The organism is Anaerobacterium chartisolvens (genome assembly GCF_003337415.1).
Classification (GTDB): domain Bacteria; phylum Bacillota; class Clostridia; order Acetivibrionales; family DSM-27016; genus Anaerobacterium; species Anaerobacterium chartisolvens.
Map to the genome: position 1 here is coordinate 115,343 of NZ_QPJT01000011.1, position 52,110 is coordinate 167,452.

General features: G+C 42.3%; 49 protein-coding genes and 4 tRNA genes (1 of these 53 running past the window's edge). 34 read left to right on the forward strand and 19 right to left on the reverse strand.

Annotation, left to right across the window (positions count from 1 at the left end):
- Positions 1-1,279: the 3' portion of an MATE family efflux transporter gene (locus DFR58_RS10980; protein ID WP_114297898.1), read on the forward strand. Its footprint begins 128 nt before the window's first position; 1,279 of the gene's 1,407 nt are visible here — the last part of the coding sequence; its start codon lies off the left edge, out of view; the stop codon is at positions 1,277-1,279.
- 304 nt (positions 1,280-1,583) lie between these two features.
- Here DFR58_RS10980 and DFR58_RS10990 read toward each other — a convergent pair whose 3' ends face one another.
- The 3 genes from DFR58_RS10990 to DFR58_RS11000 form a co-directional block, all read right to left on the reverse strand.
- Positions 1,584-2,423 (reverse strand): prenyltransferase/squalene oxidase repeat-containing protein, encoded by an 840-nt coding sequence (locus DFR58_RS10990; RefSeq protein ID WP_114297900.1) that lies wholly within the window; start codon positions 2,421-2,423, stop codon positions 1,584-1,586.
- A 99-nt stretch (positions 2,424-2,522) separates the two neighbouring features.
- A complete protein-coding gene (locus DFR58_RS10995; RefSeq protein ID WP_114297901.1) occupies positions 2,523-2,846 on the reverse strand; it encodes a hypothetical protein in 324 nt (107 codons plus the stop codon).
- A 3-nt stretch (positions 2,847-2,849) separates the two neighbouring features.
- Complete coding sequence (locus DFR58_RS11000; RefSeq protein WP_114297902.1) at positions 2,850-3,149, reverse strand: DUF2089 family protein; 300 nt, start codon at positions 3,147-3,149, stop codon at positions 2,850-2,852.
- Between the two features lie 514 nt (positions 3,150-3,663).
- On the opposite strand from DFR58_RS11000, the gene DFR58_RS11005 reads away from it, so the two are divergent.
- Positions 3,664-6,363, forward strand: a complete 2,700-nt coding sequence (locus DFR58_RS11005; protein ID WP_114297903.1) for a translation factor GTPase family protein — start codon at positions 3,664-3,666, stop codon at positions 6,361-6,363.
- Between the two features lie 70 nt (positions 6,364-6,433).
- Here the strand turns inward: DFR58_RS11005 and DFR58_RS11010 are convergent, their stop codons facing one another.
- Positions 6,434-7,027 (reverse strand): KpsF/GutQ family sugar-phosphate isomerase, encoded by a 594-nt coding sequence (locus DFR58_RS11010; RefSeq protein ID WP_114297904.1) that lies wholly within the window; start codon positions 7,025-7,027, stop codon positions 6,434-6,436.
- A gap of 515 nt (positions 7,028-7,542) precedes the next feature.
- Between DFR58_RS11010 and DFR58_RS11015 the strand changes: the two genes are divergently transcribed.
- The 5 genes from DFR58_RS11015 (at position 7,543) to DFR58_RS11035 (ending at position 13,275) form a co-directional block, all read left to right on the forward strand.
- Complete coding sequence (locus DFR58_RS11015) at positions 7,543-8,250, forward strand: triose-phosphate isomerase (protein WP_114297905.1); 708 nt, start codon at positions 7,543-7,545, stop codon at positions 8,248-8,250.
- Positions 8,251-8,253: 3 nt separating this feature from the next.
- Positions 8,254-8,874 (forward strand): YjbQ family protein, encoded by a 621-nt coding sequence (locus DFR58_RS11020; RefSeq protein ID WP_114297906.1) that lies wholly within the window; start codon positions 8,254-8,256, stop codon positions 8,872-8,874.
- 183 nt (positions 8,875-9,057) lie between these two features.
- Positions 9,058-9,708 (forward strand): DUF4275 family protein, encoded by a 651-nt coding sequence (locus DFR58_RS11025; protein WP_114297907.1) that lies wholly within the window; start codon positions 9,058-9,060, stop codon positions 9,706-9,708.
- Between the two features lie 162 nt (positions 9,709-9,870).
- A complete protein-coding gene (locus DFR58_RS11030; protein ID WP_114297908.1) occupies positions 9,871-11,016 on the forward strand; it encodes a glycerate kinase family protein in 1,146 nt (381 codons plus the stop codon).
- Between the two features lie 276 nt (positions 11,017-11,292).
- Positions 11,293-13,275: a methyl-accepting chemotaxis protein gene (locus tag DFR58_RS11035; protein ID WP_170138127.1), complete on the forward strand. Its 1,983-nt coding sequence runs from the start codon at positions 11,293-11,295 to the stop codon at positions 13,273-13,275.
- Here the strand turns inward: DFR58_RS11035 and DFR58_RS11040 are convergent.
- Positions 13,272-13,913 (reverse strand): site-2 protease family protein, encoded by a 642-nt coding sequence (locus tag DFR58_RS11040; RefSeq protein WP_114297910.1) that lies wholly within the window; start codon positions 13,911-13,913, stop codon positions 13,272-13,274. The two genes, DFR58_RS11035 and DFR58_RS11040, sit on opposite strands and share 4 nt — an antisense overlap.
- A 411-nt stretch (positions 13,914-14,324) precedes the next feature.
- On the opposite strand from DFR58_RS11040, the gene trpS reads away from it, so the two are divergent.
- The 5 genes from trpS to ytfJ all read left to right on the forward strand — a co-directional run bounded on the left by trpS (position 14,325) and on the right by ytfJ (position 17,833).
- Positions 14,325-15,311, forward strand: coding sequence for a tryptophan--tRNA ligase (gene trpS / locus DFR58_RS11045; protein WP_114297911.1), 987 nt, complete (start codon positions 14,325-14,327; stop codon positions 15,309-15,311).
- A gap of 29 nt (positions 15,312-15,340) precedes the next feature.
- Positions 15,341-16,093, forward strand: a complete 753-nt coding sequence (locus DFR58_RS11050; RefSeq protein WP_114297912.1) for a segregation and condensation protein A — start codon at positions 15,341-15,343, stop codon at positions 16,091-16,093.
- A 54-nt stretch (positions 16,094-16,147) separates the two neighbouring features.
- Positions 16,148-16,693, forward strand: coding sequence for an SMC-Scp complex subunit ScpB (gene scpB, locus DFR58_RS11055; RefSeq protein WP_114297913.1), 546 nt, complete (start codon positions 16,148-16,150; stop codon positions 16,691-16,693).
- Positions 16,694-16,761: 68 nt separating this feature from the next.
- The gene (locus tag DFR58_RS11060; RefSeq protein ID WP_114297914.1) at positions 16,762-17,340 is read left to right on the forward strand and encodes a DUF2953 domain-containing protein; all 579 of its coding nucleotides are present in this window, start codon (positions 16,762-16,764) and stop codon (positions 17,338-17,340) included.
- A gap of 19 nt (positions 17,341-17,359) precedes the next feature.
- The gene (ytfJ, locus tag DFR58_RS11065) at positions 17,360-17,833 is read left to right on the forward strand and encodes a GerW family sporulation protein (RefSeq protein WP_114297949.1); all 474 of its coding nucleotides are present in this window, start codon (positions 17,360-17,362) and stop codon (positions 17,831-17,833) included.
- A gap of 98 nt (positions 17,834-17,931) precedes the next feature.
- Here the strand turns inward: ytfJ and DFR58_RS11070 are convergent, their stop codons facing one another.
- From DFR58_RS11070 to DFR58_RS11085, 4 genes are all read right to left on the reverse strand, one after another.
- Entirely contained in the window at positions 17,932-18,216 is a 285-nt protein-coding gene (locus DFR58_RS11070) for a hypothetical protein (protein ID WP_114297915.1), read from the reverse strand.
- Between the two features lie 145 nt (positions 18,217-18,361).
- A complete protein-coding gene (locus DFR58_RS11075) occupies positions 18,362-18,541 on the reverse strand; it encodes a hypothetical protein (RefSeq protein WP_242987557.1) in 180 nt (59 codons plus the stop codon).
- 383 nt (positions 18,542-18,924) lie between these two features.
- Entirely contained in the window at positions 18,925-19,350 is a 426-nt protein-coding gene (locus DFR58_RS11080) for a hypothetical protein (protein ID WP_114297917.1), read from the reverse strand.
- Between the two features lie 97 nt (positions 19,351-19,447).
- The gene (locus DFR58_RS11085; protein ID WP_114297918.1) at positions 19,448-20,218 is read right to left on the reverse strand and encodes a GNAT family N-acetyltransferase; all 771 of its coding nucleotides are present in this window, start codon (positions 20,216-20,218) and stop codon (positions 19,448-19,450) included.
- A gap of 486 nt (positions 20,219-20,704) precedes the next feature.
- Between DFR58_RS11085 and DFR58_RS11095 the strand changes: the two genes are divergently transcribed.
- The 3 genes from DFR58_RS11095 to DFR58_RS11105 all read left to right on the forward strand — a co-directional run bounded on the left by DFR58_RS11095 (position 20,705) and on the right by DFR58_RS11105 (position 24,012).
- Positions 20,705-22,987, forward strand: a complete 2,283-nt coding sequence (locus DFR58_RS11095) for a preprotein translocase subunit SecA (RefSeq protein WP_170138128.1) — start codon at positions 20,705-20,707, stop codon at positions 22,985-22,987.
- 105 nt (positions 22,988-23,092) lie between these two features.
- Positions 23,093-23,779, forward strand: coding sequence for a transposase (locus DFR58_RS11100; RefSeq protein WP_114297921.1), 687 nt, complete (start codon positions 23,093-23,095; stop codon positions 23,777-23,779).
- Positions 23,776-24,012 carry a hypothetical protein gene (locus DFR58_RS11105; protein ID WP_147273171.1) on the forward strand — a complete coding sequence of 79 codons (237 nt, stop codon included), beginning with the start codon at positions 23,776-23,778 and terminating at the stop codon, positions 24,010-24,012. Before DFR58_RS11100 ends, DFR58_RS11105 begins: the two co-directional genes overlap by 4 nt.
- 286 nt (positions 24,013-24,298) lie before the next feature.
- Here the strand turns inward: DFR58_RS11105 and DFR58_RS11110 are convergent.
- Positions 24,299-24,385 (reverse strand) — tRNA-Leu (locus DFR58_RS11110).
- Between the two features lie 271 nt (positions 24,386-24,656).
- Here DFR58_RS11110 and murD point away from each other — a divergent pair.
- From murD to DFR58_RS11135, 5 genes are all read left to right on the forward strand, one after another.
- On the forward strand, positions 24,657-26,051 hold the full coding sequence (gene murD, locus DFR58_RS11115; RefSeq protein ID WP_114297923.1) for a UDP-N-acetylmuramoyl-L-alanine--D-glutamate ligase: 1,395 nt from the start codon (positions 24,657-24,659) through the stop codon (positions 26,049-26,051).
- Positions 26,052-26,072: 21 nt separating this feature from the next.
- Positions 26,073-26,513, forward strand: coding sequence for a LytTR family DNA-binding domain-containing protein (locus DFR58_RS11120; protein ID WP_341457399.1), 441 nt, complete (start codon positions 26,073-26,075; stop codon positions 26,511-26,513).
- An 11-nt stretch (positions 26,514-26,524) separates the two neighbouring features.
- Positions 26,525-26,959: a DUF3021 family protein gene (locus DFR58_RS11125; protein WP_114297925.1), complete on the forward strand. Its 435-nt coding sequence runs from the start codon at positions 26,525-26,527 to the stop codon at positions 26,957-26,959.
- Positions 26,960-27,108: 149 nt separating this feature from the next.
- Positions 27,109-28,023, forward strand: coding sequence for an ABC transporter ATP-binding protein (locus DFR58_RS11130; RefSeq protein WP_114297926.1), 915 nt, complete (start codon positions 27,109-27,111; stop codon positions 28,021-28,023).
- Positions 28,020-28,877, forward strand: coding sequence for an ABC transporter permease (locus DFR58_RS11135; protein WP_242987560.1), 858 nt, complete (start codon positions 28,020-28,022; stop codon positions 28,875-28,877). Before DFR58_RS11130 ends, DFR58_RS11135 begins: the two co-directional genes overlap by 4 nt.
- A 61-nt stretch (positions 28,878-28,938) precedes the next feature.
- Here the strand turns inward: DFR58_RS11135 and DFR58_RS11140 are convergent.
- The 3 genes from DFR58_RS11140 to DFR58_RS11150 all read right to left on the reverse strand — a co-directional run bounded on the left by DFR58_RS11140 (position 28,939) and on the right by DFR58_RS11150 (position 29,196).
- Positions 28,939-29,023: transfer RNA gene (locus DFR58_RS11140), tRNA-Tyr, on the reverse strand.
- Positions 29,024-29,040: 17 nt separating this feature from the next.
- Positions 29,041-29,116 (reverse strand) — tRNA-Phe (locus DFR58_RS11145).
- Positions 29,117-29,119: 3 nt separating this feature from the next.
- Positions 29,120-29,196 (reverse strand) — tRNA-Ile (locus tag DFR58_RS11150).
- Positions 29,197-29,423: 227 nt separating this feature from the next.
- Between DFR58_RS11150 and DFR58_RS11155 the strand changes: the two genes are divergently transcribed.
- The 3 genes from DFR58_RS11155 to DFR58_RS11165 are packed head-to-tail and all read left to right on the forward strand — an operon-like array spanning position 29,424 to position 32,510.
- Positions 29,424-30,464, forward strand: a complete 1,041-nt coding sequence (locus tag DFR58_RS11155; RefSeq protein ID WP_114297927.1) for a M42 family metallopeptidase — start codon at positions 29,424-29,426, stop codon at positions 30,462-30,464.
- Positions 30,461-31,546 carry a M42 family metallopeptidase gene (locus DFR58_RS11160; protein WP_242987563.1) on the forward strand — a complete coding sequence of 362 codons (1,086 nt, stop codon included), beginning with the start codon at positions 30,461-30,463 and terminating at the stop codon, positions 31,544-31,546. The genes DFR58_RS11155 and DFR58_RS11160 overlap by 4 nt, the downstream gene beginning before the upstream one ends.
- Positions 31,527-32,510: a M42 family metallopeptidase gene (locus DFR58_RS11165; protein ID WP_114297928.1), complete on the forward strand. Its 984-nt coding sequence runs from the start codon at positions 31,527-31,529 to the stop codon at positions 32,508-32,510. The genes DFR58_RS11160 and DFR58_RS11165 overlap by 20 nt, the downstream gene beginning before the upstream one ends.
- 26 nt (positions 32,511-32,536) lie before the next feature.
- Here the strand turns inward: DFR58_RS11165 and DFR58_RS11170 are convergent, their stop codons facing one another.
- Positions 32,537-33,343 (reverse strand): MBL fold metallo-hydrolase, encoded by an 807-nt coding sequence (locus DFR58_RS11170; protein ID WP_114297929.1) that lies wholly within the window; start codon positions 33,341-33,343, stop codon positions 32,537-32,539.
- Between the two features lie 428 nt (positions 33,344-33,771).
- Between DFR58_RS11170 and DFR58_RS11175 the strand changes: the two genes are divergently transcribed.
- A complete protein-coding gene (locus tag DFR58_RS11175) occupies positions 33,772-35,115 on the forward strand; it encodes a TubC N-terminal docking domain-related protein (RefSeq protein ID WP_114297930.1) in 1,344 nt (447 codons plus the stop codon).
- Positions 35,116-35,133: 18 nt separating this feature from the next.
- Here DFR58_RS11175 and DFR58_RS11180 read toward each other — a convergent pair whose 3' ends face one another.
- Entirely contained in the window at positions 35,134-36,174 is a 1,041-nt protein-coding gene (locus DFR58_RS11180; RefSeq protein WP_114297931.1) for a Na+-transporting methylmalonyl-CoA/oxaloacetate decarboxylase subunit beta, read from the reverse strand.
- Between the two features lie 248 nt (positions 36,175-36,422).
- On the opposite strand from DFR58_RS11180, the gene DFR58_RS11185 reads away from it, so the two are divergent.
- The 9 genes from DFR58_RS11185 to DFR58_RS11225 all read left to right on the forward strand — a co-directional run bounded on the left by DFR58_RS11185 (position 36,423) and on the right by DFR58_RS11225 (position 45,810).
- Complete coding sequence (locus tag DFR58_RS11185; RefSeq protein ID WP_114297932.1) at positions 36,423-36,809, forward strand: DUF134 domain-containing protein; 387 nt, start codon at positions 36,423-36,425, stop codon at positions 36,807-36,809.
- A 27-nt stretch (positions 36,810-36,836) separates the two neighbouring features.
- On the forward strand, positions 36,837-37,193 hold the full coding sequence (locus tag DFR58_RS11190; RefSeq protein WP_114297933.1) for a NifB/NifX family molybdenum-iron cluster-binding protein: 357 nt from the start codon (positions 36,837-36,839) through the stop codon (positions 37,191-37,193).
- A 148-nt stretch (positions 37,194-37,341) separates the two neighbouring features.
- The gene (locus DFR58_RS11195; protein WP_242987565.1) at positions 37,342-37,923 is read left to right on the forward strand and encodes a TetR/AcrR family transcriptional regulator; all 582 of its coding nucleotides are present in this window, start codon (positions 37,342-37,344) and stop codon (positions 37,921-37,923) included.
- Positions 37,924-38,049: 126 nt separating this feature from the next.
- Entirely contained in the window at positions 38,050-39,867 is a 1,818-nt protein-coding gene (locus DFR58_RS11200; protein WP_114297934.1) for an ABC transporter ATP-binding protein, read from the forward strand.
- Positions 39,868-41,619: an ABC transporter ATP-binding protein gene (locus DFR58_RS11205; protein ID WP_114297935.1), complete on the forward strand. Its 1,752-nt coding sequence runs from the start codon at positions 39,868-39,870 to the stop codon at positions 41,617-41,619. It abuts the gene before it with no gap.
- A gap of 150 nt (positions 41,620-41,769) precedes the next feature.
- A complete protein-coding gene (locus DFR58_RS11210) occupies positions 41,770-42,051 on the forward strand; it encodes an RNA polymerase sigma factor (RefSeq protein WP_170138129.1) in 282 nt (93 codons plus the stop codon).
- Between the two features lie 109 nt (positions 42,052-42,160).
- Positions 42,161-42,856 carry a response regulator transcription factor gene (locus DFR58_RS11215; RefSeq protein WP_114297937.1) on the forward strand — a complete coding sequence of 232 codons (696 nt, stop codon included), beginning with the start codon at positions 42,161-42,163 and terminating at the stop codon, positions 42,854-42,856.
- A 1-nt stretch (position 42,857) separates the two neighbouring features.
- The gene (locus DFR58_RS11220; RefSeq protein WP_114297938.1) at positions 42,858-44,240 is read left to right on the forward strand and encodes a sensor histidine kinase; all 1,383 of its coding nucleotides are present in this window, start codon (positions 42,858-42,860) and stop codon (positions 44,238-44,240) included.
- Positions 44,241-44,256: 16 nt separating this feature from the next.
- Entirely contained in the window at positions 44,257-45,810 is a 1,554-nt protein-coding gene (locus tag DFR58_RS11225) for a hypothetical protein (RefSeq protein ID WP_114297939.1), read from the forward strand.
- A 9-nt stretch (positions 45,811-45,819) separates the two neighbouring features.
- On the opposite strand, the gene DFR58_RS11230 is transcribed toward DFR58_RS11225, so the two are convergent.
- The 4 genes from DFR58_RS11230 to DFR58_RS11245 all read right to left on the reverse strand — a co-directional run bounded on the left by DFR58_RS11230 (position 45,820) and on the right by DFR58_RS11245 (position 50,275).
- Positions 45,820-46,410: a putative ABC transporter permease gene (locus DFR58_RS11230; protein WP_170138130.1), complete on the reverse strand. Its 591-nt coding sequence runs from the start codon at positions 46,408-46,410 to the stop codon at positions 45,820-45,822.
- 129 nt (positions 46,411-46,539) lie between these two features.
- Positions 46,540-48,576 carry a thioredoxin domain-containing protein gene (locus tag DFR58_RS11235; protein ID WP_114297941.1) on the reverse strand — a complete coding sequence of 679 codons (2,037 nt, stop codon included), beginning with the start codon at positions 48,574-48,576 and terminating at the stop codon, positions 46,540-46,542.
- A gap of 320 nt (positions 48,577-48,896) precedes the next feature.
- On the reverse strand, positions 48,897-49,736 hold the full coding sequence (locus DFR58_RS11240) for a DUF3825 domain-containing protein (RefSeq protein WP_114297942.1): 840 nt from the start codon (positions 49,734-49,736) through the stop codon (positions 48,897-48,899).
- A 356-nt stretch (positions 49,737-50,092) separates the two neighbouring features.
- Positions 50,093-50,275: a hypothetical protein gene (locus DFR58_RS11245; RefSeq protein ID WP_114297943.1), complete on the reverse strand. Its 183-nt coding sequence runs from the start codon at positions 50,273-50,275 to the stop codon at positions 50,093-50,095.
- A gap of 267 nt (positions 50,276-50,542) precedes the next feature.
- On the opposite strand from DFR58_RS11245, the gene DFR58_RS11250 reads away from it, so the two are divergent.
- Positions 50,543-51,943, forward strand: a complete 1,401-nt coding sequence (locus DFR58_RS11250) for a tyrosine-type recombinase/integrase (protein ID WP_114297944.1) — start codon at positions 50,543-50,545, stop codon at positions 51,941-51,943.
- Positions 51,944-52,110: the final 167 nt, after the last annotated feature.

A 52,110-nucleotide genomic window follows, 5' to 3' on the forward strand; every position in this document is an offset into this window, starting at 1 on the left:
TGTGCTTGACGCATTCTTTGTGGGACGGTTTGTGGGTGAGGATGCTCTTGCGGGTGTTTCGGTGGCTTACCCGCTGTCTCAAATTAGTGTTGCTTTTGGCTCGTTAATCGGAGTGGGTGCAGGCTCTGCCTTAAGCATTGCCATAGGAGCAAAGGACAAAAGGACTCAGGAGCGGCTGCTGGGTAATGTTAATTTACTATCCTTTATAGTAACTGTAATCTATATGCTTTTGGGACTGTTGTTTTCTAAAGAGCTGATTGCCATGATGGGCGGAAAGGACGAGGCTCTGGTGATGGGAGACCAGTACTTCCGCATTACCATTTATGGTGCGTTCTTTTGGGTTTACGGACTTGCGGGAAACATGATTATACGTGCCGAAGGCAGGATGAAAACCGCAGCTGTTATGATGGGTATAGGACTTGCAGTCGATGCAGTATTCAAATATCTGTTTGTCGTTGTATTTCAGTGGGGCATTGAGGGTGCGGCATGGGCAACTAATATTGGTATGCTGGTTTATACGCTTGTAAGCTGGATTTATTTTGGAAAGGGTTGGGCAACCTTTCATTCAAGGCTTGTCTCCGTCAGATGGGATAAAGCAATCGGCACCTCGATGCTGAGGCTGGGCATGTCGTCACTGATTATGAGTGTTATGAGCTTGGTACAGGCGGTATTTGTATTTAACGCACTGTCCAAATATGGCACGACAGCCGATGTGGCTTTTTACGGTGTGGTGTATAGGATATTCACTTTTCTGATGACACCTATTTTTGGACTGATGCGCGCCTTGCAGCCGGTGATTGGAATCAACTATGGTGCACAGAGATACCAGCGCGTTATAAGCTCCTATAAAATATTTGCTGTGACTGCTATGGTGCTGACACTGCCCTTCTGGATTTTATCAATAGCAGCACCCGGAGCGGTTCTGGGGCTGATAATGAAGGATGCGGTGTTTGCCGGCGCGGAGCTTATGTATTTTAGAGTTTACATGGCGATTTTGCCTGTGTTGTCATTTATATTCATGGCTATGACGTTGTTCCCATCTGTTGACAAGGGCAAACCCGCAGCCGTGATTGGTATTGCCCGTCAGTTAGTTTTTTATGTCCCCGTTATGCTTTTATTGCCCAAGACAATTGGTGTTAAAGGGATTTATTACGGCTCATTTGCTATTGACGCTGTAATAGTTATCTGGACGATGTTTATGGTGCGTAAGGAGTTTTCTCTGCTGCGGCAAAAATCGCAATCAGCGCCTATGGGTACCATGGTAAAAATGCAGTCGTGATGCCATCAGCGCTGCCCGGTTATAATAAGTGGCTGTACTGCTTGCGAAGGTTGCATTATTTAGAAAGGGAGTAAAAAGGGGGATATGGAAACGGAGTATTATAGGACGGCTGAACAGGCGAAGAGTTACGGATTGATTGATGAGATACTGTCATTCTGCAGGTGACACTTCATATAAGTATTGCCAAGCCGATTCTTGCCTTATAGCAAACCGACACAGGGCAGCCTCTGATTGCAGCTGTCCTGTGTCGGTTTGAGCCGGGAGATGAAGCTGATTAGCTGTTTGATAGTCATTGTAACAGAGGTCACCTGCTCCTGCCAAGGTTTTTAATGATTTCGTGATAACGCATGGTTGCCAGTGCACTTGGCTTGCCCTTTTTGCAGAAGGAAAGCTTCGCCAGCTTTGGAACAACGCGCTCAACGACAACCTGCCCATCGGCCATTTTGGACTCTAATGCTTCCAACGCTTCCAAAAACCGTTCATCCTCCTTTGCCCGGTTATAAAACGACAAGACATATACGTAAACAAAAAGGTTGTAGTTGCGAAAAGGGTATTCGACCTGCATAAACAATGTTCCGATGCCATAGTGGCATGGGCCTAAGGGCTTTTTGATCGTCCAGTGCTCCAGTAAAAAATCTACAGCCCTGTCAAGCGACGGCTCACTATTGAAGTAATTGCTGAAGCGGAATGCATTAAGAGCATTAAGAGTGGGAAGGGGGTTTGAAAGCTCTGTTTCCGGACCACGCCCAAAGCTGAACTTGTTACAGCGCCAGCCTCCGTCGGTATGCTGTATACCCAAAAGATGGTCAAAGGTTTTTTGAAGCCGGACATCTGAGGCATATCCCATGCGGCACAGCACCTCGGCAGCGTGAACGGTATGGCACGGGTAAATGGCACCTTGAGGTGACAGCTTGAAACGCCCGTCTTCGCGCCAAGTGCTGAAAATCAATTCGGCAGCTTCCTGAAGCAATGGGCAGGTAGATTCCATCCCCAATTCCAAGAGCAAAAGGATGCTCTCCAACGTAGAGAACGGAGCTCCTTTCAGCAGGCGCTTATCCGGGGTAGTCCAGAGATCGCCTCCATTATCATATCTATGTGACAATATTGCTTCAACATCCGATAAATATTGCTTGTCTACACCCATTATTTTATACTCCATATCCATAATGTGTACTTGTATTTTAGCTTATTTTAACATATATAATCGGAATATTTAAGAGTTTTATTATGAATATATGCCGAATTACTCCAAATCCTGAATATTCATTTTATCAAGCTCTTTCTTTCGCTTCAATTTTTCACGGCAGGCGAAATAGATTACGATAAGAATTACCGTGGGAATATTGGATATAAACAATGTGAAGGCAATTAGCTGAAGAACCTCGTGGCCTGTCATCCCATTGTAAGCTATAAAGCCTAAAACTATAACAAGAGAGAAGCAAAAGCTGATTATCGGCAGCATAAGCCCTAGCCATTTATTGTTTTTCCTTGAGAGAAAAACTTGAAGGCAGATGCCTCCGCCAATGATAAACAGTAAAAAAATCAGTACAATAAAAGTCCGCTGCACCTGTTAGCCCCCTTTTTTAAGCTTTTTATACTCGGAAATCAATATCTTGGCAGTGTCAAAATCAATTTTTTCGTTTATAGCCATCCTCTTTATAAGGGCAATATAAGGCTCACTAGAAGTGTCCTCGCTGATTTGTATTTTTTGTATGAGTCTGTCAAGCTTAAGCCTTACTGTCGGATAGGTAACGCTGTATTGCCTGGCAATTTCTTTTAACGAGCCTGAGGCCATAATAAAATTTTTCATGAAGGAAACATCTTCATCATCAAGGCCTAGCATCCATTCAGGAACAACTTCTATTGACATAGGCAACCTACCTTTTTTTTAATATTATTTAGTATAAACTATAATAATATTAAAGTCAATATAAAGTATTATATTTATAAATATTAAAATACACCTGCCATTATATAATTAACGCTATATTAAGATTGGTTAAATGTTGTAAAGGTACGGATAAAAATGTAGAATAATAATATTGATAAAATATGGCCAGACGGTATGGAATGAATGGTTCTAAGGCTTTTTAAAGCGGGCATGGAGGCGTTGGGCCGCAAGATATGTTATTATATATAGGATGCAATAAAGATTTTACAAACATGGAGGATATAATTGCTTACAGAAATTTTTAACTACAACGAAAAGACGCCTTGCGGGGAAATGTCTCACGGGTATGTCATCAGGCGTTTTTCTTAGATGTATTCCTTACGGGTGAAAAAAATTTCTTCCATCAAACTATATCCTCCATGTAAAATCTTTATTCCTAAATATATAGCGATAAAATAAACAGCATACAAATAAGAGGGATTTGAAACGGATTATGAAAAAATTGGTCATCGGAATATTGGCACATGTGGATGCGGGTAAGACTACACTGGCGGAGGGTATGCTTTATGTGAGCGGCAAAACCGGAAGGCTGGGAAGAGTGGATAACAAGGATGCTTATCTGGATACCTATGAGCTTGAGCGGGCAAGAGGAATCACCATTTTTTCCAAGCAGGCCATGCTTGAGATAGAAGATACGAGTATTATTTTAATGGACACTCCGGGGCATGTGGACTTTTCGGCTGAAATGGAGAGGACGCTTCAGGTTCTGGATTATGCCATTTTGGTAATAAGCGGTGCGGACGGGGTGCAGGGGCATACCAAGACATTGTGGAGGCTCCTTAAAACGTACCGCATACCGGTTTTTTTATTTATAAATAAAATGGATCAGCATGGAACGGATAAGCACAGGCTTATGAAGGAGCTGAAAAAGCAACTGGATGACGGATGCATCGAGTTTGGAGGGTTTAGGCCGGATGACTTTTACGAGCAGCTTGCAATGTGTGAGGAAGCAATGCTGGAGGACTTTCTGAAAACGGGATGTGTTGAAGAGCCGCATGTTAAAAAGGCGGTGACGGAGCGGAGAGTCTTTCCGTGCTTTTTTGGCTCTGCGTTAAAGCTGGACGGTGTTGAGCAATTTATGCAGGGTATTGTAAACTATTCTGAAATGCCCTCATACCGTGATCAATTCGGAGCTAAAATATTTAAAATAGCAAGGGACGAGCAGGGCAGTCGGCTTACCTATATGAAGATCACCGGCGCAAGGCTTAAGGTGAGGGATGTCTTGACAGGTGTATTTAAAAATGAAGCGTGGGAGGAAAAGGTTAATCAAATCCGTATATATTCAGGACAGAAATTTGAGGCTGTAAACGAGATAGAAGCAGGCTCTGTATGTGCCGTAACGGGTCTTAGCCACACCAGGCCGGGAGAGGGCTTAGGGGCGGAAAAGGCTTCGGAAGCACCTCTCTTGGAGCCGGTGCTGTCGTATAAGCTTGTTCTTCCGGAGGGCTGTGACCCAAGGGTAATGCTTCCTAAGCTGCGTCAGATTGAAGAGGAGGAGCCTGAGCTTCATGTTGTTTGGGATGAACAGATGCAGGAAATTCAGGTGCAAATCATGGGAGAGGTGCAGGTTGAAATTCTGGGGAGCATTATAAAAAGCCGTTTTGGTGTCGGGGTGGGCTTTGACGAGGGAAGGATTATGTATAAAGAAACAATTGCCGAAACGGTCGAGGGGGTGGGCCATTTTGAGCCGTTGCGGCACTATGCCGAGGTTCACCTGCTGCTTGAGCCGGGTCGACGGGGAAGTGGCTTGCAGTTTGGTGTGCAATGCAGTGAGGATATTCTGGGTAAAAGCTGGCAAAGGCTTGTTTTAACCCATTTGGAGGAAAAAGCCCACAAAGGGGTGCTGACAGGCTCAGCCATTACCGATATGAAAATTACTTTGGTTTCAGGCAGAGCGCATAATAAGCATACCGAAGGCGGAGATTTCAGGGAGGCTACCTACCGTGCGGTGCGTCAGGGCTTAAAGGAAGCAAGCTCTGTATTGCTGGAGCCGTATTATGATTTTCAGCTTGAGCTGCCTGAAAAAATGGTGGGAAGGGCGATGTCCGACATTGATAAAATGCATGGCACATGCCAAATATCACAGACAGACGGAGAGACGGCTGTTCTTACCGGCAGTGCTCCCGTTGTTACCATGAAGAATTATCAAAAGGACGTAGCTGCGTACACAAAAGGCTTTGGCAAGCTGTTCAGCAGCTTTAAAGGATATGAGCCATGCCATAATGCCGCAGAGGTTATAGAAAGCATAGGGTATGACTCCGAAAGAGATCCCGAAAATCCGACAGGCTCTGTATTCTGTACGCATGGTGCTGGCTTTTTGGTGGCATGGGATGAGGTAAAGAGCCATATGCATGTTGAGAGCTATCTTGTGCAAAAAAACGGCATAGAGGGAGAAGAAGCCGAAAAATGCGCCTCACATGCAGGGGAGAGGTGGATCAGCTTAGATGAGATAGACAAAATTATTAATAATACCTCCTATTCCAACCAGGGCAGGAAGTCTGCCTGGAAAAAGCGCAAAACAGCATTAGACAGCTATTACCAACGCTCTGATTATATTGACGATCGGAAGGGAATAAAGGAGGAAAACATCCGCAAGGAGGAATACATCCGTAAGGAGGAATACCTTCTGGTTGACGGCTACAATATTATCTATGCATGGCCTGAACTTAATGCTCTTACAGATGATAATATGGATGGTGCGAGGATTAAGCTGCTTGATTCTCTTTGCAATTATCAGGGAATTCGGAAATGCCGTATTATAGTTGTGTTTGATGCCTACCGTGTTGAGGGCCATCTGGAGGAAGTGTCAGACTACCACAACATTCATGTGGTATATACTAAAGAGGCACAGACGGCGGATCAGTATATTGAAAAGTTTGCCTATGACAACCAAAAAAAATATAATATAGCTGTCGCAACCTCGGACGGCGTGCAGCAGATTATCATCCGCGGGGCAGGCTCGGCTCTTCTGTCCGCCAGAGATTTGAAGGCCGAGGTAGAGAGAGCCAGAGAAAGAATAAAGAGGGAGTATGAGGAAAGCAGGGGAATTGACCGAAGTTATTTAGAGGATGCACTGTCCCCCGAAGCAAAGCGGCATATGGAAAAAATGACTGAAAAAGAAAATGACAAGTAGACAATTCATTGCGTACCTGCCAATATCCCATTCAAATAGCTTTAAGTCTTGACGGGAGTGAAATTTATTTTTATTTATTTAATAATTCTCCTACAGCTCCTCCGGGATGAATAAGGGCAAACTGCTCGCTGCGGTAATTGGTTTCCTCCATTATTGATACCAGCATGGCGTCAAAAAGGGCGATTGTTGCGACAAAGCTTGCGGTAGCCATTACATTGTATTTATCGCTTTCCTTCTCAATTTTCAGAGGCAGTACTATATCTGCATTGTTAGCCAAGGGTGAATCAAGATTTTCAGTGACGGCAATTAATGTAGCCTTCTTTTTTTTACATACACTGATTATAGGCAGCAGCTCTGCTGTTTTGCCGCCTCTTGATACCATAACCATCACATCCTTTTCCCCCAGAACACCCAGTCCGCCATGCACTGCTTCGGCAGGAGAAAGAAAGCAGGCAGGGCGTTCTATGCAGCAGAGGGAATGCTGAAATTTTTTTGCTGCTATTCCTGATGAGCCGCTTGCACAGGTTATAACCTTTTCGCAAACGCTTAGAGCGTCCACTGCCTTTTTAAAAGCGTCTATATCGAGATAGCTTCTTATCTCCGAAATGGCGTTGCTCTCGATAGAAAGGGACTCCATTGCCATTTTTAAAGCCTCATTCTTCATAGCATATCCTCCTCTTGGTTATTGCGTTCAAATACATAATATTGTACTTGGGTTTTATTTGTGTATGCGCTATAATATAATAATAAATCTTAAAAAAACGAAAGTCAATAATAAATTTATCGTAAGATTAAATATAATAAGAAAAATGAATTATAAATTGATTTTAAAAGAATATATATAGGATGCAATAAAGATTTTACAAACATGGAGGATATAATTGCTTACAGAAATTTTTAATAGCAACGAAAAGACGCCTTGCGGGGGAATGTCTCACGAGTCTGTCATCAGACGCTTTTCTTAGATGTATTCCTTACGGGTGAAAAAAATTTCTTCCATCAAACTATATCCCCCATGTAAAATCTTTATTGCTAAATATATAGAATATATTGGTTAAAATAAAATATAAATGAAATAGAAACGAAACAATATCAAAAACAAAAGATTGACAAAACAAAGCCAATATAATAATATAATGATATAAAAGAAAATAAGGATTAAAGGGGGTGTTGAGTTATATGTATAAAGGCATAAATATTAAACTGCCTTTTTTTGAAATAGGGCCTAAAGCTTTGATTTATGGAGATACCGCTCTAAAACTTGCCAAGGTTGCGGACAGTGTTGCTGCAAAGTATGACGTGCACATTATTTTTACACCGCAGTATACAGATATCCCGACAATTGCAAGTCAGACTGAAAACCTTCTGGTGTTTGCCCAGCATATGGATTCTCTGCCTGTAGGAAAGGGTCAGGGGTCTGTACTTCCGGAGGCTGTGAAAGCGGCGGGTGCGGCGGGCGTAATGCTGAACCACGCTGAGAAGAGGATAAGCCTCTCTGAGATAAATAAGACAATTAAAAGAGCTGACGAGGTGGGACTTTTATCCATGGTTTGCACCGATACAGTGGAGGAAGCGGCCGCCGTGGCGCATCTTGCACCTAATATTATTGTAGCTGAGCCGCCCGAGCTTATCGGGACAGGAAATACAAGTGATATGAACTATGTAAGGGAATCTATAAATGCTGTCAAATCAATTAATCCGGATATACATGTGCTTCAGGGAGCGGGAATCAGCTCGGGAGAGGATGTATATAGCGTTATTATGGCAGGGGCTGTTGCCACAGGCTCCACCAGCGGAATAATCAAGTCCGGGAATCCTGAAGCCATGGTTGAGGAAATGATTTATTCGCTAAGAAAAGCGTGGAACAAAATAAACAAGGGGGATTGAAATATGGAATTTAAAGTATATCAAAAGGAGCTGGAATTGCAGTCAAGGGGATGGATTCCCACTTTTCATGATGTTTCAAAGGAAATAATAGAAATTGTCGAGGCATCGGGGGTAAAGAACGGTACTGTTTGTATATCGTCGCACCACACAACCTGCTCGGTTATGATTCAGGAATGCTCGCATGACGTTGACAGCTTTGATATTGAATATTTGCAGCATGACCTTCTGGATATAATGCGCAAAATGATTCCGGATTTTGAAAAAGAGCACCAGTACCGCCATCCTGGGCCGGTACATACCCAGTTCGGGCGTTATGTCAATGAGCCGGGGGATTTTACGAGCATGAATACCGATGGGCATTTGCGCTCTGTGTTTTTTGGACGCAGTGAAACTATGGCTATTAAGGACGGGGTATTGGACGGCGGAGAATTTGCACATGTCTATTTTGTGGACTGGGATCACGTACGCGCGCGCCGCAGGCAGTTGAACGTTACGGTTATGGGAACATCGGATAATGTGGAGAACCGCAAATGGAACAATGGTGAGGTAATTAATACCTTGCGTAAATACACAGACGAAGAAAAGGCCTTTGACGTTCATTATACGTTGCAGCAGCAAAGGTAAGCGGGGAGTATTGCTTTTTTAAGGAAATGATATTATTATAATAAAAACAGGCCATGTCAATTATAAACAACTTATATTGGCATGGTCGTTATTTATTTTAAGGCGGCAAACGTTGAAGGAACATTCTGGTGATAGAAAAGAATAATTACATAATTACTAAAGAGATTATTGTGGAGGTAGATCATGGAATATTGCAGATGGTGTGACGATATGACCAGTGAAGAGGAATGGGAGGATATTATTGAAAACCATTCTATTAATTACAAAAGTTATTATAATGAAGAGTATCAAAGAATATCTCTTTTGGATGAGGCTGATAAAGAGGTTCAATTGCGGCAGTTAGTCAGAGTAATGAAAGAGATGAATATTCTTGAAGAAATGGAGAAGCAGCGAAATAAAAATGAGATAAAAAAACAATTGAAAAGTGAAGGTGTTGTATGTAAAGAATGCCAATATACTTCAGGCGAACTTAAAAAGAAGTGGGAGCAGAAATTTCTATCACATATGACTGAAAAGCAAAAAGAAGAATGTTATCTTGATGAGTATTTGTGGAATGCTTTTACTCGTGGAAGTATGAAGGATTATTTAGAAGGAGATGACGCTAAAAAAGCGTTTGATGATGAGGAAAAAGATAAAGTATATATTTTTTGGCAATTAGAAGAACAAGTATATTATTTGGCTACAAATAATAAATTAAGTTCAAAGCATCTACGGTTGGAAATGGGCAGGGATATATATATTGTGGATAGCGACTTTACATGGACATTTCTTTATAAACACTGTGATAAAAGACCTATATGGTATAAGATAAATAGACAAGGTATACATAATTAATTAACATATCGGTACAATTCCTTGTACAGCAGGGCTCAGAATTCAATAATTATGTTGACCTCTTGCAAAATGAGCAGGGAAGGGTTATGATATTGGCACAACAAGTTAAAATATAGTCGTGAGTAGCTTTATACAGATTATTTAGTTGAAAAGGGGAATATTATGAAAATAGTATTTGCACCGGACTCCTTTAAAGGGAGTTTAAGCTCGCTTGAGATTATTGATGTGCTGAATGAATCCGCAAGGCGCATATTTGAGGATGTGGCGACAGTGCCAGTTCCCATGGCTGACGGGGGAGAGGGAACTATAGACGCGCTGATAGTTCCGGCAGGCGGCACTAAAGAAACGGTTACCGTCACCGGACCTATGGGAAACCCTGTAGAGGCGGTCATAGGATACATTCATGAAGGGAAGACTGCCGTACTGGAAATGGCGCAGGCATCGGGATTGTTCCTCGTTCCCGGAGGAAAAAAGAATCCCCTCGCCGCCACCTCCTATGGGACGGGGGAGCTGATACGGAGGGTGCTAGACAAGGGAATCCGCAGCATTATAATAGGAATTGGGGGCAGTGCCACAAACGATGGCGGAATGGGAGCCATGAGGGCTCTGGGTGTGAGGTTTTTAGATGCCGAAGGAAAAGAGCTGGAAGGAAGAGGCTCAGATTTGGAGCTGGTTAGAAGCATTGATGCTTCGGGCTTAAACCCGGCGGCTTCCGAATGCAGTATAACGGTAATATGCGACGTTTCAAACCCTTTGCTTGGAAAGGATGGAGCGACATATATATACGGCCCTCAAAAGGGAGTTACGCCTGATCTTCTGGACAGGCTGGATAGGGGAATGGCGGGCTATATCAAGGTTGTGGAAGGCAATCTTAACAAGGAGATTGCCAATGCTCCGGGAGCGGGAGCAGCAGGGGGAATGGGAGCGGCTCTTATGGCATTCCTCGGCGCCGAGCTTAAGCCCGGAATAGATGTTGTTTTGGATGCGGTGGGCTTTGACGGCCTGATTGATGACGCGTCCTTTGTTGTAACGGGAGAGGGCAATATTGATGAGCAGTCCGTCAGGTTCGGTAAGGTGCCCACAGGAATTATGAAGCGTTGTACTCCTAAAAAAGTGCCTGTAGCGGTAATTTCAGGCGGAATGGGAAAGGGAGCGGAGCTGTTCTGGCGGGACAATCTGGGGAGCATTATGACAACGGTAAATGGAATTATGACACTGGACACCGCAATTGCCAACTCAAAGGAATTGTTGAGAAGCGGAGCGGACAGGATGTTTTTGCTTATCAAAATCGGTATGGGCATTAAATAATTAAAAGCCCGCTATTGCCACTGCTTTGTGACAATAGCGGGCTTTTACAATTCTATTTCAAATAAACATATTTAACTAAATATGTTTATTTTTATTGACGGGATATGACAAAAAAGTGTAATATATTAACAATGAGTTTCTTAAATTTTAATAAGATGGATATAAATTGATATAAAAAATCTTATGCAGCACACATAGTTGTTTTACTAGGGCGAGGGTCTTTCTTCTTTGACAAAAAAGGCTTATATCTGTTTTATGCCAAAAGGGGGCCAAAGGGTGAAGGGAATAAAATTAAAGGGCATGACATTAAAAATTTTGCTGCCTGTTATGATTCTTACGCTGGCAGGGTTTGTTGGAGTAATTGCAGCCCAATATGTAAACGCAAAGCAAATTATTATGAGCGATATAGAAGATGTATCGCAGAACAGGGTTGAAAAAATTACTGCCAAAATTAATGGACTGCTTGAGGGATGGAAGTCAGAAATTGAAGTGCTGTCTACGACTGAAGCTGTTGAGAAAATGGATTTTGAAGGATTCAAGAGGTATGTTGAGCAAAGAGAAGAGATTTTTGGCGAATATGAAATGTTTGTCCTTTCGGACAAGGAGGGTAATTTCAAGGCTACAACAGGACTTGACGGAAGTATAGCGGAAAGAGAATATTTCCCCAGAGCTATGAAGGGAGAAATAGCCATATCGGATCCTGTAACATCCAAGGCCACAGGGAAGCCTGTTATAGCAATTGCTGCTCCTGTAAAGGGCTCTGACGGAATTATTCAGGGTGTGGTGGCAGGAACGGTGGAACTTCATTATTTATCCGATGTTGTGAATAATGAGAGCTTTGGAGAATCAGGCCACGCATATATGATAAGCAAGCAGGGAATAGTCATAGCGCATGGAAAGAAGGAAAAAATACTTAAAGAAAATATGCTTGAAAACAGCAGCAAATCGTTTATAGATATAACTAAAAAAATGGTTGGCGGTGAAACGGGCGTGGGCTACGGCGACTATGAAGGAGAAAGAAAGATAATAGCATACTCTCCGGCGGGAGTATCGGGATGGCCTGTAGCGGCAGTTGTTTCATATAAGGAGGCCAGCAGCGGTATAGAGCATTTAAGGAACCTCGTCATTTTGATGAGTGTCATAATTATGGTAATAATGCTGGTGGTTGTCTGTATTATTGTTGGAAGAGCGGTAAAGCCATTGACGCAGCTTGCGGAAAGCACAAAGCAGGTTGCTTCGGGGGACTTTACGGTAGAGATCCGGGACATGGGAAGGGATGAGGTAGGAAATGTGGCAAAAAGCTTTAAGGAGATGCTTGCGCAGATAAAGCACCTGATTGGAGAGGTGGGACACATGAGCAGAGAGGTAGCCGCCTCAACAGGGCAGATGATGGTATCCACACAGGAGGTCAGCAATGCTTCGGAGCAGGTGGCGGATGCGGTTTCAGAGCTTGCCAAGGGGGCCACTGAGCAGGCCTTGTCTACTGAAAACGCAAATATGAAAATAGCGGAAATTATTGAAGGGCTTAAGGACATAAGCAAAGAGATGAATATTTCAGATGAGATGTCTGAAAATGCAAGGCTTAAGGTGGAGGCGGGAGGAAGATCCGTTGAAGACCAGAGGACAAAAATGGATAAGACAAAGCAGGTGTCGTTAAATGTGACGGAATCGGTGAATTCTCTTTCGGTAAAATCCACTGAGATAGGCAAAATATTAGAGGTAATTAAAGGGATTGCAAACCAGACAAACCTGTTGTCTTTAAATGCTGCAATAGAGGCGGCACGTGCAGGAGAGCAGGGAAAGGGCTTTGCTGTAGTGGCTGAGGAGATTAGAAAGCTTGCGGAGCAGTCAGGACACTCGGTAAATGAAATTGCCTCAATTATTAAGCAGGTACAGGCGGGGATACAGGAGACGGTGAATGAAATGGAAAGGGCACGGGAAACCTCTGATGAACAGGAAAAGGCCCTTTTAGAAACGGTAAAAGCATTCAGCGAAATTTCTGATTCAGTAAATGTTATTGCGGAAAAGGTTAAAAAGGTATCGGAGGAGTCCAGAAACTTAAGTGAAAAGGCGGGGCAGACAGGCCAGCTTATGGTTGAGGTGGCAAGCATTGCCGAGCAAACAGCCGCAGGGACCGAGGAGGTGTCTGCCTCTACAGAGGAGCAATCCTCTGTTATACAGCAGATTGCACATTCCGCCGAGGCAATGGCGGGAATGGCAGATGAACTGCAGACAAGCCTTAAGAGATTCAAGGTTTAAACTATGCCCATAAGTGAGAGCATACCGTTTAACAGGAATTTTATGGGCGGGGAAATTATATACCGGGATACAGGTGTTACCACTATCAGTATGAGTATAATAGAACCGTATTGCTGGAGGGTATATATTAATCTGTATCCTCTCGCGGAAATAACATTGGAAAGCACATGAAACCCGTCAAGAGGCGGAATGGGTATCAGGTTAAAAACAAAAAGCATAATGTTAATCTGTATGGCGTAATACAGCATGTTGAGTATTATGTCATACAGGCCGCCGCCGGTATATGAAGAGGCATTAAAATCTATAGCGACCTTAAAAAGCACTGTAAAAACAAATGCAAGGACAAGGTTCATAAAGGGGCCTGCCAGTGACACAATTATATCATCTCTTTTAGGATTCTTATAGTAGCTGGTATTTACCTGCACCGGCTTTGCCCATCCAAAGCCTGCAAGAGCTATTAAAATAAGCCCTATTATATCTATATGGGGCAGCGGGGACAGAGTAAGCCTTCCCTGATTTCTGGGGGTAGGGTCTCCTAGGCGGTCCGATGCAAATGCATGGGCAAACTCATGGAACGAAAGTCCTATAAGCACTGCGGGAAGCGCCATCAAAATTCTCACAGGATCGAGATTAAACATAAGTCACTCCTAATATTATATTTATAAATTATATAGGATGCGATAAAGATTTTACAAACATAGAGGATATAATTGCTTACAGAAATTTTTAACTACAACGAAAAGACGCCTTGCGGGGAAATGTCTCACGGGTCTGTCACCAGGCGCTTTTCTTAGATGTATTCCTTACGGGTCAAAAAATTTCTTCCATCAAATTATATCCTCCATGTAAAATCTTTATCGCTACGTATATAGTATGAAAATTATTTAACAAAAGTTTACCAGATGACCGTCTTATTGTCCAGCTTTATTACCGTCTCAAACACATTATTTCTTGTAAAACTTCCGACTTATGTGCTAATATAATTAAAGAGCAAATTTTAAACCTATCATTACGTATAAAGTAAAATTTAACCGGGAGAGTGAAGATTAGTGAAAAAGGGAACTATTTTAAGTGGCATGAGGCCAACCGGGGCGCTGCACCTTGGAAATTATTTCGGTGCGCTTGAGAACTGGGTTAAGCTGCAGGACGAATATGACTGCTATTTTTTTGTGGCTGATTGGCATGCCCTTACTACAGGCTATGAGGATACCTCTGAAATTAAAAATAATATAAATGAAGTTATAATTGATTGGCTCAGCGCCGGGTTAGACCCTGAAAAATGCGTCATGTTTCTGCAATCCAATGTAAAGGAACATGCCGAGCTGCACCTTCTTTTCTCCATGGTTACCCCGCTGTCATGGCTTTTAAGGTGTCCGACATACAAGGATCAGATTGCGCAGATAAAGGACAGGGACATTACCACTTACGGATTTTTAGGGTATCCGTGCCTTCAGGCTGCGGATATTTTAATATATAAAGCCGACTTTGTGCCGGTTGGCGAGGATCAAATTCCGCATTTGGAGCTTACAAGGGAAATAGCAAGAAGGTTTAACTTCCTTTTTGGAGAGGTATTTCCCGAGCCTCAGCCAAAGCTCACCAAGGCAAAGGTTTTGCCCGGACTGGATGGCAGAAAAATGAGCAAGAGCTATGGGAATACCATAGCGCTGTCCGACAGCCCGGAGGAAATACGGAAAAAGGCCGGTACCATGATAACTGATCCCGCCAGAATAAGAAAGGACGACCCGGGACACCCCGAGGTCTGTTCGGTTTATGCATTTCATAAGGTGTTTAATGACAGTCAGGTGGCTGAGGTTGAGGAGCAGTGCAGGGGCGGCAAAATAGGCTGTGTGCAGTGCAAGCGCAATTTGGCGGACAAAATGGTGGAGTATATGACCCCTATATATGAAAGGCGGCAGAGCATTTTGCAGAAGCCCCAAATGATAAGGGAGATTATACAAAATGGAAATGAAAATGCCTCCAAAATAGCCAAAAAAACCATAGGGGATGTACGCAGAGCCATGAAAATAGACTGGTAGCTCTGGTAGCTTTTGAAGGGTAGGAACAAATGGAAAGTTCTCTTACTAAGGCCTGTCAAATAAAAATACAAAACTTTGAAGGTCCACTGGACTTGCTGTTTCATCTTATTGAAAAGAATAAGGTGAATATATATGATATCCCTATAAATGATATAACGGATCAATACATGGAGTACATGTTTGCCATGCAGGAGCTGGATTTGGAGATCGCCAGCGAGTTCCTTGTCATGGCGGCGTCCCTTCTTCACATAAAGTCAAAAATGCTTTTGCCGGACAAAAAGGTAAAGGACGAGGAAGAGACCGATCCGAGGGAGGAGCTTGTTTTAAAGCTTGTGCAGTATAAAAAGTACAAGGAATTTTCCAAGACTTTAAAGCAAAGAGAGGAGACTTACGCAAAGGTGTTTTATAAGCTTCCCGAGGCAATGGAGTTTGAGCCTGAAAGGGAGCTCCTTTCTTTGTCACCATTTGAGCTTGTGAAGGTTTATAAGGATATGCTGGAGAAAAACAGGAAAAAAATAAACGATACCTCAGGCAAAATGACACAAATAATGCAGCATGAGAAGGTTTCAATCAGGAGCAAAATAAGGGAGGTAATGAGAACCCTTATAGACAGGGCCTTCTTTTCCTTTTCGGAGCTTTTTTGCGTCAGGGTTAAATCCAGAACAGAGGTAGTCACGGGATTTCTGGCCATACTTGAATTGAGCAAGCTCAAGAAGGTTCATTTGGAGCAGAAAAAGCAATTTTCAGATATTATAATCCGGCGAAGCCCGGAAAGCTTTTAAAGCTTTATCGCGTCCTATATAGTAATTCTATGAAGCAGTTAGAGGTGAGATGGCTTGGAGATTAAAGAAATTGAAGCTGTTATTGAAAGCCTGTTGTTTGCGGCGGGAGATTCCGTTCCATTAGAAAAGCTGTCAGAGATTATAGAGCTTGACAAAAAAACCACAAAGCTTATTATAAGCAATATGATAAGCTGCCAGAGCTCTATGCGCGGTATAATGGTACGGGAGATTAACGGGGGTTATCAGCTTTGCACAAGGCCCGAGTACGGCGAATATGTTAAAAAGCTTTTTCAGCCCAGGCAGAAGCAGGGTTTGTCTCAGGCAGCGTTTGAAACACTGGCTATAATTGCATACAACAGCCCCATAACAAAGGCTGCCATAGAGCAAATAAGAGGTGTTAACTCCGACAGCGCCATCGGCAGGCTTATAGACAGAAACCTTATAAGAGAGGCGGGGAAGCTTGATTCTCCCGGCAAGCCTCTTTTATATGAAATAACCGATGAGTTTTACAGAAGCTTTGGCTTCAGCTCGGCCGCCGATCTCCCCAGACTTGAAATGAACGAGCTGCGTGTTCAGCAGGAAAACGGGGAGTTTGAATAACTAAATTATGTATAAAATATGACTAAGTTTGAAGCTATAAGGACAAAATGGTTAAATGAGGTGTAATAATGCTTTATTTAGCCATGTTTTTTTTATTACTGGCCGCAGTGCCCGCATTTTTGCTTTCAATAAAAGTACGCGCCGTTATTGAGCTTGTAATAGATAAGAACGAAAGCAAGCTTGAGTTTTATTTTTTTGTGCTTGGAGGGATCTTGAAGTACAGGCGTAGCGTGCCCCTTGGCAGTGACAGGGATACTGACGGCAAATTCGATATTAAAGAGGCGGAGACCAGAGCAGGTGAGTACAGGCAATGGTACGGGCGAAATAAGTTCATAATATACCGCTTAAAGAAGTATTTGAGTAAAAGGGTTCGAATAGAGGAGCTTTCAGTGGAGGCGGGCTTCGGGACGGGAGACGCATTTTATACAGGGATATTAAGCGGGCTGCTGTGGGGCTTGGGAGGCGTTTTGACTGCATATATTTCAAACAGCTTTATTGTTTTAAAAAAGCGTTTCAATATAATGAGCTATTTTGACAGGAGTGGATTTGATGTTGACTCGCGCTGCATATTAACAGGCAGAATAGTACATATTATAGTAGTGAGACTTATAATCTTAATTGACAAGCGTAAGCGAAAAAGAAAATAAAGGACGGACGGTGATACAGATGGCTGATCAGCACCCTATTGAAGGGCTTATGGCAACTGCTATGGAGAGCATCAGGGATATGGTGGATGTTAACACTATAGTGGGGGATGCGGTACAGGCACCCGACGGTACAGTTATAATCCCCATTTCAAAGGTGGCCTTCGGGTTTGCGGCAGGCGGAGGAGAGTTCAACTCATGCTGTGCTTCGGGAGATAGAAGGGAAGAGGATGACGAAAGCAAAGGAAAGTTTCCGTTTGCGGGAGGAAGCGGAGGGGGAGTGAGCATAAACCCTGTTGCTTTTATGGTAGTGGGACAGGATCAGATAAAGCTGCTGCCTGTCAATATAAACTCGTCGCTGGACAGAATTCTTGATGTAATGCCGGAATTAATGCGTAAGGCAAGCGACGGCATAAAGAAGAAGGTCACTGTGAGGAAGGAACGGAAGCAGGGCGATAAGGCAGAGGACTGTGAACAGGAAAAGGAAGGCGATTAAGTGGGATTTTTATAACCCCACTTTTTTTAATTATGAGGGCCGGAAGGGATAATTCCCTTCCCTGGCCCAATTTAATTCAGCCAGGGAAGCCGCAGGGCTTACCGGCCTGCCTCCTGATAGAGCAGTATTTCAAGAAGCGAGGACAACAAATTGCCTCCTGTTATAAGCTCAAAGCCCGGGGCTTCATCATTACGGTCAATTTGCAGAGCCTGCAAGACAGCCATTTTATTATGTCTTTCAGGCTGTACCTTAACGGAATATTCCACTCCGTTTAATGTCATACCGACGGTGTAGCTTGCATCCACAGGAGTTGTACTGGCCTTTTTCACTAAAAATGTATTAAGCCTTTCATATTGATGTTGCTTTAACTTGCGTACAATCATAACGCGCATCCTTTCATAATATGTTGTACGGCATTGCTTGAAAGGGTCTGCGGCGCATGGTATAATATTTACGCCGCATATGCCTTAGAGCATTTGCCGTGTTTGGAAGTGGCGTGGTCTTTTGCTGAGATGGGCGCTACTTCCTTTATTTTTTCTGGAGTTCATCATACAAAGAATCAACACCTCTTCGCAAGACTTCAGACCGAGTGATATTGAGCTTTTTCATGCAATATTCTATTTTTGAAAAAGATTCATTATTTACTCTGACCTTGAGGTCATGCTCTAAAGGCTTCTCTGGATGAGGACCCGGTTTCTTTCGTTCCACCAAATAACCACCCCCATAACTCGGAACGCAAGATAATTATATAACTTGTGTTCCGAGTTGTCAATTGTGAGATAAGCGTATTTATTATGTTTTTATAGATCATCTTTAATAATTTTTTTCATATAAAATTTCCTCATTGACTTTTTTGTTTTTTTGTATATACTATGAGTATAGATTTACTCTACTTAATTTTACTGAGATTAGATTTTTCTTAAGAGCTGCTTTCTAAGCGGCTCTTTTACATTTAGACTTTAAACAAATTAGCTGAATAATCTGAGGATATCAATTTTCAGTTATATATTAATCAGTGCCCTAAATGAATCAAAACACATAGATAGGGAAAACATGGGTGGGATAAAAGCTGTTTTTTATTAGGCTTTTGACTAATCAGTAACAGTTTTCGGTGGAATAAGAGTACATAATATTTTGTTTAAACGCTCTATGTATTCTTTTTTGTAACTTGCAAGAAAGGATATAAATACACTTGAAAGAGTTAAACAAAAGGTTGCACCTGTTAAACCGTTGTGCTTATAGCTTACCAGTTCCAATTCGGCAACAGAGAAAATATCCACACTTGATTCAAGTAAAGTTTTATGTATAATATATATGTTCCGATTTGTAATTGCAATTACTCCGCTACGCATTTTAGGCTTATCTGTGTTCCTAAGCGTTACAGTCATATTAGAAGGGCCAATATAAATAATCTTTTCATCGGGCGGAATTTCTTTTTCTGCTATTTCAAATGCTTTTTTATTGCCTAAGGTGATAAGTTTGTAGGCAGCAATAATATCTGTTATTTCTTTCCTCATTTCTGTCCCTCCTGTTATTTATGTATAAGCAGTATAGCAAAAATAATATATCGACATTTTCGAGCGCAGAGCTGCTAATTCGAACATTGCTCATGCCTTAAAAGCCTGTGATTTCGTAAGCGGGGTATTCCCTGTCAAGCTCATAGCCCAGCCTTTCGGCCAGCGCAAGCGATCCTTTATTGTGCGCGTCCCAGCTTGGGTACAATCCCCTTTCCAGGCACTCCAATATCAGCTTTGCACCGCATACCAAGGCCAGACCCTTACGGCGTTCATCCTCTCTGGTGTCAATTTCAATTTCTATTCCGCCTTTGTAAAAGGAATATGAGGATGCCCCAGAGACAAGCTCTCCATCTTTCAAAATAGCGGTACCCATGCCGTTTAACCGGTAGTCCTCATAGGTGGGATAGTTCCCGCATAAATCCTTAGACCACTGCAGCGCCAGTGATTGCTCATATAACGCTTTGTCAATCATCCTGAGCTCATATTCACCGGGCAGCTGAGACACTATTTTCTGCAAGGCCGATTTATCGAAAGCGGTTTTATCCTTTTTCGTGGCATAGCGCGTACAACGAAAAGCTTTTCCTTGAAACACAAGCTCTATGGCCTCTTCCCAGTGCTTGCTCTGCGGCACCATAATAATAAATTCAGATTGACGGTTCTCCGGCCTGTTGCGTAATATCTCATGATTGGCAGAACCTGCAAGCACGCAAAAATCACCGACAATGATTTGTGCCGAGCTAGGCTTATTTAAGTCATCGGCATAGGCCTCACCCATGCAATCCTGCAAGCAGGACCAGATGAAGGTTTCCTGCCATCCGTCAAACAATGGTGAAATGACGTTTTTGTTTTTAATGCTGTATACAGACATATAAAGCCTCCGTGCAATTCCATGAGAAAAATCCGTTCTGGAATTAATTTACCAATATATTGACATTATACGCCAATCCTTTTTATGGTTCAAGCACAACATTCCTCAACGGCAAAATAGACAAAGACACCCGGAAATGATACAATTTATAAAGCAAGGCTTCATGACAGGCAATTACGAATGGTTAGTGAAGGGAGAAAGTAAATGATTCGGGACTTATTTCATGTGACCCCGCATTTTTTTAAGAACGGTGTTTATCGTGGGCTCATTTATTTCCTCATGCTGATTGTATTGGCTATGATGCTGATTAATCCCATTGTCGTATTGCTTCCTGTCATATTCATAGTAAGCATGTCTTGTAAAGCCTATATTCCTGAATGTCAAACAGGGTATATTTCTGTAGCCTTAACAGTGTGTAAAAACGAATAGGTACTCCATCATCTTAAACATATTTAAAAATATAAATTATTGATGAGGAGTATTTCTATGAATAAAATTAAACGCTCTCAAAGAGGGCTTAATTTTCTGTATGCGGATTTTGTCCAAAAGATTAAAAATTATAATTGGGAAGATTGGACGGAAAGTGGATTGGTGGCATTGCTCCGGGATTGTGCCGGGAGCGGTGAAAGGACTGCCGAGGCTTATAGCATTTTAAAGGAAATAATACGCAGGAAAAAGGACCTTTCCCTATTTGACACACAGCTGATGGCGGCATATTCAATGCAGCAGGGCCGTATCGCCGAGCTACCCACCGGAGAAGGCAAAACACTTGCGGCTGTGGTAACTGCATCTGTTCTTGCTTTGCAGAAAAATTCCGTCCATATTCTGGTGTTCAACGACTATCTTGCACGACGCGATTATAACGAAAATCTTTCCATCTATTTGGCTTGCGGGCTGACTTGTGGCTATATCGAGGAATCGTCCGGCTTTGAGCACAGGAGAGCAGCATATTCTTGTGATGTGGTCTATGTATCTGCTAAGGAAGCGGGATTTGATTACCTGCGGGACTTTCTTTGTATGGAAAAGGAGAAGCTGCTGTTCAACACCTTTCCCATTGCGCTGGTTGATGAGGCTGATTCCATTTTGATTGACGAAGCCAGAATTCCACTGGTTTTAGCAGGTGACGGCAGTATGGCTCCCCCAATGGCTGCCCGCATTTCAAAGGCCGTTTTGGAATTACGGCAATGTGATATAAAGGTTAACCCCAAAGATAATCAAGTATGGCTAACGGAGACAGGCATTAAATCAATGGAAACAAAAATACAGCTTGAAAACCTGTACATGACCGAAAATGCACATGTGCTTGCTATGATCAATGCGGCACTGGAAGCAAGGTTTCTTTTGAAAAAAGACAAGGATTATATTGTAAAGAACGGCTATGTATTGGTAATTGATGAGTCTACGGGGCGTGTTGTTCAAAACAGGCGTTTTCATGATTTGCTGCATCAAGCGGTAGAAATGCAGGAATTAGGGTTACATGGCGCGTCATCTGTTATCTATAACAGTATGAGCATACATGACTTTTTATTGCAGTATAAAATGCTTTGCGGAATGACTGGGACGGCAGCATCCTCTGCGACAGAGCTAAGAGAAATGTATAATTTGGAAGTCGAGGTTATTCCGCCGCACACACCCTGTATCCGCAACGACCATCCCGATTCCATATTTTTGGACAGAGAAGAGCAGCAAGCAGCTGTTATATCGCGTGTACAGCGTTCACATGCCAAGGGACAGCCTGTTTTGATAGGCACACGCAGTGTACGGGAGTCAGAATGTTTTTCCGAATTATTAACTAAACATAATATAAAGCACAGTGTTCTAAATGCCAGAAATGACACCGAGGAAGCAGCGATTATTGCAAAGGCGGGCAGGCCGTATAAGGTTACTATTTCTACCAATATGGCGGGACGGGGAGTAGATATACGGCTCGATGGCTGTAATGAAAAGGAAGCCGCTTTTGTACGTGCCGCAGGTGGACTATGTGTGATAAGCACGGGCATTAACCGCAGTTTGCGTGTTGATGATCAATTGCGTGGGCGTGCCGGAAGGCAGGGTGATCCCGGTGAAAGCCAATTCTTTGTTTGTTTAAAAGACTTGACTCTGGAAACATTTTTTGAGATTGAGTTTTACAGGTATAAGGAATATCCAAAGCTATTACGACGCGCTCAAAGGATGCAAGAGGGAAAAGATGCGGAAGCACGGTATATGCTGGAGCGGTATTCGCGCGTTTTGGAGGAGCAAAGAAAGGTAGTGGCAGACTATCGCAGACGGATTTTGCTGGACGTAAGCTCTCCCGGAATTATGCAGGAGGAAGAACCCGCTATTTATCTGAAATTAGTTGACCGTGCAGGAAAACGCGGAGTGACAATTGCTGAAAGGAAGCTGGTGCTTTATTTTATTAACATGCACTGGGCCTCTTATCTGATGGCAATGGAGGATAAACGCAGCGGCATTCATCTTATGATTATTGCAAATAAAAATCTGTTGAATGAATACCAGATTTTTGCTGTTTCTGCATTTAATGAAATGACAGCGGATATTAAGCGCGATGTCGTGAAGCACATGCAGAAATGTAAAATAGACGAAAATGGAATTGACATGGGGGAAGCGGGACTTTCGGGAGCTACAGCTACCTGGACTTATATGATAAACGAAGACACAGGCCAGTTTAGCAGAATTCCCTATTTGGTTAAATCCATGTCTAACACCATAAAAGGAACGTTGTTTACAGTGCGGGGTATTTATGCAAAGCTGAAGAAGAGACGCTGATGGATGGGGACGCTTCTCAACAATCAAACGTTTGTTCGAAAAAACCATTTACAAAACACATGTTCTCTGATATAATTATGGTAAAACTGAACGGAGTTGTTGAATATGCCCAGAAAAGCCCGTGAGAAAGCACCCGAATCAATTTACCATATAATGTTCAGAAGTGTGTTTGAATTCTTATTGTTCAGGGATAATGATGATAAGGACTATTACCTTGGTTTATTAAAAAGGTACACAGATAAATACAAATGCAGTATTTACGCCTATTGTCTTATGGATACACATCTTCACATGCACCTTGATCCCAAGGGCTTTGACTTGTCCAAATTTATGCATAGCCTCAACACTGCCTATGTCCGATACTACAATAAAAAGTATTGCAGGCATGGGCATGTCTTTCAAGAACGGTTTGAAAGCAGAATTTTGACTACGGATGAATACAATTTTGCGGTATCTGCATATATCCATAATAATCCAAGTGACATAGAAGGCTATACCGGCAGAGAAGAGGCCTATGAATACTCATCCTACGGAATCTATCTTGGCATTAGGAGTGATAGCCACAACCTTGTAGATAAAAGCTTTGTAATGTCGTTATTCAATGAATACGATGAAAAAGCCTTTGCACAACGATACCGTGAATTTGTAAGCCACCAAAGAGATATCGGATCTCTTTCCCAGATTAGAAAGAAGCTGTCTGGTTCAGTTGAAAATGAATATATAAGCGGAAGGAAAGTAATATTAAGAGAGCTTACACCTGCAAAGGTACTTTCATATATATCAGAAAAATGATGATATGGGAAAAAGGTGGAATAGGTATAAAAGCAAGAAGCAGGCAGCTTGGGTATAGAGCATTTTCAGCTTATGTATTAAGAGTGCTGTGCGGACTTGGATATAAAGAAATATGCGGCAATATTTACAACATGACAATTTCAGGGTGTGCCAGATTATGTAACAGGGGCTATGAGCTTGTTAAGAATGAAGAAAGGTACCTAAGCTTATTTGAAGGACTGATTAGTGCATAATGTTTATCTTCAAGAGATGAGAAATAGTTAAAGGGTTTGATAAGAAATAAGTTTAAACTATATAACAAAGAATGTAAAATAATTTCTGCAAGATATTCGCAAAAATAATTTTCCCCATAAATAAATGAATTTATAAGATATAAAAAAGGTCAGGAAACTCATGTGCGAGGGTTTTTTGACCTTTTTTGCTTAATTGATGCAACGTGGCAGAGTGGCTGATAATTGAGAAGCGTCCCCATAAAACAAAGTCATGTATGAGTTTAAATCCTCAAACATGACTTTAATTTGGTGCGAGAAACAGGACTTGAACCTGCACAGTCTTGCAACCACTAGAACCTGAATCTAGCGCGTCTGCCAATTCCGCCATTCTCGCAAAATAACCGTTTGCGCTTTTTTGAAGCGCATTACGCTTTTTTAAGGCGCAATAGATATTGTACTAGATATCTTACGGAATTTCAAGTGCTAATTTTAATTTTTTTCAGATTTTATTCAGGAAATATTTATATATCCCGTTTATGGTGATAAAATTGTTTGTGCGCCATATTTTATGCTGTTAAAAAATATAGTATCATATCATAATAAAGGCATATTTTAATATGTGAGGCTCCATGGGCCGTTTATTATAAAATTTGGGAGGCATTTTTTTGTATAATAAAATAGAGGAGTTTAAAAAGCACATCAAAAATAAAAAGGTCGCCGTATTAGGAATAGGAGTAAGCAACAGGCCGCTTATAAAATTTCTGCATAAAGCGGGGGCGGATATTACGGCGTTTGACAGGAGAGACAGGGAAGGCTTGGCAGACGGGCTTCGGGAGCTCGGGGAATGTGATATAAAATACAGCCTTGGGGAGGGATATCTTAGAGGTCTGAACGGTTTTGATGTGATATTCAGGACTCCGGGAATGAGATTTGACATACCTGAGCTGGTTAATGCAAAAAATGAGGGGTCTGAGGTAACCTCCGAGATGGAGGTGTTTTTTGAGCTTTGCCCCGCTGAAATATTTGCCGTTACCGGGAGCGACGGCAAAACAACCACCACAACATTAATATATAACATGCTTAAGGAGGAGGGTTACAGGTGCTGGCTGGGAGGGAATATAGGCATTCCGCTTCTGGGAAGGGTTGAGGAAATAGCGGCGGATGACAAGGTTGTTCTGGAGCTTAGCAGCTTTCAGCTTCATACAATGGACAGAAGCCCTCATATTGCCGTTATAACAAACCTTTCACCCAATCACCTTGACGTGCATAAATCCATGGAGGAGTATGTTGATGCAAAAAAGAATATTTTCAGGTTCCAGAACAAAACGGATGTGCTTGTTTTAAACCATGACAACGAGATAACAAAATGCTTTAAAGGGGAGGCTAATGGGGAGGTCAAATATTTCAGCAGGGTAAATGCTGTTGAGAAGGGCTGCTTTGTAAAAGACGGAAGCATTGTTTATAAAAGCGGACAGGCTGAGGAGAGGATAGCCGAGGTAGGCGATATAGCAATACCGGGCGTACATAATATAGAGAACTATCTTGCCGCTATTTCCGCTGTTATAAGCTATGTCAGCCCCGAAACGGTAAGGAAGGTGGCAAGAAGCTTTAAGGGAGTAGAGCACAGGATTGAGCTTGTGCGGGAGGTCGGAGGCGTAAAATTCTATAACGACTCCATAGCAAGCAGCCCGTCCAGAACCATAGCGGGACTTAATTCATTTGATAAAAAGGTTATACTTATTTGCGGAGGGAAGGATAAGGGCATCCCCTATGACGACATAGGCCAGCCTATTGCAGACAGGGTAAAGGTGCTGGTGCTTATAGGCGCTACCTCGGGGAAAATACAGCGGGCGCTAAAGGCTGCGTCCGAGAGGTCGGGAAGGGGGTCGGATATACCTGTGTTTATGTGCGGTACGTATGAGCAGGCGGTAAAAACAGCATATGATAATGCTCAAGAGGGGGATATAGTTTTGCTTTCTCCTGCAAGCACCAGCTTTGACATGTTTAAAAATTTCGAGGAGAGAGGGAAAACATTTAAAAAGATTGTCAACAGTCTATAACTTAAATCGTCAGGCAGGTGAATGAACTTGAAAATTGTTATTGAGGAATTAGAGGATGGAGAAGAAGACCAAATCATTATTAAATGCCGGGAGATGTCTGACGAGTTGCTTCATATGTTAGCTATGCTAAAATCCCAAGGTGCTGTTACAGCTTACGATGGAAATGAAATCCACCGTGTCCAGCCGAAAGAGATATATTACATCGAAGTTGTGGATAACAAAACCTTTCTATACTGTGAGGATAAGGTGTTGGATTCGAAGCAGAAGCTATATGAATTGGAAAGCTGCCTTTCAAATAGTGATTTTCTGAGAGTGTCTAAATCAGTTCTACTGAATTTAAGCAAAATCAAGTCACTGAGTCCGGCGCTAAGCGGGCGCTTTGAAGCAACTCTTGTTAATAATGAAAAAATCATTATTTCCCGGCAGTATGTGTGCGATTTAAAGAAAATGCTTGGTATATAGGAGGTGTTAGCATGAATGCTGAAGAACTGTTAAAAACAATGTTTCGTTCCTTTTTCATAATAACAGCCGGAATTGTAATTTCTATGTATGTATTTTGCCTGATTTTTTATCCAGATGCCAGCTTCACCTTGTATGACATCGGCGGAATACTTCTGCTGGCTGTTATCAGCGATCTGCCATATCTCCTTTTCTATTCCGGCAAGGAACTCAGCAAAAAACAAATGTATCTTCGCAAATCAGTGCACCTGCCGGTTTTATTAGCCGTAGTGCTGTATTTTGCCCACCTTTGGGATTGGGTCAACCTTAACAGCACAAAGGAGGTTTTAGTACTCCTTTTGCTGATTTTGATTGTGTATGCCATAGTTTTTGCAATAACTATATATTATGATAAAAAACTGGCAGACAAGCTAACCCACCGTCTGAGAGAGCGTTACCGCTCGCAATAGAATACGAATGGATTAAGATGGAAAGCTATTTACAGCTTACCATCTTTTTTTTGCAGCTTACCTTACCATATTCGCAGCATGCTTTCACACCTATTGCCAGTGCCGAAAAGCTCTGTTATTGTGATTATTAAAAAAAGGAGTAGCTATAAATGGATAAAATCATTGAGGTGTCAAATCTACGAAAAAGCTATGGAAATCTCGCCGCCGTGAAAGATATTAGCTTTTACGTTGAGAGGGGAAAGCTGTTTTCTTTTCTCGGGCCTAATGGAGCAGGTAAATCTACCACAATCGACATACTCTGCACATTACTGAATTACAACGGAGGAGAGATTACCATAGATGGACTTGATCTTAGCTGCGACAGTCAGTCTATAAGACATATAATAGGCGTGGTTTTTCAAGACAGTGTGCTGGACCCTCTGCTTACCGTCCGGGAAAATTTAGTGGCCAGAGCTGGATTCTACTTGTCAGAGAAGGCCATAATTAAAAAGGCCGTTTACCAAGCAGCCCAAGCAACCGAGCTGAGTGAATTTATTGATCGTCCTTATGGCAAGCTTTCGGGTGGACAGCGGCGCCGGGTGGATATTGCCCGGGCGCTGATCAACACGCCTAAAATACTGTTCCTTGATGAACCTACGACCGGCTTGGATCCGCAGACACGCAAAAGCATCTGGAGCGCAATCAAGCAGCTCCGGGATAAAACCGGTATGACAATTTTTCTTACAACGCACTACATGGAGGAAGCGGCCGAATCGGATTATGTTATTGTGCTTGACCATGGGGAAATTGCGGCAAAAGGTACGCCCGCCGAATTAAAAACGCGGTATGCAAGCGACAGTTTAAGGCTAGCCGTTTCGGATGAAAACGCCTTGCGTCAAATTTTGCTGGATTCAAAGCTTGACTTTACCATTTCGGCAGGCGAATTTATCATCAAGCTTCCTGATACCATGAAAGCCTTGCCTATATTAGAGAAATGCAAGTCATGCATCAGCAGTTTTCAGGTGTTGCAGGGCACTATGGACGATGCTTTTATCGGCATTACAGGGAAGGAGTTAAGACAATGAGTGTGTTGATCAACCGCAATTTAAAACTGTTTTTTCGAGATAAAAGCGCAGTGTTATTTTCTCTTCTGGCGATTTTCATTATTATCGCGTTATACGCCGTGTTTTTAGGCGATGTCTGGCTGAATGACTCAATGAAGGGCCTTAAGAATGCGGATGTTTTAATGAATACCTGGCTTGTCGCGGGACTTCTTTCGGTCGCCTCGGTGACAACAACCATGGGTGCGTTTGGCGTTATGATCGACGATAAGGTCAGAAAGATCGACAAGGATTTCTATTCTGCACCAATTAAAAGAAGCCAAATCACAGTTGGATATATTGGAAGTGCATTTTTAATTGGGGTGATAATGTCCGTTATCACGGTTTTTGCATCAGAAATTTATATTGTGCTCAGAGGCGGGGAGTGGATTGCACCCCTTGCGCTCATAAAAGTGCTACTGCTGGTCATTTTCACAACCATGACAAATACTTCTATCGTTTGTTTTATCGTTTCGTTTTTCAGTAGCCAAAGCGCATTTAGCACTGCCAGTACGATTATCGGTACTTTAATTGGTTTTTTGACGGGCATCTATCTCCCCATAGGCGCGCTGCCCGAATGGGTACAAACTGTCATAAAAGTGTTTCCTGTATCCCATGCAGCTTCTCTGTTTCGTCAGGTTCTAATGGAGGACGCTATGCAGAGCGCATTTGCAGAAATCCCTACAAGTTATTTGAATGAATTTAAAGAGTATATGGGGGTTACATTTCACTTTGGCGGCTATACCAGTTCACCATGGCTCAGTATCTTGATCTTAGTATTTACAGCGGCTGTATTCTATGGATTATCAATTTTAAATATGTCTAAGAGACGATGGTAAGTGCGACAAATTTAAAAAGCCCCTCATTCGCAAAAATTTTTTTTGGGAATGAGGGGCTTTTTGGTGGGAGGAGATGGATTCGAACCATCGAAGTCAGAGACAACAGATTTACAGTCTGCCCCCTTTGGCCACTCGGGAACCCTCCCATAATGTCACATTTTGATGGTGCCCAGAGCCGGAATCGAACCAGCGACACGAGGATTTTCAGTCCTCTGCTCTACCGACTGAGCTATCTGGGCATTTGGTGGGCCTTCAGGGACTCGAACCCCGGACCAACCGGTTATGAGCCGGTTGCTCTAACCAACTGAGCTAAAGGCCCGTCAAAAGTGACAATGATTAGTATAAATCAAAACTTTGTGTTCGTCAAGAGCAAATATAATAAAAATTTTATTTTAGGGAATTCACAAAATTATAGTATAATGGTTTCGGGGCCAAAGGTGAGTTAATTACTTGCTGTAGAGTTTTTCTGCATTTTTAATTATAGGACACTGATTTTTGGCATAACCTAATAGTGATTCTATACATATATTAAGACGAGGTGCATTTATGAATTATACGGACGTTTTGAAGGAGCTGAGTATGCAAGCGGCTGTAACCGGGAACGAGAAAGGGCTTGCGGATTATATAAAGGGTCTGTTCCAAAAATATTGCAGCGATGTGTATATAGACAAGTTTTTTAATGTTATAGGCATTAAGAGAGGCAATACCGGCAAAAGTAAAATAATGGTTACCGCGCATATGGATGAAATAGGTCTTATGGTCAGAAGCATAGACGATGAAGGCTTTCTCAGGATAACCAATATCGGAGGCGTTGACGGTAAAATTTTGCTTGCACAGGAGGTGGTGGTGCATGGAAGGCGGGAACTGAGCGGAGTAATAGGCGCGAAGCCGCCCCACCTTATAAGCCCTGAGGACGGCAAAAAGGCGGTAATGCTTGAGGATTTGTATATAGATGTGGGAATGAAGGCTACAGATGTCAGAAAATATGTGTCGGTAGGAGATACGGTGACTTTCAGGGCGATGCCATTTGAGCTTAAGAGGAACAGACTGAGCGCGAAGGCAATAGACAACAGGGTGGGAGTGGCTGCTCTGGAGGGGATAATGGAAAGGCTGTGCAAGTATAACCATGATGCCGACGTGTATTTCGTCGCCACAGTACAGGAGGAGACAGGGGCTGCCGGAGCTGTGTCGGCCGCTTATAACATTAATCCCGATGCAGCGGTTGTAATAGATGCCTGCCATGGAGATATGCCCGATGCGCCGAAGGACGATGTTTACAGTCTGGGCAAGGGCCCGGCCATAGCAGTCGGTCCCAATTTACATAAGGGCCTTACCGACAGGCTTATAAAAATAAGCAAGCAGGAAAATATTTCGTATCAGATTGATATAGAGGCAGGGGACAGCGGCACTGAGGCTTGGGTTATACAGGTAACCCGCTGTGGCATTCCAACAGTTCTGATATCAGTGCCTGTAAGGTATATGCATACTCCGGTGGAGACTGTTCAGATAGAGGATGTGGAATATTCCGCAAAGCTTGCGGCAGTGTTTATAAGGGATTTTTCGGATGGTTCGGGGGAAGGGATATGACTATGGAGCAGCAGTATTTAAAGGAATTAACTGAGTTAAACGGCGTTTCGGGCGATGAGGATGAGGTAAGACGCTTTATAAGCAGCAAGGCAGGACATCTTGCAGATGAGTCCAGAGTAGATTCTATGGGCAATCTTATTCTATATAAAAAGGGAAGGTCCGGCAAGTACAGGATTATGCTTTCGGCGCATATGGACGAGGTGGGATTTATAATAACGGGGTATGGGGATTGCGGGACTCTAAAGTTTAAACCGGTAGGGGGAATTGATGAAAGAATACTCCCCGGTAAAAGGGTTTTTGTAGGAGATAAAAAAATCCCCGGCGTTATAGGCAGCAAGCCCATACATATGCAGGATAAGGAGGAGCGGAAAGCTAATCCCAGACTTAAAAGCATGTACATAGACATAGGGGCCGACAACAGGGAGGAAGCGGAGAGATTTGTGACGCGGGGGGAATATGCCGCCTTTTGCAGTGATTATGCAGAGCTTGGAGACGACTGTGTGAAGGCAAAGGCACTGGATGACAGAGTAGGCTGTGCCATATTGATGGATGCTCTAAAGGGTGATTATGAGTTTGATCTCTATGTATGCTTTACCGTTCAGGAGGAGGTTGGGCTCAGGGGCTCGGAGATTGCGGCATATTCTGTGGAGCCGGATATTGCCCTGGTAATAGAGGGCACTACCTGCTCGGATGTGCCGGGAGTTGAAAAGCATGATTATTCTACTGTAATGGGCGGAGGCGCGGCGCTTACAATTATGGACAGGACAGCTTATGCCGCCCCCAACCTTGTGGATTATATATATAAGCTTGCCAAAGGAGCGGGAATTGACGTGCAGTATAAGCAGACAACCACCGGAGGGAATGATGCCGGCAAAATACAGAGAAGCCGCGGTGGAGTCAGTGTGGCATCAATCTCTGTTCCTTGCAGGTATATTCACTCCCCTGTTTCAGTTATGAGCAAAAAGGATTTTCAAAGCTGCCTTAGCATTACAAGGCTAGTTTTGCGGAGCTTGAGCGATGATGTAAAGCTGATAGGAAAATTAAAGGACGGAGGATATATTGATGTTCAATCTGGTAAATAAGCTGACAAAGGCATTCGGCGTTTCAGGAAGCGAAGGCGGGATAAGGGACGCTATAATAGAAGAGATTAAGGATAGTGTAGATGAAATAACAACCGATGTGCTCGGAAACCTTATCGCCTTAAAAAAGGGAAAAGGAAATGGAAAGAAAATAATGCTTGCCGCGCATATGGACGAGATAGGGGTAATGGCAACCTACATAGATGATAAGGGCTTTGTGCGGTTTTCCAATATAGGGGGAGTGTCGCCGTCCTGTTCTGTGGGGCAGAGAGTGGTTTTCCAAAACGGGGTAAGGGGCTCGGTGTTTTACGAGGAGAAGCTGCAGGACTTAAGAAGCTTAAAGCTTTCAAAAATGTATATTGATATAGGAGCGGGTACAAGAGAGGATGCTCAAAAAATGATAGCGATAGGAAGTGTGGCATGTTTTGAGGGGGCTGCGGTCATGCAGAACGGGATGATAACCTCCAAGGCTCTTGACGACAGGAGCGGGTGTGCCGTTCTGGTGAGCACCATTAGGGCACTGCCGGAGACAGATAATGAACTGTATTTTGTCTTTACCGTTCAGGAGGAACTGGGGCTGCGAGGCGCAAGAACTGCGGCATACCAGATTCAGCCCGACCTTGCTGTTGCCGTTGATGTTACGCTGACAGGGGATACGCCGGGGTGCAATCCTATGGAGGTGAAATGCGGCTCAGGTCCTGCTATTAAGATAAAGGACAGCTCAATAATATGTCACCCACAGGTGCGCAGCCTGTTGGAGGACACGGCAAAGAAGCTTAACATACCCTATCAGCTTGAAATTTTAGACAGGGGAGGGAATGACTCGGGAGCAATACACATAACGGCGGGGGGGATACCCGCGGGAACGCTGTCCATCCCGTGCAGGTATGTACACAGCCCCTGTGAAACAGTCAGCTTAAGCGATATGGAGCAGGCGGTAAGGATTCTAACCTGCGCCGTCACATAAAAACGGGACGCTTGTGGCTTTGACATTCAAATATCTATTGTCATGCCGACGCCCACCTCATGTACATGCATGTAGCGGGCTATTTCCGCTTTAACGTTAAAGGATACGCAATGGCAGGGATACAGATCCCTGACGTCGGTATCCTTTAGGTATTTAATTGTGGTGTTCAGCCTGCTGTTTACGTCAAATAAATGAAAGCCGCCTATTACTCCCATAACATTATGGCCTGGGAATATTTTTTTGGCATACTCAATTATGTTGCAAATACCGCTGTGCGAGCAGCCCGTTATAATGAAGAGCCCGTTTGCGCCATTATAAACCAACGCCGAGTCATCCAGTACATAATCTTCAATAAAAACATCCCCCGCCTTTTGGCGGCCAATTGCCTCCCGTGCTTCAAAAGCGTGAACAGATGGAATTTCACCAAGAAAAACAATATTTTCACTGACGGATACAGGCGTCGTTGACAGCAGCAAATTTTTTATTGAAGCGATTTCCTCCTTGCACAAATCACATCCAATGCTCTCTTTATCAAAAATCTTTTGCCGTAATGCGTCGGGATGGACAATGAGCTCAACCCGAGACATGCCGTATTGCTTTATAAAGTATTTTAGACCGCCTGTATGATCGTTGTGGCCGTGAGAAAGCACTATTTTGGAAAGAGCATTTAAATCTATATGAAGCGCGCGGGCATTCCGAATAAACACATCCGAATATCCCGTATCAAACAATATTTTTTCATTGCCGTCTTCAATATAATAGCTGACAGCCGGCTCGCCGTAATAATATTGATCTATGTAAGTGTTGTTGTCTACTAAAACCGTTAGCCTCATCATTCTCCTCCTAACCATAGAATGTTCTTTTTATATATTTAGCAATAAAGATTTTACATGGAGGATATAATTTGATGGAAGAAATTTTTTTGACCCGTAAGGAATACATCTAAGAAAAGCTCCTGATGACATACCCGTGAGACATTTCCCTGCAAGGCGTCTTTTCGTTGCTATTAAAAATTTCTGTAAGCAATTATATCCTCTATGTTTGTAAAATCTTTATTGCATCCTATATAGTAAAATTGCGCTGTAATTATTTAATCTTATATAACGTTCCTTAAAAAATCAAGAAAGAAAAAAACAGAAGCGTCCCCAATGCAGATCCTGAATTCGACAATAATTATGAACATATAATGATATAATTCAATTTGGAAAGCATGTCTATATGATTTTCTTATTTGTATATTTATATTATGGGGGGATAATATATGCCGGATTCAAATGTCGATTATACAAATTGCACTGCTGAGGATTTTATTTTGGGGCTTGACGCCAAAAATATAAAGCTTTGGCCTGAAGGGAATTTACTGCGCTATGAGGCGCCGCCAGGCGCTATGAATGAAGAATTGCTTAAGACCCTTAAAGCCAGAAAGGATGAAATCATTAAATGCTTCAGACCGCAACAGCAGCCGTTTTCAGAAAACAGCCTGTCAGCATATCCCGTTTCTAAAAAGCTGAATGTTGTTATGCAGAGGGACATTACAACATTCCTTCACAGGAGTATGCCTATATGCGCCTTTATTGCATATCCCGGCTTGATTCCATGGTATTACAGCAAGTTTATACAGATATATTCCCGCATAGGATGGAGAGGGGTAATAGAGCTGGATTATCTTGAGCCCTATGATTTCTACAATGAAGTGGCAGAGAATGTAAAGCTGGGATATAATCTGCTGAGCCATATTCCTGATATAGTCGGGTTTATAATTGAAAATATCAACATGGGGCATTACATCATCGCAAATGTTGACGAGTATTACCTGCCTTGTAAGGCATACTATAATAAAGTCCATTTTGTCCACGCGTCGTTTATATATGGATATGATAACGAGCAAGGAAAGCTAAAGGCCATAGGCTTTAATCAAGATCACATGTTTGCGAAAATAGATTTTGAGTATAATAAATTCAGGCAGGCCTTTGAAAATGGCAAGCTCCACTATAAGGAATCTGCCTCATGGTGCGCGTGGTCCTGTATACAGCTTATAAAGCCCAAGGATGCTGATGCCGATTTCCCTTTCAGGCTTGACAAATTTGCAGGAGATCTTAAAGAATATATATTTTCCATTCCCGACAGCAACAAGTTCTATTTATCAGGCCATTATGGGTATGAGACAGAGTGCGGAGCGAGGCTTCATGATGTTGTCATTTCAGGTATTGAAAGGCTTGCGCAGAGCATGGAGGGGATAGATTACAATGCAATACACCTGCTTTCCGAACATAAAAAATGCATCTATGACAGGCTGGTCTATGTGATGTCGCGGTATACGCTGTCTGACGGCTTTAAGCAGCTTCTTGATGAATACTTTGAGCTTGTTGAAAGGATTAACAGGGTAAGACTGAGCTTCCTGCTTGATTTGTCAAAAAATTCCGCCGCCAGCCGGCCGCCTGATAAAGCTATGCTGAATAACGCGGCCGGGGAAATAAAATTTATAAGGGACAGAGAGCATGTTGTTTTAAGCCGGATGTATGAAGAAATACACCGGGTGGCAGAGGCGGAGGCTCATGTTTTTACATATTCACAGCGTCTGAACTCGAAGAACACCGCGTGCTGAAGCAAGCAGGTATAATTATTATGTGCTTCTAAAGGGTGCCTGCCTCTGCAGCACTATCTCCTCGCTTTCGCCTGTTTTTGAATCCAGTCCCTGCAGCACAAACCGGGCTGCTTGGCTTTTTTCAGATGTTATGACAGAAAAGCAGGTGTTAAGCGGCAGACCGTGAGGCCCCAGTGGAATTTGGCCCTTGCCAGCTACAAATATGGAGGTGGGGCCGTCGGCACCCCCTATAATGCCTATGGAACAAGCCTCGGGAGACGGGTTTTCCTCCAGCGCATGCGTATATGAAATACTGCTGTCGAATTTCAGGCGGTCATTTTGAACCAGCGGAGGCTGTATTTCATAGCTTGCCTCCATACAATGAAAGCTTTGCCTTATGGGAGCATCCTTTGGAAGCTCAAAGGGCTTGCCAAGCCGCAAATACAATGTATGAGTTATTCCTGTCGCGGGGTGGACAAACGAAATGCTTTTTTCACCTTCCTCCTCCGACAGCGTAAAGCTGAGTTCGATGGGATAAAACCGGCGCTGCTCGTGTGTAATGAGCTTTAGGTTGTGTACCTTGCCAAGACGCAACATGCGCAGAAGCTTGTGAAGAATAGAAGGAGCTTTTGGATATGGGATTTTGAAGCGGCTGCAGCTAAAGCAGGCAGCGCCATTAAGAGCAGAGCGGTATGCTTCCCGTATCTCCCCAAGCTCACTGCCATCCCCTGCGAAGGGAATGTATGCGCAAGAACTGGAGGAGTAGCCTTCCTCAGCTCTATACCCGTCTATCCATATTTCCTTGATGTTTATATCCCGGAAGGGGTGCTCCTGGGCTGCGCACCGCTTTTCGACAGGAGACAGCCTCTCCTCCATATCCGAATACTTTTTATAATATGCCCTTAGCCTGTCCTCGTCCAAAATAGTAAGCAAATCAAAAACGATGCCGTTTGCAAATTTATATATGCAGGGGATATGGCGCGTAAGCCCTAAATGCTCAAATTGCCAGTCTGTACTCTCGGCCGTCCCGCCAATCCCATTTTTTTTATCCCATAAGGATGAGTCATAATGGACCTTCATTTTTAAATACCCCCTGTTTTTCAAATGTGTTAAAGACGAAATTATGTAACAAGGCTTATTATACTGTAAAAAACAAAAGAATAAAACCTTGAAGCGATAAAGAAAATATTAATTCTGTAAAAAAGATTATTGACATATGCCCATAATATATTATAATAATAATTGAAAATGACATATGTCAATAACTTTAAATAAATGTTTATTGGCAGGCTCTTAAGACGTTTGTAGTTTGAGATGGGGTGATTTTGTTGCCGAGGCCGAGAAAATGTAGAAGGGTCTGCTGCCTGCCGCAAAGCAGCCGGTTCGGGCCGGTTAATGCCAAAGCTGATACTGAGAAGCCGGTGGTTATGGCGGTGGACGAGTATGAAACCATACGGCTGATAGATCTGCAGGGCTTCACACAGGAGGAATGCTCAGAGCAGATGAACATTGCAAGAACAACGGTACAGCGCATTTATAATGATGCAAGGAAAAAGCTTGCCGATTGTCTTGTAAATGGAAAGGTTCTGGTCATTGAAGGAGGGGACTTCAAGCTGTGTGACGGACTTCTGGAAAGCTGCGGCTGCGGAGGCTGCAGAAGGCACCGGCACAGTGGCTTTTCTATGGGCCGGGAAAGTGAGAAAGAAAATAAATAAAAAAAGAAGGATATGGAGGGAAAAAGAATGAAAATAGCAGTAGCAAGCGAGGGCAAGAATGTAACCCAGCATTTTGGGCATTGCAAAAATTTTAACATATTTGAGGCTGAAGGAACCGGAATAATTAAAGAGGAGTCCGTTTCAAATCCGGGGCACAGGCCGGGCTTTCTGCCTAATTTTCTGGGGGATATGGGTGTGAACGTTATTATATCCGGCGGAATGGGAGGAGGAGCCATTGAAATCTTTAATGAAAGAGGAATAGAGGTTATAACAGGTGCTTCAGGCACTGCCCTGAGTGCCGCCGAGAGCTATCTTAAGGGAGCGCTGAAATCGACCGGCTCGGTCTGCCATGAGCACCAGCACCACGATGAATGCGGAGGGTAAAGTTATTGCATCCTGCCACTTGACAAATAATCATGATTGAAATAAAATATAACAGTGTTATATAATGCTGTTATATTTTTTTTTATACTTAATAAAACAGGCTGGTGATGCGGTGGGTGGCAGTGATTTAAACACGTTGGAAAAAATCATGGAAGAAGGAAAAAGGGAGTTTCTGGAAAAAGGCTTTAACGATGCCTCGCTGCGCAACATTGTAAAGCGGGCGGGAGTGACTACGGGCGCGTTTTACGGCTATTACAGGGATAAGGAGGCTTTTTTTGAAGCCATGGTATCGCCTGCCGTAAATGGGCTGATGAAGCTGCTTTTATCTGCGCATAAAAGCTTTGACGAGCTGCCGCAGGATGTCAAAAAGAGCTGTGTATACACCTACTCCATTAGTTATCATAACGAGCTGGTTTCATATATATACGATCATTTTACTGAATTCAAGCTGCTTATTACCTGCTCGGGGGGCACGGCCTTTTCGGATTTTATAAACAGCCTTGTTGAGGCGGAGGAGGAGGCCACCTTGAGATTTGTCGAATCGACGGGTAATGACGCATTAAGCTCAGGCAGGGCGACACCGGAGCTCATTCATATTATTTCAAGCGCGTATTTTTCAGCGGTATTCGAGGTGGTGGCGCATGATATGACGAGGGAAGCCGCCGACAGCTATATAGAAAGCCTGAGGCAGTTTTTTACGGCAGGCTGGAAGACTATTTTGACACCCTGATATATTGAGGTTCCAAAGGGACCTCAAAAAAATTATGCTAAAGTTAGAATTGACTAACTAAAACGAACAAAATAATTCTTACTTAATTTTTAAAAACATTTTTATTAAAGAAAAGGGGAGTTAGTTATGAAAGAAAAAAAAGCAAAGGCGGTACGGCCCAAGACAGGTATGGCAAGGCTGATGGAGCTTGCGGCATCAAAAAAGCCATTGATAATTTCTTCGGTGGCGGCGTCTGCTCTGGCCTCCGTTGCCTCCTTTATTCCGCACATTGCAATATATTATGTTGTGCGGGAGATACTTGTGGCTTATCCTGATTTTTCGGGTATGGACGTACACAAAATCATCCGCTTCGGATGGCTTGCGTTCGGAGGTATTCTGCTGAACATTCTGCTGTACTTCATAGCACTGATGTTTTCACATCTGGCGGCATTTGGAACGCTGTACGATCTTAAGGTCAAATTTGCATCCCATATTGCAAAAGTACCGCTGGGATTTCATATCCTTATAGGAAGCGGCAAGCTGCGCAAGATTATGGATGAGAACATTGAGAAGATAGAGGGCTTCATTGCTCATCAGCTTCCCGATCTTGCGGCATCCCTTGTAGCGCCGGTTGTAATGTTTATTATTCTTCTGTCTGTAGACTGGCGTTTTGGACTTTCTGCTGTCGTGGGCATTGTAATTGCCTTTGCCGTCCAGATTACGGCCTACGGCAATGAAGGCGCAAAAACGATGATGAAGAAATACCAGTCCTCCATGGAGGACATGAACAACGCGGCGGTAGAGTATATCCGGGGCATTACCGTTGTTAAGGCCTTTAAGCAGACGGTATACTCCTTCACGAGGATGCATGACGCAATTAAGGATTATACAAAAATGGTGATTCCGTATACTCTGAGCTGGGAAAATTACATGTCGGCATTTACAACCATTGTCAATAACATTTATCTGTTTCTTATTCCCACCGGCATATTGATAGGAATCAATACAAATGATTATGTTTCCTTTGCGGGTAAGTTTATTTTCTATTTAATCTTTGTTCCGTCCATAGCATCCATCATGATGAAAATAATGTACGTCACAAGCAGCGGAATGCATATTATGGGAGGGGTTGAGCGCATGGACGAGATTTTGCATACTCCTCACCTGCCGCAGCCTCAAAACCCCAAAACGGCCCAGAGGCATGATATTGCTTTTGATAATGTGTCCTTCTCATATTCCGGTCAGGAAAATGAGGCACTATCGGGGGTTTCCTTTATTGCGGGAGAAAATGAAATCACCGCTATAGTAGGCCCGTCGGGAGGCGGCAAGAGCACCATAGCTCATCTGATCCCGCGCTTTTTTGACGTATCGGACGGAAGCATCCGCATAGGGGGCATAGATATACGAGATATGACCTCCGAGCACCTTATGGAAAAGGTAAGCTTTGTTTTCCAGGATGTGTTTCTTTTTAAGCAGAGCATTATGGAAAACATCCGTATCGGAAATCAAAATGCAACGGAGGAGGAGATTGTTGCGGCGGCTAAGGCCGCCCAGTGCCACGAATTTATCCAGAGGCTTCCAAATAAATACAACACCGTTATCGGAACAAGGGGAGTCCACCTGTCGGGTGGCGAGAAGCAACGTATTGCTATTGCGAGGGCCATTGTAAAAAATGCGCCTGTGATAGTTCTGGATGAAGCGACAGCTTTTTCAGACCCCGAGAATGAGTACCTCATCCAACGCGCCTTTGAAAAGCTCATGCACGGCAAGACGGTTATTATGATCGCGCACCGCCTGTCTACCATACGGAGTGCCAATAACATTATTGTAATGGATAAGGGGCGTGTGGCGGAGCAGGGAAACCATGACGAGCTGCTTGCACTGAAGGGAAAGTATTTTGGAATGTGGGAAATGTATACAAAAACGCTTGACTGGAAGATGGAGAGGAAGGGGGCTTTGAGGTAAATGTTTAAATTAAAGGAAGCTCTTATGCTTACCGATAAGGGATATTCAGATTTAAAAAAGGCGATTGCCGCGTGTACACTCACAAATCTTTCAATGATGCTGCCGTTTGGAGTAACAATACAAATTTTTGCAGAGCTTTTAAGACCCATGATGGGACAGGAGATTTCATGGACGAGAATGTGGATGCTTTTAGGCTGCGGCATTATAGCGGCGGCGGTAGTGTTTGCCGCAAGCAAAAACGATTATAAAAAGACTTATGTCACCTCATATATGGAGGCCGAAAGCACGAGAATCAGCGTGGCGGAACGTATACGAAAGCTTCCCATGAGCTTTTTCAACTCAAAGGATTTATCGGAGCTTACCACAAATATAATGGCCGACTGCTCTACCACCGAGCATGTATTGAGCCATATTGTTCCCCAGATGTTTGCAAACGGGATATCCGTTACGGTGATTTGCGCAATGCTTGCCATATTTGAGTGGAGGCTGTCGCTTGCCATATTTTGCACCGTTCCCATAGCTTTCTTTATAGTACTGGGAAGCAGGAAAATTCAGAGGAAGTTAAGTAAAAGGCATGTGGAGGCCAAGCTTGAAGCGTCGGGCCAGGTGCAGGAGTACCTTGAGGGAATTAAAGTCATAAAGGCGTGCGGGCTTGACGGAAGCAAGTTCTCAGCTCTGGATAACGCCTTTCGCATGATGAAGAAAATGGCTATTAAAATGGAATTTGTCACAGGGATTTTTGTGACGGGAGCGCAAATGTTTCTTCAGGCGGGTGTGGGGCTGACTGTTTTTGTTGGGACATACCTGCTGACGGGAGGCAAAATTGAGCTTATTCCGCTGCTTATGTTTTTTGTCATTGTCGTAAGAATTTACGGGCCAATCTTAGTTGAGCTGACGCTGCTGCCTGAGCTGCTTTACCACCGCACCTCCACAGAGAGAATGCGCACGCTTATGAATGCGCCTACTATGGAGGGCAGCTCGGAGAAGCCTGTTTCAGACTGGAGCATAGAGCTCGATAACATATCCTTCAGCTATAATGCAAATAATGAACCCTCGGATGCAGTCATTAAAAACCTGTCAGTTTCCATTCCTTCCGACGCTATTACGGCGCTGGTGGGGCCTTCTGGCTGCGGAAAGAGTACTATTTCGCGGCTTATAGCGAGGTTTTGGGATGTAAGCGCGGGTGCCGTTAAAATCGGAGGGGTTGATGTAAAAACGCTGGAGCCGGAGCATCTTATGAGCTATATGTCGTTTGTGTTTCAGGATGTAGTGCTTTTTAATGACACCATTTACAACAACATACGCATAGGTAACATGGATGCAACAGAGGAGCAGGTAATGGAGGCCGCCAGAGCAGCCTGCTGTGATGAGTTTGCAGGTGCTCTGCCGGAAGGCTACCAGACAATGCTGGGAGAAAACGGAAGCACGCTTTCCGGGGGAGAGAGACAGAGGATTTCTATTGCCCGCGCGCTTTTAAAAAATGCACCCATTGTTTTGCTGGATGAAGCCACCGCGTCACTTGACCCTGAAAATGAAGTTCTGATTCAGCAGGCTATTTCCAAGCTGATAGCGGGAAAGACGGTTATTGTCATTGCACACAGGCTGAGAACCGTTGTAGGAGCGGACAAAATTATAGTTCTAAATGACGGTCAGCTTGTTGAGGAGGGCACTCATGAGGAACTGATTCAAAACAAGGGACTTTATCAGAGACTCTACAGCATCCAGAAGGATAGCCTTGGATGGAGTGTATAACCCATAAAACAGGCTGCATGTCCCTGCCGTACCGTTAAAGCCTATTAAAATTTAACTATTTGTTAAATTGTTGAAGCTAAAACACCTATATTATATAGATATAAAGATTTGCTTTAATAAGGCATGTTTTATTTTAGGGGAGCATTGACTATGGCAATTACAGGCAGGGATGGCTTTTTTATGGCTAAAAAAGGCAATATACCCGCTTTTGAAAAACTCATGAGCGCTTATGAAGGAAGGATTTTCAATATAGCCCTTGCAGCCGCAGGCAGCCGTGAAAGAGCAAGCGAACTGGCTCAGGAGGTTTTTGTAAGAGTTTATAAATCCATGGCAAGGCTTGAATCGGAGGGGCAGCTTCCTGCGCTGGTCTATAGAACAGCTAAAATAGTTTGCGTTGATGAATGCGATATTATTGATGCATACAGCAAATAGCCAATTTCGTTTAATTATAGTACAATAATGCTATAGGCGAAATGGCTATTTGCTATTTATAGGCTTTATGTATCTGAATTTTATACGCTGCAGTTGTATGGAGGGTAGTATGAGTGAAATGGAGACAAAGGTTCTTGTGGTTGAGGATGAGGAATCAATAAGAAAGTTTATTACTATAAATCTTGAAAGATCGGGCTTTAAGGTTTTCCAAGCAGTATCCGGCGAGAAGGCTCTTGAAATGGCAGACTGCTTTAAGCCTGATATAATGGTGCTTGACATAATGCTTCCGGGAATTGACGGCTTTGAGGTGTGCAGAAGAGTTAGGGAGGAAATGCCCGATATAGTAATTATAATGCTGACAGCCAGAGGACTTGATATGGATAAAATATCAGGACTTGAGCTGGGGGCGGACGACTATATGGTAAAGCCGTTTAATCCTCTGGAGCTTGTCGCCAGGATAAAGACAATTATGAGGCGTATATCTGTAAATAAACAGCCTCAGGAGACTATTTGCTTTGAGAATCTGTTGCTTGATCTGAAATCCCAGAAATTCTTTAAAAATTCTCTGGAGGTTGAGCTTACCCCCACCGAATTTTCCATACTGAAAATATTCATGAAAAATACAGGTAAGGCACTTAGCAGGAATGAGCTGCTAAACTCGGTATGGGGAAAAAATTACTTTGGAGACTTAAAAACAGTAGATGTTTACATAAGACGTATAAGGGAGAAAATTGAGGACAATCCGTCCGAGCCGTATTTTATTGAAACGGTATGGGGATATGGATACAGATGGCAAGAGGGATAATATGGATAGTATTAAAAAGCGTCTGGTACTATATTTTATATTTATAGTAGTATTCACTGTAATTATTCTTGAGGTGCTGATTGCAAATATAGTAAGGCAAAATTATTACAAAAACCTTGAAGACATCCTTTCCAACCAGATCAGGGTATCCTGCGACCTGTATTTGAGGTACTTCTCAGACTCGACTCTATATGATAATGTTATGAATAATGTGGATACCTTTTGGAGACAGGTGCCTGCTCAGGTGCAGATAATTGATACGCAGGGCAAGCTAATCATGGATTCCATAGGCGTTATTCCGCCGGAGGGCATGGATATGCCCGATGTTGTGCAGGCCCTTAAGGGAGAAAAGGGCAAATGGATGGGAAGCGTAAATTATGACAGCTCGCAGGTTATGGCGGTAGCATACCCTTTGAGATCTCAGGAGCGTATTGTAGGGGCATTAAGGTTTATAAGCTCTCTGGGCAAGGTTAATGAGGATATAAAAAGGGTAGAGAGTGTGTTTCTTCTTATAGGAGGTATTGTAATAATACTTTCCAGCCTTCTTAGCGTAATACTTTCAAACAGCATTGTAAATCCTCTTAAGGAGGTTACCGAGGCGGCTGAAAAAATGGCTTCGGGAAACTTTAAGGTACAGAGCCGAAAGAGATACGATGATGAGGTGGGAAAGCTGTCGGACACCCTTAATTATATGGCTGAAGAAATAACGAAAAAGGATCAGCTTAAAAATGATTTTATATCCTCCGTGTCTCATGAGCTGAGAACACCGCTCACGTCTATAAAGGGATGGGCTGTTACTCTGAAGGAAGGGAATGCCTATGAGGAGGAAATGCTGCGTGATGGCCTGGAAATAATTGAAAAGGAGGCCGACAGGCTTACCACCATGGTTGAGGAGCTATTGGATTTCTCCAGATTTGTAAGCGGAAAGATTGCTATAAAAAAGGAATATGTAGATGTAGGGCAGGTTATGGAGCATATAAGAAAACAGCTTAAGCCAAGGTCAGAGCGGGACAATATCAGCCTTCAGGTGGAATACCCGGATGACCTGCCATTTATGATGAGTGATGAGAACAGGCTTAAGCAGGTTTTTATAAACATACTTGACAACTCGTTTAAGTTTACACCCTCAGGCGGAAGCATATTGTTTAAAGCCGGTTATACTGGTAAATACATTGAATTTTTTATAAAGGATTCGGGCTGCGGAATACCGGGTGAGGAGCTGCCTAAGGTGAAGGACAAGTTTTATAAAGGAAGAAACAGCAAGTCAAGAAACGGAATAGGGCTTTCGGTATGTGATGAGATAATAAAGCTGATGAACGGCAGCTTCGAGATAAAAAGTGAAGTGGATAAGGGTACTGAAACGCTTATAAAGCTGCCGGTTTAGAAAAGGAGGATTGCAGATGGGTAAATATGCTTTTAAAACAGTTTGCTTGATATGCTGTGCCCTTTTTATGCTTCTGAATATATCGGGGTGTGCCGAGACACCTATTGATGCTGCGGAAAAGATTGTCCCGCCTCAGAACAACCTTGTTCCTTTAGAGGGCAGATGGGTAATTATGAATCATATAACCGAAGAGCCTGCCGATATGCATAAGCAGTCAGAGGAGCAGTGGGAGGGGCGGATAATGGAGTTTACAAAGGATACTCTGGCACTGGATGGCTTGAGGTGGGACGGTGTAAGCTATAAAATAAAGGTGGTAAACACAGAGGAATATTTTTTGTATAAGTATAAGGGGCCCATTGAGGGCATGGGAATTACAAGCAAGGATATTCATGTGATAACCGCTTCCTCCACAGACAAATTCCTGTACGAATTTATAAAAATAGACGACAATAAATTTATTTTAAACATGGATAATGAATTCTTCCGTCTTGAGAAAATTATGGATAAGGTAGAGGTGCTGTCGCAGAAAAGGGTTCCGGATACGGATGAAAGAAATTTGCACGTTTTAATAGCGCAAAGGCAGACATCTGCTTCCGGGCTGCTTTTAGGCATACGCTCTGCCGAGCCCGGCAGCAATTCGGCGGATGCTGCGTTTCCTCCTAAGTATAGCTACAGCACTCTGTGGATCTCTTGGGCTTATGAAAAGCCGGGACCTATACTTAGGGCGGACGGAATTTTTCTTGCGAGGAAAAGTGGCTTTTGGAGAGTACAGGTAAAAGAAAATAAAAGTGATGACGGAAATAGGGTTGAGGATTTCATTGAGGCGTACAGCATATCAAAAAAGGATGAGGAGGCCGCTTATGAAGACTCTGGGGACCCCTTCTTCTGGAAATATAAAGAGGGCACGTTGAGAAAGTCTATATTATATATCGGAAATGATTATATATCTGTAAAAAAGATAGGGGCGGGAAAGTACAAGGATAGCGGGAAAAACTGGGAACAGAATAAGCTTGTTGTACTGCCTGTCGATAATGTATCAAACAGGGAGGGAATAAAAATATCGGATGTAATGGGTTCGGAGGGAAGAATAAGTGTTGAACGTGCAATCGACGCTCTGCCTGAAGACTATATGCCCAGAGGGCTGGATCTATGGACGCACGAGCAGAGCTTTGCTCTTTTCAGAAAAACCGGACACTGGTTTGTCAAGGGAAGGATAGACATAGACGAGGGGGGTTCCAGCAGGTATTTTGACTATAACATAAACCTCATTCCGCCGCGGGAGCTTGTGGCGTATGACATATTGCACCTGTCATGGACGGAGATAAAGGATAAAATCCCCGAAGCTCTGGACGCGTTCACCTCTCCTAACGAGGATATTGCCGTTATTGTAACAAAGAATTCTATAATGTTATATAAAATAGATTCGGGAAGGCTTTCGGAAGGGCCCATAAAGAAGGTGGGGCTGGAAACGGGAGCTTCTGTGGTTATGGCTGAATGGTCAACTGGCAGCTATGTGTCAAAGTGGGAGAAAATCTTTATAAGAGAAAACGACGTAAAGGAAATGAAATGAAAACAGGTCTTAAAAGCCTGCCATGCTCTTCAGCTTTATTGATATCCATTCAAGATGGCCTAAATCCATACTTATTCCCCACGCATATGCTGAGGATACAATAATATTAAATATCAGGGAAAAGGCTAATATGGGGAGTATAAAGGATTTTAAGGATAATGGGACGGATGACACCGCAAGTCTTATAAAGGGATGGATGAAATACAGTGTAATTACCGACATAATTCCCCATGTTATAGATGCGCGTAAGCAGATGAAGCCGTGAACATTAAAAAGCTCATGGCTGTAATCCCACAGTACAATGTTAAATAGCAGCCTCATCAGCACTCCTGCAATGTACTCGAGTGATGTGGCTATAACAGATGCACCTGTAAATACTAAAAATATATTGTGTTTAAAGTGCTTTAACAGCTTTATAAGAAATACTGCTGCCAAGCCATAAATACAGCAGAAAGGCCCAATGAGGAAGCCCCTGCTTACAAAATGCCCTTTGCTTAGAGAAAGGTAGACAGTCTCAATACACCAGCCTATAAAAGAATATATAATAAAATAAAGCAGAAGATTTGTGAGCCTTAGGTAAGATAGCGAATTATTGTTCACACATGCCTCCGCCGGTGCCAAACACATATTGCGTTCAACGGGATTCTCCTACCATTATGCTATGAATAATTCTGCGGCTCTGTTACTTTCTATTAAGAAGGGATAAATAGCGGGGATACTCCCCGCCATTTACTGCAGCATTGTTTGCATAAGCTGTCCCGCGTCTGTAGTAGGTGTTCGGCATGAAAAGTTTTCACATACATATGCCGTTGCCTTGCCGTCAACCACTCTGTAGTTGTCAATAAAGGGTATAACCGATTTCAGACTGTCACTGCTGTCTAAGGTGTGGAGCATTGAAACGGTGAACGGCCTGAACTGGCCCTGTATTACCTCAAGCATTTTACTAGTGCCGACGTCCTGCTCGCCTGCCACAAGAATAACCTCCCTTGCCGCAGAGCGGGTAAACAGAAAGGCCGACAGAAAGAAGGAATGACCTGCGGGGCTGCTTGAAATGCTTTGCCCGAAGGCCCTAAACTGCTGCAATGCCCGGTCCTCCAGATCGTGCCTGCCTGAAAGCCTTGCAAGCCGCAAGAAGCTCATAGCAGCTACTGAATTGGCGGAGGGTGCCGCTCCGTCATAGCTTTCCTTGGGTCTTGCTATAAGCTGTTCACCGTCGCTTCCATACAGAAAGAGGCCGCCGTTTTCTTTATCCCAGAACAGCCGGACAAGGTCATCACTCAGGCTCAGGGCCTTTTGGAGATAATATGGATTATAGGTTGTCTGGTAAAGCTCAATAAGTCCCCATATAAGAAAGGAATAGTCCTCTGCATAGCCGGGGTAGGCCGATTCGCCGTCCCTGTATCTCGCAAGAAGCCTCCCGTCGGGTCTCACCAGTCTGTCAAAAATAAATCCGGCAGCCCTCTCAGCGGCGGCAGTATACCTTTTATCCTTCAGAATGCGTCCTCCCATTGACATGGCGGCTATCATAAGTCCGTTCCATGAGGTGAGGATTTTGTCGTCCTTATGCGGGTGTACGCGTGCCTCCCTGTGTTCAAACAGCTTTTGCCGGCATTCCTCAATAAGCCGTTTGTCATTTTCAGGCACCGGGCCGTTTATAAGGTTGGGTATATTAAGGCCCTCAAAATTGCCCTTGGGGGTAATGTCATAATAGCTGCAATATTTGCGGCCTTTTTCTTCTCCAAGCACCCTTATTACTTCCTCCTGCGACCACACATAAAATTTGCCCTCATGACCTTCCGAATCGGCATCCTCAGCCGAATAGAATCCTCCTTCGGGAGAAGTCATATCCCTCATCACATAGGCAAATATCTGCCTTGCGGTATCTGCATATTTTTCATTTTTCAACGCCTGATAAGTCTCCATATAAGCTATTGACAAAAGGGCGTTGTCATAGAGCATTTTCTCAAAATGAGGCACCAGCCATTTTCTGTCGGTGGAATACCTGCTGAAGCCAAAGCCTATGTGATCATATATGCCTCCGGCGTTCATTGAGTCCAGTGTTTTTGCAACCATTTCGGCAGCTTTGGGCTCCTTTGAGGTATACCAGAAGCGCAGCAAAAAATAAAGATTATGGGGGGATGGGAATTTTGGCGCGGCTCCGAAGCCCCCGTAAGCACTGTCGAAGTGGGAGGTAAGTGCGGAGAAGGCCTCGGAAGGGATTTCCGCAGGAATTTCATAGTGTGACGACGTAACATTTTCTTTAATTGCGTTTACTATTTCAGTTCCCGAATCGACAAGCGAGCTTCTTTGATTTTTCCATGCATGAGTTATTCTATCCAATATGGACATGAGACCTGGAATACCCATGCGGTCATTTTTAGGGAAATAGGTTCCGGCGTAGAAGGGCTTTTTATCGGCTGTCATAAATATTGTCATGGGCCATCCGCCGCTGCCGGTCAATGCCTGGCACACCGTCATATAAATGTGGTCTATATCGGGACGCTCCTCACGGTCAACCTTTATTGAGATAAAGTCTCTGTTAAGAAGCCTTGCGACCTCCTCGTCCTCAAAGGATTCTTTTTCCATCACGTGGCACCAATGGCAGGTGGAATAGCCTATGCTCAAGAAAATGGGCTTGTCCTCGCCTGCCGCTCTCCCGAAGGCCTCCGGCCCCCAAGGATACCAGTCTACGGGGTTGTGTGCGTGCTGGAGGAGGTAGGGGGATTTTTCGTTAATCAATTTATTTGTATATTTGTGTTCGGGCATAATCTTCATCTCCTTAAAAGTTATTCACTTTATTATTACCCGAATTTTGAATATTAAATTTATCAGAAAATATGTTCATTAAAGAATCACTTCTATGTTATAAAAAAATAAGAAAACCTTACCTAATTGCTAAGTAAAGTTTTCTTATGAAGTCTTTTAGTTTTAATCTCTTAAAAATAATCTCTTAAAAAACCTTAAAGCTGTTACCTTTCAAGAATATAAAAAATATCTATATCTTTTTAGAAACTGAAATTTTTAAATACAAAAATAATCTATGATATAAAGTATACACTAATTAAAATGTTTTATGCAAGTATTTTTTAAATATTTACTATCCAATCAGCATCAGGAGTTACAATTCTTCTTGAATTCATATATGCCATATCCAGTGGAAGTACAGTTTTTGCCAAATAGGTTTCGCCTGCTTTAGTTATAACTAAAGCAAGGAGAGCCTTAGTAGAATTAGGTGGGCATAATGGCAATAATAATTGGATTTTTGACTTATTAGTATCTTTATCTGTAAAAAATTGAGGTATTGCAATTTTATAATTTCTTCTTACTCTTTTTTCTGCTCGTTTTGTTGATTGCTCTAACCAACTAAGTAAATCACTTGGACTACCATCAAGTCCCACATCTTGAAACCTTGAAATATTATGCTCAACTATATGCTCGTCATTAAAACGAATATCTAACCTTTTGTCAAATATGAGGTCGGAAGGGTTGTCCCAATATTCGGCTATATCTGGTAACTTGCTAAATGAAGTCATTTCATTATCAATACTTTTACAAAATTTCACAAAGTTCCATTGCTTAGATGTTGTAGCAGGGTATCGGATATTTTTTGTAAAATATGCATAAATGTCTCTTTCGTATTCTTTAGTTTGAAGCCCTGTATTAAAACACATGGCAGACTCATCATCCAGAATAGCTATTTTACTTTCTGCTTTCAATCTATCATAAGTGAAGTATAAATAATTGTTTAATATCGGGAAGTTCCTTTGACCTGAAGGGTCTTTATATTTTTCTGATTTAAAATTCCATTGTTCATCTTTTGCCATATCTGCTAATTTACTTAATTTAGTCTCAAAAAAATAGCTGTGCAATCCAACAAAGGCATCCTGCTCCAAACTATATTCTGATATATAATTGCCTTCCATCATAGAATCATCCCCCTATAAAGTTAATAAGTACATTATACACCAAAATTTTTAAATCCAAAACATTTTATGGATTTATATACAATAAAGGATATGCAAATAAAGGAATATTGGTTTTTTCAATATTTTTATGACAACGAATGTTTGCTTTATACAAACATATGTATATGCAATGAAGGTTTTATTTAAGATAGCAAAAAACAGGAGTGTCCCCTTTTATATATTTGTGTTCGGGCATAATCTTCAACTCCTTAAAAGTTATTCACTTTATTATTACCAGAATTTTGAATATTAAATTTATCAGAAAATATGTTCATTAAATAATCACTTCTATGATTATCTCTTTTGAAGGGTGACGGTTAATGTGAAAATAAAGCGGTAAGATGATGAAATCGGAATGCCACAGGGGACGTCAGAGCGTGTGAAAACTCCAAAATTGCCAAAGAAATTGCAACACGCCACCGCTGAGGCATCATGGGGTACGGTGCCTCCGCTTTCCCTTCGATCCTTTGCTCCGCTACGGAAGCGGGCGAATCCGTCATCAAGATTCCTCCGCTACTTTTTTGCAAGAACTATAGCTTAAAATTTCACTCAAAATAGTTTTTACACAGTCTGACGTTCCGTACAAACCGCTTTCAGATAACAAAAAAACAGGAGCGTCCCAATGGTAAACGGTATAAAAAATTAATTTGCAGTATTAAGAGAAGTGTAATCATATAATACTATTTATAGAGGAATATCCTAAAAAATGTCGAACTTTATTTTTATAAATATTCTTATTGGAAAACATATAAAATGGAGGTGTATAAATGAATTATGAGTGGCTTGATTTTCTTAGAAAAGAATATGCAAAATTGACAGACTTACATTACTGCACTATAAAAAGAAAAATAGTTTATACCTTTTTAGCCAACTTGGGCTATGAAAAAGAATACTTTAAAGAAATCGAAAATACTGGATATATCGATATTTTTGCTTCAGATTTTTCATCCAAAAATAAAATTATTATAAGAGCTTTAGAAGGCAACTCAAAAATAGGAAATGATGTTTTTGAACATTTCGTAAATACTCTTTTTAATTCTCAAATTGATTGGGGAATAGTATGTAATGGAAAAGATTTTATTTTAGTAAATAGCAAAATTGATGGAGAATATGAGCATAAGAAAGTATTACAATTTAACTTGCGCTTTACTTCGACAGAAGACTACCTTGAATATTTTTCATTCAACTCAATATTTAAAAGTAAGGTTACAAATTACTTTCTGTATTTGATGCAATTCAAGTCGTATAAACTTCGTGAAAGCAATAAAATTTCGTCATGGATAAGCTATGAGTCTGTTCTGCTAAATTTTTTTAAATATATGGCTGAAAAAAAACATTATAGAGAATTAGAGCATATTGACTACAATGATTTCAAAGAATTTATTACTTATGAGATCGACTTGAAGAAAAAAGAGGAAAAAAGATACGCTCAATCTATCCATACAATTTTTAATAAATTTGCATACATTAAAGGGTTTTATGATACCCTGATAAAAAATGGGGTGATCTCTAATAATCCTTTTGACTTATTAAGTAATGAGAAAAAATTAGAGGGTATTGAGTATATTGAAGAAAATGAAGAATTTGAACCCTTACAAGAAGATGAAATAAATAAAATACTATCTTATTACGAAAATTATCAAGATTCTGAACGAAATAAATTAATTTTTTTATTATGCCTCTATGCTGGTCTAAGTAGAGGTGAAATAAGAAATTTACAGGAAGAAAACATTGATTTGGAAAAGAAATACCTGTGTGTGGGCGAAAAAACAGTTCCACTTTCAGAGGGTATTGCACAAAAATTAAAAGATTATATTATTTCAATAAAAGACGATGCTGATTTTAGTGGGTTCGTATTTTATAGTAATTATAGCAAATATAAGAGTGGACCATTAAGTGAAAATGCCATTAACAACATAATTAAGGGATATTCAAAATATTTTGTTTACCCGTTACCTATTGAAAGACAAAAGCAAATTACTCCTGAATTTTTAAAAAAATCTTTAGTCAAAAGAATGTTTAAAAATAAATTCACTATTGAAGAAATCTTAAAACTAACAGACCTTGAACTATCAACAATTGCACGTTATATTGCCACATCTGAAATAAAGGACAAAACAAATTTAGATAAAATGTTGAAATTTCACCCATATAAAGATTTTTTTTAAGTTTTGTAAAAGGGGGACACTCCTGCTTTTTCAATGCTTATAGCGGTGAATGTTTACTTTAGGAGCTTTTCCTTTAAAGTAAGTACTTCTTGACAACTTGTAGCAACAAGATTATAATTAATTTGTTGCTACAAGTTGGAGGTGATGATTTGGTAGCAAGAAAAAAG

Bases quoted from the DNA above. Each gene is read 5' to 3' on its own strand.
- DFR58_RS11215 (WP_114297937.1), top strand. From the start codon at position 42,161: ATGAGTGAAATGGAGACAAAGGTTCTTGTGGTTGAGGATGAGGAATCA.
- DFR58_RS11160 (WP_242987563.1), top strand. From the start codon at position 30,461: ATGACTATGGAGCAGCAGTATTTAAAGGAATTAACTGAGTTAAACGGC.
- DFR58_RS11085 (WP_114297918.1), bottom strand. From the start codon at position 20,218: ATGTCTGTATACAGCATTAAAAACAAAAACGTCATTTCACCATTGTTT.
- ytfJ (WP_114297949.1), top strand. From the start codon at position 17,360: ATGGCTGATCAGCACCCTATTGAAGGGCTTATGGCAACTGCTATGGAG.
- DFR58_RS11100 (WP_114297921.1), top strand. From the start codon at position 23,093: ATGCCCAGAAAAGCCCGTGAGAAAGCACCCGAATCAATTTACCATATA.
- DFR58_RS11165 (WP_114297928.1), top strand. From the start codon at position 31,527: ATGTTCAATCTGGTAAATAAGCTGACAAAGGCATTCGGCGTTTCAGGA.
- DFR58_RS11005 (WP_114297903.1), top strand. From the start codon at position 3,664: ATGAAAAAATTGGTCATCGGAATATTGGCACATGTGGATGCGGGTAAG.
- DFR58_RS11175 (WP_114297930.1), top strand. From the start codon at position 33,772: ATGCCGGATTCAAATGTCGATTATACAAATTGCACTGCTGAGGATTTT.
- DFR58_RS11235 (WP_114297941.1), bottom strand. From the start codon at position 48,576: ATGCCCGAACACAAATATACAAATAAATTGATTAACGAAAAATCCCCC.
- DFR58_RS11220 (WP_114297938.1), top strand. From the start codon at position 42,858: ATGGATAGTATTAAAAAGCGTCTGGTACTATATTTTATATTTATAGTA.
- DFR58_RS11120 (WP_341457399.1), top strand. From the start codon at position 26,073: ATGAACTTGAAAATTGTTATTGAGGAATTAGAGGATGGAGAAGAAGAC.
- DFR58_RS11015 (WP_114297905.1), top strand. From the start codon at position 7,543: ATGTATAAAGGCATAAATATTAAACTGCCTTTTTTTGAAATAGGGCCT.
- DFR58_RS11170 (WP_114297929.1), bottom strand. From the start codon at position 33,343: ATGAGGCTAACGGTTTTAGTAGACAACAACACTTACATAGATCAATAT.
- DFR58_RS11195 (WP_242987565.1), top strand. From the start codon at position 37,342: ATGGAAGAAGGAAAAAGGGAGTTTCTGGAAAAAGGCTTTAACGATGCC.
- DFR58_RS11095 (WP_170138128.1), top strand. From the start codon at position 20,705: ATGAATAAAATTAAACGCTCTCAAAGAGGGCTTAATTTTCTGTATGCG.
- DFR58_RS11205 (WP_114297935.1), top strand. From the start codon at position 39,868: ATGTTTAAATTAAAGGAAGCTCTTATGCTTACCGATAAGGGATATTCA.
- DFR58_RS11155 (WP_114297927.1), top strand. From the start codon at position 29,424: ATGAATTATACGGACGTTTTGAAGGAGCTGAGTATGCAAGCGGCTGTA.
- DFR58_RS11020 (WP_114297906.1), top strand. From the start codon at position 8,254: ATGGAATTTAAAGTATATCAAAAGGAGCTGGAATTGCAGTCAAGGGGA.
- DFR58_RS11060 (WP_114297914.1), top strand. From the start codon at position 16,762: ATGCTTTATTTAGCCATGTTTTTTTTATTACTGGCCGCAGTGCCCGCA.
- DFR58_RS11135 (WP_242987560.1), top strand. From the start codon at position 28,020: ATGAGTGTGTTGATCAACCGCAATTTAAAACTGTTTTTTCGAGATAAA.
- DFR58_RS11210 (WP_170138129.1), top strand. From the start codon at position 41,770: ATGGCAATTACAGGCAGGGATGGCTTTTTTATGGCTAAAAAAGGCAAT.
- DFR58_RS11190 (WP_114297933.1), top strand. From the start codon at position 36,837: ATGAAAATAGCAGTAGCAAGCGAGGGCAAGAATGTAACCCAGCATTTT.
- DFR58_RS11070 (WP_114297915.1), bottom strand. From the start codon at position 18,216: ATGATTGTACGCAAGTTAAAGCAACATCAATATGAAAGGCTTAATACA.
- DFR58_RS11010 (WP_114297904.1), bottom strand. From the start codon at position 7,027: ATGAAGAATGAGGCTTTAAAAATGGCAATGGAGTCCCTTTCTATCGAG.
- DFR58_RS11125 (WP_114297925.1), top strand. From the start codon at position 26,525: ATGAATGCTGAAGAACTGTTAAAAACAATGTTTCGTTCCTTTTTCATA.
- DFR58_RS11000 (WP_114297902.1), bottom strand. From the start codon at position 3,149: ATGTCAATAGAAGTTGTTCCTGAATGGATGCTAGGCCTTGATGATGAA.
- DFR58_RS11200 (WP_114297934.1), top strand. From the start codon at position 38,050: ATGAAAGAAAAAAAAGCAAAGGCGGTACGGCCCAAGACAGGTATGGCA.
- DFR58_RS11180 (WP_114297931.1), bottom strand. From the start codon at position 36,174: ATGAAGGTCCATTATGACTCATCCTTATGGGATAAAAAAAATGGGATT.
- DFR58_RS11225 (WP_114297939.1), top strand. From the start codon at position 44,257: ATGGGTAAATATGCTTTTAAAACAGTTTGCTTGATATGCTGTGCCCTT.
- DFR58_RS11250 (WP_114297944.1), top strand. From the start codon at position 50,543: ATGAATTATGAGTGGCTTGATTTTCTTAGAAAAGAATATGCAAAATTG.
- DFR58_RS11080 (WP_114297917.1), bottom strand. From the start codon at position 19,350: ATGAGGAAAGAAATAACAGATATTATTGCTGCCTACAAACTTATCACC.
- DFR58_RS11050 (WP_114297912.1), top strand. From the start codon at position 15,341: ATGGAAAGTTCTCTTACTAAGGCCTGTCAAATAAAAATACAAAACTTT.
- DFR58_RS11030 (WP_114297908.1), top strand. From the start codon at position 9,871: ATGAAAATAGTATTTGCACCGGACTCCTTTAAAGGGAGTTTAAGCTCG.
- DFR58_RS11105 (WP_147273171.1), top strand. From the start codon at position 23,776: ATGATGATATGGGAAAAAGGTGGAATAGGTATAAAAGCAAGAAGCAGG.
- DFR58_RS11245 (WP_114297943.1), bottom strand. From the start codon at position 50,275: ATGACGGATTCGCCCGCTTCCGTAGCGGAGCAAAGGATCGAAGGGAAA.
- DFR58_RS11025 (WP_114297907.1), top strand. From the start codon at position 9,058: ATGGAATATTGCAGATGGTGTGACGATATGACCAGTGAAGAGGAATGG.
- DFR58_RS11240 (WP_114297942.1), bottom strand. From the start codon at position 49,736: ATGATGGAAGGCAATTATATATCAGAATATAGTTTGGAGCAGGATGCC.
- DFR58_RS11130 (WP_114297926.1), top strand. From the start codon at position 27,109: ATGGATAAAATCATTGAGGTGTCAAATCTACGAAAAAGCTATGGAAAT.
- DFR58_RS10990 (WP_114297900.1), bottom strand. From the start codon at position 2,423: ATGGGTGTAGACAAGCAATATTTATCGGATGTTGAAGCAATATTGTCA.
- DFR58_RS11040 (WP_114297910.1), bottom strand. From the start codon at position 13,913: ATGTTTAATCTCGATCCTGTGAGAATTTTGATGGCGCTTCCCGCAGTG.